The sequence below is a fragment of the Curtobacterium sp. MMLR14_006 genome (genome assembly GCF_001864985.1).
In the GTDB taxonomy this organism is placed as follows: Bacteria; Actinomycetota; Actinomycetes; order Actinomycetales; family Microbacteriaceae; genus Curtobacterium.
Genome location: NZ_MJGU01000025.1, coordinates 93,437 through 148,427 on the forward strand (window position 1 = coordinate 93,437; position 54,991 = coordinate 148,427).

The 54,991-nt window shown below is 68.4% G+C and carries 63 protein-coding genes and 1 pseudogene (2 of these 64 cut by a window edge); 35 read left to right on the top strand and 29 right to left on the bottom strand.

The window, feature by feature from the left end; genetic code table 11:
• Positions 1–551 carry the 5' portion of a DUF4166 domain-containing protein gene (locus tag BIU94_RS15620; protein ID WP_071262735.1) on the bottom strand. 121 nt of this gene lie to the left of the window's left edge, so 551 of the gene's 672 nt are visible here — the first part of the coding sequence; the start codon lies at positions 549–551; its stop codon lies beyond the left edge, outside the window.
• Positions 548–1,177, bottom strand: coding sequence for an SRPBCC family protein (locus tag BIU94_RS15625; RefSeq protein ID WP_083404906.1), 630 nt, complete (start codon positions 1,175–1,177; stop codon positions 548–550). Before BIU94_RS15625 ends, BIU94_RS15620 begins: the two co-directional genes overlap by 4 nt.
• Before the next feature lie 192 nt (positions 1,178–1,369).
• On the opposite strand from BIU94_RS15625, the gene BIU94_RS15630 reads away from it, so the two are divergent.
• The gene (locus tag BIU94_RS15630) at positions 1,370–1,618 is read left to right on the top strand and encodes a DUF4287 domain-containing protein (RefSeq protein ID WP_071262736.1); all 249 of its coding nucleotides are present in this window, start codon (positions 1,370–1,372) and stop codon (positions 1,616–1,618) included.
• Positions 1,619–1,787: 169 nt separating this feature from the next.
• Here BIU94_RS15630 and BIU94_RS15635 read toward each other — a convergent pair whose 3' ends face one another.
• The 3 genes from BIU94_RS15635 to BIU94_RS15645 form a co-directional block, all read right to left on the bottom strand.
• Positions 1,788–2,243, bottom strand: coding sequence for a DUF1772 domain-containing protein (locus tag BIU94_RS15635; RefSeq protein ID WP_071262737.1), 456 nt, complete (start codon positions 2,241–2,243; stop codon positions 1,788–1,790).
• Positions 2,240–2,830 carry a TetR/AcrR family transcriptional regulator gene (locus tag BIU94_RS18230; protein ID WP_071262738.1) on the bottom strand — a complete coding sequence of 197 codons (591 nt, stop codon included), beginning with the start codon at positions 2,828–2,830 and terminating at the stop codon, positions 2,240–2,242. Before BIU94_RS18230 ends, BIU94_RS15635 begins: the two co-directional genes overlap by 4 nt.
• Before the next feature lie 232 nt (positions 2,831–3,062).
• Positions 3,063–3,413, bottom strand: coding sequence for a VOC family protein (locus BIU94_RS15645; protein WP_071262739.1), 351 nt, complete (start codon positions 3,411–3,413; stop codon positions 3,063–3,065).
• An 859-nt stretch (positions 3,414–4,272) separates the two neighbouring features.
• Here BIU94_RS15645 and BIU94_RS15655 point away from each other — a divergent pair.
• Positions 4,273–4,596, top strand: a complete 324-nt coding sequence (locus BIU94_RS15655) for a hypothetical protein (RefSeq protein ID WP_071262741.1) — start codon at positions 4,273–4,275, stop codon at positions 4,594–4,596.
• 27 nt (positions 4,597–4,623) lie between these two features.
• On the opposite strand, the gene BIU94_RS15660 is transcribed toward BIU94_RS15655, so the two are convergent.
• On the bottom strand, positions 4,624–5,016 hold the full coding sequence (locus BIU94_RS15660) for a hypothetical protein (RefSeq protein WP_071262742.1): 393 nt from the start codon (positions 5,014–5,016) through the stop codon (positions 4,624–4,626).
• Positions 5,017–5,132: 116 nt separating this feature from the next.
• Here BIU94_RS15660 and BIU94_RS17910 point away from each other — a divergent pair, with 116 nt between their 5' ends.
• Both BIU94_RS17910 and BIU94_RS15665 read left to right on the top strand, forming a co-directional pair.
• The gene (locus BIU94_RS17910; RefSeq protein ID WP_175472204.1) at positions 5,133–5,270 is read left to right on the top strand and encodes a hypothetical protein; all 138 of its coding nucleotides are present in this window, start codon (positions 5,133–5,135) and stop codon (positions 5,268–5,270) included.
• 207 nt (positions 5,271–5,477) lie between these two features.
• Positions 5,478–5,768 carry a hypothetical protein gene (locus BIU94_RS15665; protein ID WP_071262743.1) on the top strand — a complete coding sequence of 97 codons (291 nt, stop codon included), beginning with the start codon at positions 5,478–5,480 and terminating at the stop codon, positions 5,766–5,768.
• 45 nt (positions 5,769–5,813) lie between these two features.
• Here the strand turns inward: BIU94_RS15665 and BIU94_RS17915 are convergent, their stop codons facing one another.
• Entirely contained in the window at positions 5,814–6,110 is a 297-nt protein-coding gene (locus BIU94_RS17915) for a hypothetical protein (RefSeq protein ID WP_175472203.1), read from the bottom strand.
• Between BIU94_RS17915 and BIU94_RS15670 the strand changes: the two genes are divergently transcribed.
• On the top strand, positions 6,097–7,356 hold the full coding sequence (locus BIU94_RS15670; protein ID WP_175472202.1) for a family 20 glycosylhydrolase: 1,260 nt from the start codon (positions 6,097–6,099) through the stop codon (positions 7,354–7,356). The two genes, BIU94_RS17915 and BIU94_RS15670, sit on opposite strands and share 14 nt — an antisense overlap.
• A 50-nt stretch (positions 7,357–7,406) precedes the next feature.
• On the opposite strand, the gene BIU94_RS15675 is transcribed toward BIU94_RS15670, so the two are convergent.
• Complete coding sequence (locus tag BIU94_RS15675; protein WP_071262745.1) at positions 7,407–8,348, bottom strand: LysR family transcriptional regulator; 942 nt, start codon at positions 8,346–8,348, stop codon at positions 7,407–7,409.
• A gap of 121 nt (positions 8,349–8,469) precedes the next feature.
• On the opposite strand from BIU94_RS15675, the gene BIU94_RS15680 reads away from it, so the two are divergent.
• Both BIU94_RS15680 and BIU94_RS15685 read left to right on the top strand, forming a co-directional pair.
• The gene (locus BIU94_RS15680; RefSeq protein WP_071262746.1) at positions 8,470–9,429 is read left to right on the top strand and encodes a putative oxygenase MesX; all 960 of its coding nucleotides are present in this window, start codon (positions 8,470–8,472) and stop codon (positions 9,427–9,429) included.
• A gap of 20 nt (positions 9,430–9,449) precedes the next feature.
• A complete protein-coding gene (locus tag BIU94_RS15685) occupies positions 9,450–10,499 on the top strand; it encodes a methionine synthase (RefSeq protein ID WP_071262747.1) in 1,050 nt (349 codons plus the stop codon).
• Between the two features lie 166 nt (positions 10,500–10,665).
• Here the strand turns inward: BIU94_RS15685 and BIU94_RS15690 are convergent, their stop codons facing one another.
• From BIU94_RS15690 to BIU94_RS17920, 6 genes are all read right to left on the bottom strand, one after another.
• Positions 10,666–11,442 (bottom strand): serine hydrolase, encoded by a 777-nt coding sequence (locus BIU94_RS15690; protein WP_368086430.1) that lies wholly within the window; start codon positions 11,440–11,442, stop codon positions 10,666–10,668.
• 187 nt (positions 11,443–11,629) lie between these two features.
• A complete protein-coding gene (locus tag BIU94_RS15695; RefSeq protein ID WP_071262749.1) occupies positions 11,630–12,082 on the bottom strand; it encodes a PH domain-containing protein in 453 nt (150 codons plus the stop codon).
• Positions 12,083–12,283: 201 nt separating this feature from the next.
• A complete protein-coding gene (locus BIU94_RS15700) occupies positions 12,284–12,826 on the bottom strand; it encodes a hypothetical protein (RefSeq protein ID WP_139196426.1) in 543 nt (180 codons plus the stop codon).
• A gap of 30 nt (positions 12,827–12,856) precedes the next feature.
• Positions 12,857–13,816, bottom strand: coding sequence for a sporulation-delaying protein SdpB family protein (locus BIU94_RS15705; RefSeq protein ID WP_071262756.1), 960 nt, complete (start codon positions 13,814–13,816; stop codon positions 12,857–12,859).
• Entirely contained in the window at positions 13,807–14,436 is a 630-nt protein-coding gene (locus BIU94_RS18285) for an SdpA family antimicrobial peptide system protein (RefSeq protein WP_368086431.1), read from the bottom strand. Before BIU94_RS18285 ends, BIU94_RS15705 begins: the two co-directional genes overlap by 10 nt.
• On the bottom strand, positions 14,358–14,954 hold the full coding sequence (locus tag BIU94_RS17920; RefSeq protein ID WP_175472199.1) for a hypothetical protein: 597 nt from the start codon (positions 14,952–14,954) through the stop codon (positions 14,358–14,360). The genes BIU94_RS18285 and BIU94_RS17920 overlap by 79 nt, the downstream gene beginning before the upstream one ends.
• Positions 14,955–15,029: 75 nt before the next feature.
• Here BIU94_RS17920 and BIU94_RS15720 point away from each other — a divergent pair, with 75 nt between their 5' ends.
• From BIU94_RS15720 to BIU94_RS15730, 3 genes are all read left to right on the top strand, one after another.
• Entirely contained in the window at positions 15,030–15,905 is an 876-nt protein-coding gene (locus tag BIU94_RS15720; RefSeq protein ID WP_071262766.1) for a CPBP family intramembrane glutamic endopeptidase, read from the top strand.
• Positions 15,906–16,220: 315 nt separating this feature from the next.
• Positions 16,221–17,108, top strand: a complete 888-nt coding sequence (locus BIU94_RS15725) for a carboxypeptidase-like regulatory domain-containing protein (RefSeq protein WP_175472198.1) — start codon at positions 16,221–16,223, stop codon at positions 17,106–17,108.
• Between the two features lie 76 nt (positions 17,109–17,184).
• Positions 17,185–17,610: a PRC-barrel domain-containing protein gene (locus BIU94_RS15730; RefSeq protein ID WP_071262773.1), complete on the top strand. Its 426-nt coding sequence runs from the start codon at positions 17,185–17,187 to the stop codon at positions 17,608–17,610.
• A gap of 140 nt (positions 17,611–17,750) precedes the next feature.
• Here BIU94_RS15730 and BIU94_RS18235 read toward each other — a convergent pair whose 3' ends face one another.
• The 5 genes from BIU94_RS18235 to BIU94_RS15755 all read right to left on the bottom strand — a co-directional run bounded on the left by BIU94_RS18235 (position 17,751) and on the right by BIU94_RS15755 (position 25,391).
• Positions 17,751–20,741, bottom strand: a complete 2,991-nt coding sequence (locus BIU94_RS18235) for a fibronectin type III domain-containing protein (RefSeq protein ID WP_071262775.1) — start codon at positions 20,739–20,741, stop codon at positions 17,751–17,753.
• A 191-nt stretch (positions 20,742–20,932) separates the two neighbouring features.
• On the bottom strand, positions 20,933–21,769 hold the full coding sequence (locus BIU94_RS15740; RefSeq protein ID WP_071262777.1) for a carbohydrate ABC transporter permease: 837 nt from the start codon (positions 21,767–21,769) through the stop codon (positions 20,933–20,935).
• Positions 21,766–22,611: a carbohydrate ABC transporter permease gene (locus BIU94_RS15745; protein ID WP_139196428.1), complete on the bottom strand. Its 846-nt coding sequence runs from the start codon at positions 22,609–22,611 to the stop codon at positions 21,766–21,768. Before BIU94_RS15745 ends, BIU94_RS15740 begins: the two co-directional genes overlap by 4 nt.
• 170 nt (positions 22,612–22,781) lie before the next feature.
• Complete coding sequence (locus BIU94_RS15750; RefSeq protein ID WP_254782982.1) at positions 22,782–24,080, bottom strand: sugar ABC transporter substrate-binding protein; 1,299 nt, start codon at positions 24,078–24,080, stop codon at positions 22,782–22,784.
• Positions 24,081–24,146: 66 nt separating this feature from the next.
• Positions 24,147–25,391 (bottom strand): aminotransferase class V-fold PLP-dependent enzyme, encoded by a 1,245-nt coding sequence (locus BIU94_RS15755; RefSeq protein ID WP_071262781.1) that lies wholly within the window; start codon positions 25,389–25,391, stop codon positions 24,147–24,149.
• A gap of 160 nt (positions 25,392–25,551) precedes the next feature.
• On the opposite strand from BIU94_RS15755, the gene BIU94_RS15760 reads away from it, so the two are divergent.
• Complete coding sequence (locus tag BIU94_RS15760) at positions 25,552–26,238, top strand: FadR/GntR family transcriptional regulator (protein ID WP_071262783.1); 687 nt, start codon at positions 25,552–25,554, stop codon at positions 26,236–26,238.
• A 264-nt stretch (positions 26,239–26,502) separates the two neighbouring features.
• On the opposite strand, the gene BIU94_RS15765 is transcribed toward BIU94_RS15760, so the two are convergent.
• Entirely contained in the window at positions 26,503–27,132 is a 630-nt protein-coding gene (locus tag BIU94_RS15765) for a TetR/AcrR family transcriptional regulator (protein ID WP_071262787.1), read from the bottom strand.
• 91 nt (positions 27,133–27,223) lie between these two features.
• Here BIU94_RS15765 and BIU94_RS15770 point away from each other — a divergent pair, with 91 nt between their 5' ends.
• The gene (locus BIU94_RS15770; protein WP_071262789.1) at positions 27,224–27,970 is read left to right on the top strand and encodes an SDR family NAD(P)-dependent oxidoreductase; all 747 of its coding nucleotides are present in this window, start codon (positions 27,224–27,226) and stop codon (positions 27,968–27,970) included.
• A 478-nt stretch (positions 27,971–28,448) separates the two neighbouring features.
• Here BIU94_RS15770 and BIU94_RS15775 read toward each other — a convergent pair whose 3' ends face one another.
• Complete coding sequence (locus tag BIU94_RS15775) at positions 28,449–29,114, bottom strand: SDR family oxidoreductase (protein WP_071262793.1); 666 nt, start codon at positions 29,112–29,114, stop codon at positions 28,449–28,451.
• Between the two features lie 120 nt (positions 29,115–29,234).
• Here BIU94_RS15775 and BIU94_RS15780 point away from each other — a divergent pair, with 120 nt between their 5' ends.
• The 8 genes from BIU94_RS15780 to eno all read left to right on the top strand — a co-directional run bounded on the left by BIU94_RS15780 (position 29,235) and on the right by eno (position 34,874).
• Positions 29,235–29,798, top strand: a complete 564-nt coding sequence (locus BIU94_RS15780; protein ID WP_071262797.1) for a TetR/AcrR family transcriptional regulator — start codon at positions 29,235–29,237, stop codon at positions 29,796–29,798.
• A gap of 70 nt (positions 29,799–29,868) precedes the next feature.
• A complete protein-coding gene (locus BIU94_RS15785) occupies positions 29,869–30,117 on the top strand; it encodes a hypothetical protein (protein ID WP_254784829.1) in 249 nt (82 codons plus the stop codon).
• A 650-nt stretch (positions 30,118–30,767) separates the two neighbouring features.
• Positions 30,768–31,274, top strand: a complete 507-nt coding sequence (locus tag BIU94_RS15790; protein WP_060915497.1) for a universal stress protein — start codon at positions 30,768–30,770, stop codon at positions 31,272–31,274.
• The gene (locus BIU94_RS15795) at positions 31,271–32,014 is read left to right on the top strand and encodes a 2,3-diphosphoglycerate-dependent phosphoglycerate mutase (RefSeq protein ID WP_055960826.1); all 744 of its coding nucleotides are present in this window, start codon (positions 31,271–31,273) and stop codon (positions 32,012–32,014) included. Before BIU94_RS15790 ends, BIU94_RS15795 begins: the two co-directional genes overlap by 4 nt.
• Positions 32,015–32,103: 89 nt before the next feature.
• Positions 32,104–32,514 carry a CrcB family protein gene (locus tag BIU94_RS15800; protein ID WP_055962328.1) on the top strand — a complete coding sequence of 137 codons (411 nt, stop codon included), beginning with the start codon at positions 32,104–32,106 and terminating at the stop codon, positions 32,512–32,514.
• A complete protein-coding gene (locus BIU94_RS15805; protein WP_055960823.1) occupies positions 32,511–32,882 on the top strand; it encodes a CrcB family protein in 372 nt (123 codons plus the stop codon). The genes BIU94_RS15800 and BIU94_RS15805 overlap by 4 nt, the downstream gene beginning before the upstream one ends.
• 26 nt (positions 32,883–32,908) lie before the next feature.
• Complete coding sequence (locus BIU94_RS15810; protein WP_071262799.1) at positions 32,909–33,394, top strand: inorganic diphosphatase; 486 nt, start codon at positions 32,909–32,911, stop codon at positions 33,392–33,394.
• A 145-nt stretch (positions 33,395–33,539) separates the two neighbouring features.
• Complete coding sequence (gene eno, locus BIU94_RS15815; RefSeq protein ID WP_083393829.1) at positions 33,540–34,874, top strand: phosphopyruvate hydratase; 1,335 nt, start codon at positions 33,540–33,542, stop codon at positions 34,872–34,874.
• Here eno and BIU94_RS15820 read toward each other — a convergent pair.
• The gene (locus BIU94_RS15820) at positions 34,859–35,791 is read right to left on the bottom strand and encodes a LysR family transcriptional regulator (RefSeq protein ID WP_208385475.1); all 933 of its coding nucleotides are present in this window, start codon (positions 35,789–35,791) and stop codon (positions 34,859–34,861) included. The two genes, eno and BIU94_RS15820, sit on opposite strands and share 16 nt — an antisense overlap.
• 165 nt (positions 35,792–35,956) lie before the next feature.
• Here BIU94_RS15820 and BIU94_RS15825 point away from each other — a divergent pair, with 165 nt between their 5' ends.
• The 5 genes from BIU94_RS15825 (at position 35,957) to BIU94_RS15845 (ending at position 41,037) form a co-directional block, all read left to right on the top strand.
• On the top strand, positions 35,957–37,021 hold the full coding sequence (locus BIU94_RS15825) for a TDT family transporter (protein ID WP_240614499.1): 1,065 nt from the start codon (positions 35,957–35,959) through the stop codon (positions 37,019–37,021).
• Positions 37,022–37,729: 708 nt separating this feature from the next.
• Positions 37,730–38,332, top strand: a complete 603-nt coding sequence (locus BIU94_RS15830) for a recombinase family protein (RefSeq protein WP_055960814.1) — start codon at positions 37,730–37,732, stop codon at positions 38,330–38,332.
• A gap of 6 nt (positions 38,333–38,338) precedes the next feature.
• On the top strand, positions 38,339–39,742 hold the full coding sequence (locus tag BIU94_RS15835; protein ID WP_071262802.1) for a Mu transposase C-terminal domain-containing protein: 1,404 nt from the start codon (positions 38,339–38,341) through the stop codon (positions 39,740–39,742).
• Positions 39,739–40,551 (top strand): AAA family ATPase, encoded by an 813-nt coding sequence (locus BIU94_RS15840; RefSeq protein WP_055960810.1) that lies wholly within the window; start codon positions 39,739–39,741, stop codon positions 40,549–40,551. The genes BIU94_RS15835 and BIU94_RS15840 overlap by 4 nt, the downstream gene beginning before the upstream one ends.
• A 99-nt stretch (positions 40,552–40,650) precedes the next feature.
• Positions 40,651–41,037 carry a hypothetical protein gene (locus BIU94_RS15845; protein WP_139196429.1) on the top strand — a complete coding sequence of 129 codons (387 nt, stop codon included), beginning with the start codon at positions 40,651–40,653 and terminating at the stop codon, positions 41,035–41,037.
• Between the two features lie 76 nt (positions 41,038–41,113).
• On the opposite strand, the gene BIU94_RS15850 is transcribed toward BIU94_RS15845, so the two are convergent.
• Positions 41,114–41,890, bottom strand: a complete 777-nt coding sequence (locus tag BIU94_RS15850) for an alpha/beta fold hydrolase (protein WP_071262837.1) — start codon at positions 41,888–41,890, stop codon at positions 41,114–41,116.
• Positions 41,891–41,941: 51 nt separating this feature from the next.
• On the opposite strand from BIU94_RS15850, the gene BIU94_RS15855 reads away from it, so the two are divergent.
• The 6 genes and pseudogenes from BIU94_RS15855 to BIU94_RS15875 all read left to right on the top strand — a co-directional run bounded on the left by BIU94_RS15855 (position 41,942) and on the right by BIU94_RS15875 (position 46,714).
• Positions 41,942–42,358 carry a MarR family winged helix-turn-helix transcriptional regulator gene (locus tag BIU94_RS15855; RefSeq protein WP_071262840.1) on the top strand — a complete coding sequence of 139 codons (417 nt, stop codon included), beginning with the start codon at positions 41,942–41,944 and terminating at the stop codon, positions 42,356–42,358.
• Positions 42,359–42,683: 325 nt separating this feature from the next.
• The gene (locus BIU94_RS15860) at positions 42,684–43,271 is read left to right on the top strand and encodes a TetR/AcrR family transcriptional regulator (RefSeq protein WP_071262842.1); all 588 of its coding nucleotides are present in this window, start codon (positions 42,684–42,686) and stop codon (positions 43,269–43,271) included.
• Between the two features lie 70 nt (positions 43,272–43,341).
• Positions 43,342–44,748 carry an amidase gene (locus BIU94_RS15865; RefSeq protein WP_071262845.1) on the top strand — a complete coding sequence of 469 codons (1,407 nt, stop codon included), beginning with the start codon at positions 43,342–43,344 and terminating at the stop codon, positions 44,746–44,748.
• Positions 44,749–45,143: 395 nt separating this feature from the next.
• A pseudogene (locus tag BIU94_RS18290) lies at positions 45,144–45,425 on the top strand (NAD(P)H-binding protein); the annotation flags it as partial.
• Positions 45,426–45,471: 46 nt separating this feature from the next.
• Complete coding sequence (locus tag BIU94_RS18295; RefSeq protein WP_368086432.1) at positions 45,472–45,798, top strand: NAD(P)H-binding protein; 327 nt, start codon at positions 45,472–45,474, stop codon at positions 45,796–45,798.
• Between the two features lie 58 nt (positions 45,799–45,856).
• Positions 45,857–46,714 (top strand): SDR family oxidoreductase, encoded by an 858-nt coding sequence (locus BIU94_RS15875; protein WP_083404910.1) that lies wholly within the window; start codon positions 45,857–45,859, stop codon positions 46,712–46,714.
• A gap of 117 nt (positions 46,715–46,831) precedes the next feature.
• On the opposite strand, the gene BIU94_RS15880 is transcribed toward BIU94_RS15875, so the two are convergent.
• On the bottom strand, positions 46,832–47,590 hold the full coding sequence (locus BIU94_RS15880) for an SDR family NAD(P)-dependent oxidoreductase (protein WP_071262849.1): 759 nt from the start codon (positions 47,588–47,590) through the stop codon (positions 46,832–46,834).
• Positions 47,591–47,663: 73 nt separating this feature from the next.
• Here BIU94_RS15880 and BIU94_RS15885 point away from each other — a divergent pair, with 73 nt between their 5' ends.
• The gene (locus tag BIU94_RS15885) at positions 47,664–48,107 is read left to right on the top strand and encodes a MarR family winged helix-turn-helix transcriptional regulator (RefSeq protein ID WP_071262863.1); all 444 of its coding nucleotides are present in this window, start codon (positions 47,664–47,666) and stop codon (positions 48,105–48,107) included.
• A 19-nt stretch (positions 48,108–48,126) separates the two neighbouring features.
• Here the strand turns inward: BIU94_RS15885 and BIU94_RS15890 are convergent, their stop codons facing one another.
• Both BIU94_RS15890 and BIU94_RS15895 read right to left on the bottom strand, forming a co-directional pair.
• On the bottom strand, positions 48,127–48,591 hold the full coding sequence (locus tag BIU94_RS15890; protein WP_071262866.1) for a response regulator transcription factor: 465 nt from the start codon (positions 48,589–48,591) through the stop codon (positions 48,127–48,129).
• Positions 48,592–48,836: 245 nt separating this feature from the next.
• Complete coding sequence (locus BIU94_RS15895; protein WP_071262868.1) at positions 48,837–49,721, bottom strand: alpha/beta fold hydrolase; 885 nt, start codon at positions 49,719–49,721, stop codon at positions 48,837–48,839.
• Between the two features lie 219 nt (positions 49,722–49,940).
• On the opposite strand from BIU94_RS15895, the gene BIU94_RS15900 reads away from it, so the two are divergent.
• Positions 49,941–51,158, top strand: a complete 1,218-nt coding sequence (locus BIU94_RS15900) for a CynX/NimT family MFS transporter (protein ID WP_071262870.1) — start codon at positions 49,941–49,943, stop codon at positions 51,156–51,158.
• 208 nt (positions 51,159–51,366) lie between these two features.
• On the top strand, positions 51,367–51,807 hold the full coding sequence (locus BIU94_RS15905) for a cytidine deaminase (protein WP_071262873.1): 441 nt from the start codon (positions 51,367–51,369) through the stop codon (positions 51,805–51,807).
• Between the two features lie 68 nt (positions 51,808–51,875).
• Here the strand turns inward: BIU94_RS15905 and BIU94_RS15910 are convergent, their stop codons facing one another.
• On the bottom strand, positions 51,876–52,274 hold the full coding sequence (locus tag BIU94_RS15910; protein ID WP_071262875.1) for a nuclear transport factor 2 family protein: 399 nt from the start codon (positions 52,272–52,274) through the stop codon (positions 51,876–51,878).
• A gap of 6 nt (positions 52,275–52,280) precedes the next feature.
• The gene (locus BIU94_RS15915) at positions 52,281–53,519 is read right to left on the bottom strand and encodes an FAD-dependent monooxygenase (protein WP_083404916.1); all 1,239 of its coding nucleotides are present in this window, start codon (positions 53,517–53,519) and stop codon (positions 52,281–52,283) included.
• 83 nt (positions 53,520–53,602) lie between these two features.
• Here BIU94_RS15915 and BIU94_RS15920 point away from each other — a divergent pair, with 83 nt between their 5' ends.
• Positions 53,603–54,208: a TetR/AcrR family transcriptional regulator gene (locus tag BIU94_RS15920; RefSeq protein ID WP_083404911.1), complete on the top strand. Its 606-nt coding sequence runs from the start codon at positions 53,603–53,605 to the stop codon at positions 54,206–54,208.
• A gap of 385 nt (positions 54,209–54,593) precedes the next feature.
• Here BIU94_RS15920 and BIU94_RS15925 read toward each other — a convergent pair whose 3' ends face one another.
• Positions 54,594–54,991: the 3' portion of a hypothetical protein gene (locus BIU94_RS15925; protein WP_139196430.1), read on the bottom strand. It continues 259 nt past the right edge of the window; 398 of the gene's 657 nt are visible here — the last part of the coding sequence; its start codon lies beyond the right edge, outside the window; its stop codon occupies positions 54,594–54,596.

Below are 54,991 nucleotides of genomic sequence, written 5' to 3' on the forward strand. Positions count from 1 at the left end.
TCGAGGTCGACGTGGAACGACTGGTCGTCGTCGGACCACCACTCGTGCAGGGTCGCGCGACCGCTGAACAGCATCGGGAACCGGAACGACACCGGTCCCTCGTGGAACCGCTGCGCGTCCGAGGTGAGGACGAGTCCGCCCCGGTCGTCGACGGCGAGGTCGAGGTCGACCGCCAGGTGCTGGTGCGACCCGAGGTAGTCGAGCACCCGCCCGTCGACGAGGACCATCGTCGCGTCGAAGCGGGCGGTGCGTCCGGGCTTCGTCGAGTACGTGCGCACGAACGTGACCGTCTCGCGGCCGTACCGGTCGCGGTACGGGTAGTTCTCGATCGTGAACGGGACGTCACAGCCGACGTCCGGCACGAGGATGTTGCGGAGTCGTCCGATCTGCAGGAACGGCACCGTCCACCACGGGCCCCGACGGATCGACGACATGACGCCCTGACCCGTGCAGGCCTCGCCCGCGTCGAGTCCGACGCCGAACCGGCGTCGCATCATCGGGTGCAACCGCTGGAAGTCGGCGCCGAGCGCCTCCTCGAAGACCGACGTCACGGCGTGCCTCCCGGCGTGGGCAGGCTCGCCAGCGTGGCCGGCGCGTCCTGCAGGTGGTCGCCCCGGCGAGAGGCCCCCGCCGGCGCGCGGAGCGTCCGGGAGGCCCGGGGCCGGTCCCGCCGCCAGGGCTGCAGCACCGAGGTGAGCGGCCAGGCCTCCGGCTCGGCCCCGCCTTCCAGCCAGATCCGGAGACGGTCGAAGCTCCAGGCCGTCGCCCACCCGAGGAGCGGCCGGACGACCAGGTCGAGCGGCCCCCAGCCGCTGTCGTAGTCGTACCCGGTGATGAAGCGCGTGCGGCCGTCCTCCGTCGGGACGTACCGCCAGTAGCCACGCCCCTCGCGGATCGGCGAGAGCCGGTCGGCGGTCGAGAACCGCAACGCCGACGTCCGGGAACCGTCCGGCCGACGCCGCTCGCCGATCGACACACCGGTCCCGTGCACGTCGTGCACCGGCGACCGTCGGACGTAGGTGAACCGCACGGGTCCGTCACCGTCAGTGTGCTCAGGCACGATCTCCGAGAACCGGACGTCCCACCGCACGTGCTGCCCGGGCTCCTGCGTCGCGGCCCACACGTGCTCGATGTCGGCCGCGATGACGGTCTCGACGTAGATGCCCCGGTTCCCCACGCCGCGAGCATAGCGAGCGCCCGTCGCCGGACGACACCGCGACCGGCACCGGGTTCCGGACGCGACCAGCCGACGGACGGGAGGCACGGTGCGGGCTGGTACCGCGCCTCCCGTCCGACAGGGACGCACGCTGGCCGTCCGCTCGAGCGGAACACGTTCCCGCCGCACCGTCGGTTGGCTACCCTGTGGAGCATGCCCGAGTTCCGCGTGTTCGCTCCGTCGCAGCCGACCGACGGCTCCGGCGTGAAGGGTCCCGCCTCGTACTTCCCGAGCATCGAGCGCACCTACGGTCGCCCGGTGCAGGAATGGTTGGACCTGGCGAACGAGCGGCTCGACGGCGAGACGCACATGCAGGTCGTGGCCTGGCTGAAGACCGAGCACGGCCTGGGACACGGACACGCGAACGCCGTCGTCGCCTACGTCAAGGCCGCCCGCGCCTGACACGGGCGTCCGTCCGGGCCTCGAAGCGTGGGCCCATGCCGACCGGACGGGCTGCTCGACCTCGCCGGGCAGGACCGGTGCGGCGAGTACGGGTGGGGCTCGATGCGCGTCGACCATCGGGCTGTCCTCGTCGCCGTCCTCCGCCTCGACGGCAGGCCGCGAGTCGACGTCAGCGCAGCAGCTGGACCAGGGCGACGGTGAACAGCACGAACGCGACGCCGGCCGTGGTCGATCGGAGCACGTCGATGCGCTCCCACCGCGCCACGGTGCGTCGCCAGTCGGCGGGCGGGTCCGTCGGGTCCCAGTCGTTGACGCCGATGTTGATCGGCACGGTGCCGAGGAACGACGCCAACACGAAGACCACCAGCGCGGCCAGCGCGGCGATCCGCCACCCGAGGCCGGCGGCTCCTCCGGCGACCACGACCACGGCGACCGAGGCCAGGACCGCGGGCACCATCAGGGCGGGCACGACGACCTTGAGTGACCGCACCAGGGCGATCCGGGTGCGCAGGTGCGCGTCGTCGGGCAGCGCCGCCACGGCGGGCTGGACGCCCCAGCGGACGATGAACTCCTCGCCCGCGAGCAGGCCCACGAGCACCAGCTGCACGACGAGCAGGACGGTCACCGGGCGCCGCCGATCTCGCCGACCAGCGCTCGCGCGGCCCGGTGCGCCGCAGCGACGACCGCGGCGTCGGAGACGTCGGCCTGGGCTGCGGCCTGCACGGCGGCGTTGATGCTGAGGATCGCCATGCGCACGAGCACGACCTGTTCCTCCCCACCGTCGGGCAGGAGCGCGACGAGCTCGTCGGCGAGTTCCTGCAGCGGCGCACCGACCCGGTCGCCGCTGGCGTCGGCGAGCCCGCGCACCACGAGCGGGTTGGCGGTCGTGAACCGGATCCCGGCGAGCTTCTCCGTGGTGAAGGTGTCCACCCACCGGAGCACAGTCTGCTCGAGCAGCCGCGGTCCGCGCGGCTGCTCGCGGAGCCAGGTCAGCAGGTCCGCCGCCTCGGTGCCGCGGTCCTCGAAGAGCGATCGCAGGATCGCCTCCTTGCTGGCGAAGTGGTGGTACAGCGAGGCCTTGTTGATGCCGAGTTCGTCCGCGATCTGCCGCAACGACGTCGACTCGTAGCCCTGCTCCGTGAACAGCGCGAGCGCCACCTGTTGGGCGCGCTGTCGGGTCCCGGTGCTGCGGCGGGTTGTGGTGTCGGTCACGGGGGCAGCCTACCTACCGGCAGGTAGGGTGACAACCCCGGTCGCGAAGGGTCCTGCCGGATCGCGGTCGGCGTCGCCAGCCAGTACGACGCCGGCCAGCACCCGAGGTGGGCCGATCGCGCGGCCTCCCCGGCGTCGGCGTCCGTTCCGCTGACCGCGCCCGCCTCGCCGGTGGCCTCCGACCCGCTCGCGCGGGGCGACCGTGCACGATGAGCCGAGACCCGGCCAGTCGTCAGTCGACGGGTTCCCAGAGCTCCAACGGCAGGCCCTCCGGGTCGGTGATGCGGACGAAACGCCCGTACTCGGTCTCCCACTCGGCGCGACGCTCGACCGCGATCCCCGCCGCTCCGAGCCGGACGACGAGCTCGTCGAGTCCCGTCACGCGGAGGTTGAGCATGAACGGCTGAGCGGCCGGGAAGTACTCGCTGTCGGCCGGGAACGGCGCGAACACGGTCGCACCCGGCTCCTGCCGCCACACGGCGTCCGCGCCCGCGTCGATCCCGAGGTGGTCCCGGTACCAGGCGGCCCGGCCTTGCGGATCACGACTCCGGAAGAACAGCCCGCCGATGCCGGTCACAGTCATGCGAGCACGGTAGCCGTGGCGGTGCGTCGGCACCAGGGGTACCGACGACCGACCCGAACAGGGGCCTGCGGCGACCGGCGCGCGGTCAACAGCCTCACCGCGTGAGAACCTCCGTGCGCGTCGTCTCCGCGCTCATGCCCGCGCAGCGGCGGCGGCACGAGACGTGGCGCTGGATCGGCCTCGGACTCGTCGTCGCCGGTGTCCTGCTGTCCGTCGTCGGGACAGGGGCGGTCGGCGTGCTCGCCGTCGTCCCGATCGTGACCGGCGGCGCACTGTTCACCGTGTCGTCCGTGCGGTGGTGGGACCTCGCCGTCGACACTGCGCGGTCGTTCCAGGCCGGCCAAGCCGTCCGGACCCCGCAGCTGGAGGACCGTGCGACCGTGTCCGTCGCCGCAGTCAGCAGCGCGCGCCGGAGTGCCGTGGTCCTCGGCGCGACGCTCTCGGTCCTCGCGCTCGGGGCGGGCGTGGCCGGTTCGGTGCTCCCGGTGCTCGGGTCAACGCAGGCCGACGGAGCCTCCCCCGCCGCAGTCGACGCACCCGCACCCCTGTCGACCGCGACGCCGACGACCGCGCCGGCCCGGGGCGCACACGGCTCCCCCGTCGGACCCTTCGCCGTCGCCGACGGCACCGTCCAGATCGGACAGGTCGACGACGAAGAAGCATGGTCGGCGGTCTGCGGCGCGGTGTCCAGCGACTCCGGCTGCTCGGCCTGGGCCGTCGTCGCGGCGAACGAGTGCGACCTCGACGTCACCATCGGCTTCGCGGACACCCAGCACGGCGCGACCACCCGCACCGAACTCCGGTCGGTGCGGGTGCGTCCGGGCACGCCTGTCTTCGTCGCGTCGGTCGGCGACGAGCTGTGGAGCGGCATCGAGTCCGAGCCTGCCGATCGCAACCGGCGGTCGACGAGCACGTCGCCACCTGGTTCGCGACCGACGACCCCGAAGCCGCCCCCGAGGAGTGCTGGGAGCTCGGCTGCATCGGCTTCGACGTGCTCCCGAGCCGCGACTGCCCGCAGGCCGACGTGCAGTTCGCCGTGTACGACGACTACGGCGGTCTGGGGAACCCGCACGACCTCGTGGTCCCCCTCGAGCTCCACGAGGGCACGCCCGTCACTGCATGGGCAAGCGGGACCGAGAGCTTCGAAGGCGATGCCGTCCTCACCCGGGTCTCGTGCCGCTAGCGTCGGATCGACGACGCCGCCGCGGACTCAGAGCGCGATGTGACCCCACCACCCCAGGCCGTCGGCATCGATGTCGAGGATGTCGACGTACCGCCCGAGTGGTTCACCGATGTTGTAGTCGGCGACCTCGTGGCCGAACTCCTCAGGCGTCGCCTCGTCGCCGGTGGCGTACGCGTCCGTCCGGTCGATCGTCGTCCAGCGATCCCGGATGATCCCGACGCGCGGACCCCACGGGGAGTCGTAGACGACCCGGAACTCGTCGGACGTGCTCCAGGCGTCGTGGACGACCACGAGCGCGGCTTCGGTGGGGCCGCCGTCGCGGAGCTTCTGCAGACAGGCCAGGAGCGCCCGCGGCCCCCACTCTTCGGAGCCAGCAGCCTCGAGTTCCGCGATCAGGGCGGCATGCCGTTCGCTCTCCATGCGAGGACCCTACTGGGGCTGCGTCCGTGCACGGCTCGGGTGGGACCGAGCCTGGCTCCGTGATCGTCGTGCAGGAGCCATCGGAAGCGTCGGATGCCCGAGGACGCCGTGCTCCGGTGCTCCTGTTCGTGATCGGCGCGGTGACGCTCTGGATCGTCGCGTCGGGGGCGTTCTCGACCGTCGCGCTCGCTGCTGCGATGGTGACGACCGGGTTCGCCATGGTGCGACGGCGGGCGGGACGAGCAGCAGGGTGACGGATCGCCCGACTCGTGGTGCTCAACGGATGACCGGCGCCCTCCGGCCGGCCTTCGACCACCACCGTGCCGCGCACCTCGTCTGCCGTGCACACGAGCCGAGCACGGCGATCTGTCCACAGGCCAGCCGCCAGCTCGTTCCGGTGCCACGTGGCACCGGTAGGTTGTCGGACACTTCCACGACCACCGACGGAGAAGGGCACACCGATGCAGTCGACCTCGACCACCACCACCAGGCTCCTCGTGGCCCGGTGGTCCGGAGCACTCATCACCCTCGGCGGGCTGGCGGCCACGGTCGGCGCGTTCTTCCTGTTCGGCGCTGTGGCGGCCGGGGTGCTCGCGCTCGCGACGACGTGCTTCGCCTGGTCCGGGCCGAGCGTCGTCGGGACCCCGACGACGGCCGCCGCGGCCGTCGACCCGCACGAGGTCCGCCGGTACCGGCAGGCGCACCCGGGCACGACCGTCAGCGAGGCCGCCGCGGCGATCGGTCGGCGCTGACGCGACGGTACGGGGGCCGTCCGGGGCGGCCGGTCCCGGTACTGTTCAGTGGGTCTCTCGGTCCAGCTGGGAGAGCAGGGCGTTGTGGCGGGCCGATGCGCTCGTCCGAGGGGAGAACGGCGTGGAGCGTCGGATGAAGATGCAGGTCAGACGGTCGGTCGCGGTCGCCCTGGCGATCACGATGTCGGCAGTGGCCGCGGTCGGCATCGACGCCGTCGGGCGATCAGCGGACGCCGCGACGCCGAATCCCCCCGCCGTGACGATCACCAAGGTCGTCGCGACCACGACCGTCACGTCGACGGGCACCGCCGTGCGCACCACACTCAGGGTGGAGAACGCCACGTCCGTGCGGCAGCCGGCGTCGTCCGCTTGGCTCTCCCTGTCCGCCGGCAGCCGGAAGTACACGCTCGGCCCGGTCACCGTGAAGGCCCTCGCCGCGGGGGCGAGCACGACAGTCCGCGCGATCCAGAAGACACCGTCGCGCGCGCGAGCCGGCACGTACTCGGTCCTCGCCTGCACCGGTGCGTACTCCGCGCAGCAGTGCCGGACGTCGACCACGACCGTCACCACCAAGCCCTCGAAGCGCGCACGCCCGGAGACGGGCGTGATGCTCGACGTCGCTCGCGCCTACTACCCTGTGGCGTTGATCAAGCGCTACGTCGACCTCCTCGCCGACGACGGCGGCCGCTTCCTGCACCTGCACCTCACCGACGACCAGAACGTCGGGATCGAGAGCAAGGTGCTCGGCCAGACCCCGGCGAACGCGGACCTCGACCACGGTGTCTGGACGAGCCGCGTGACCCACCGCCCGTTCCTCAGCGCCGCACAGGCGCGCACGATCGCCGACTACGCGGCGAGACGGGGCGTCGCGGTCGTGCCGGAGATCGACACCCCGGGCCACATGGCCGCCGCCTTCGCCCTGCTCGAGGCACGACACGGCGAGCAGTGGGTCGACCGTGTCCGTGCGGGTGAGAACGAGCTCGACACCTCGGCGCCGGCGAGCGTCGCACTCGCGACCGACCTGTACCAGGAGGTGCGGCGCACCTTCCCCGCGAGCCGGGCCGTGCACATCGGCGGTGACGAATGGGGCGAGGACGTCTCCGCGACCGAACGCGTCGAGTGGTTGAACGCGATGGCAGCCGCGCTCGGCGACCGCGAGGTGTGGGCTTGGAACGACGGGATCGACCGGGCTGCGCTCGAACGGCTGGACCCACGCATCCGCGTCACGTACTGGAGCTTCGACGGGGACACCGAGGACGCAGCGGAACGCTCGGAACGCCGGGCGCGACGGGCGAGCGCGAACGACCTGGCCAAGGCCGGGATCGACCTGCTCAACTACAACTCGTACTACCTGTACGAGGTACCGACCGACCTCGACCCGGCCGACAGCGCGTACACCGTCGCCGATCTCCGCGCGCACTGGTCCCTCCGGACGTGGGACAGCGACTCGGGGCGGCGCCTCGCCGCCCCGATGTCGGGTGCAGCCGTCGCGATCTGGGGTGAGGACCTCCGCCGTCCGCCGTCGACCGCGCTCCTGCACTGGAGCGCGCCGCACGTGAAAGCGATGATCGAGACCGCAGGGTCCTGACGGACGCGTGTCGGGCCTCCTGTCCGGTCGCGGTCGGAACCGCCGCCGGTCTACCCGAGTGGCTCGACGCCGTAGCTGGTGACCACCGCCCGCAGCTCGTCCAGGTAGGTCTGCGCCTGCACGGTGAGGGGCACCGAGGCGTGCGCGATCCAGCCGATCTCGATGCGTTCGTCGACGTCGAGGGGGATGGCGACGATCTCGGGGTCGAGGTCGTCGCTGATCAACCCGGTCGAGATCGTGTACCCGCCGAGGCCGATCATGAGGTTGAAGATCGTCGCGCGGTCCGAGACGCGGATCTCACGCTTGCTCGACATCGTCGACAGGATCTCCTCGGCCAGGTAGAAGGAGTTGTTCGCGCCCTGGTCGAAGGTGAGTCGGGGCAGGTCGGCGAGGTCCTCGAGGGTCGCGCGTGCCCGTGCCGCGAGCGGGTTCCGCTTGGCCACGAAGATGTGGGGCTGGGCGACGAACAGCGGGGTGAACACGACCCCGGCGTCGCGCAGCAGCTTGCCGAGCACCTGCGTGTTGAAGTCGTTGCGGTAGAGGATGCCCACCTCGCTGCGCAGCGTCCGGACGTCCTCGATGATGTCCCAGGTGCGTGTCTCGCGGAGCGAGAACTCGTACTCGTCGGCGGCCGCCGCGTCGACCATCCGGACGAAGGCCTCGACGGCGAACGAGTAGTGCTGCGCGGACACCCCGAGCAGCCGGCGCGACGCCTGCCGCCCGACGTAGCGCTGCTCGAGCAGGGAGACCTGCTCGACGACCTGCCGGGCGTACCCGAGGAACTCGACGCCGTCGACGGTGAGCACGACACCCCTGGCCGACCGGGTGAAGAGCGGGCGTCCGATCCGCGTCTCGAGGTCCTTCATCGCCGCGGACATCGTCGGTTGGGACACGTAGAGCAGGTCGGCGGCTGCGCTGATCGAGCCCTCGGTCGCGACCTCGATGAAGTACCGGAGCTGTTGCAGCGTGATGTCGTTCGAGACCCGGGCCATAGGCGCAGGCTATACGACCGCATAGCGTCTCGGTATTACCTGATGGCTCACCGCTCGCACCATGATCGACGTACCCCCTTCACCCAGCGTCCACGGGCGCTCGACGAACAGATTGCCGACCATGGCGAACGACCCCACCTTCAGCATCACCCGCACCCGGTTCGACGAGGACTACTCCCCCGCGGACAGCTCCCGGCTGACCACGAACTTCGCGAACCTGGCGCGCGGCGAGCGCCGGCAGGAGAACCTGCGTGCAGCGCTGGCGATGATCGACGGGCGCGCGAACGACCTCGCCGGGGCGCGTGACCGCTACCGTCTGCAGCTCGACATCGTCTCGGTCGCGCTGGGGTTCTCCGACGGTGGGTCGGACGCGGAGTTCCCGCTGCTCGAGATGCTCGACGTCACGATCGTCGACCAGCACACCGGCGAGCACCACCGCGGGATCCTCGGCAACAACTTCTCGTCGTACCTGCGCGACTACGACTTCTCGGTGCTGCTGCCGTCGTCGCCGACCCTGCCGACCGACTTCGGCCAGCTGCACGGGGCGCTCTTCCAACGCTTCCTGGAGACACCCGCGTTCCACGCCGAGTTCGACACGGAGCCCGTCGTCTGCATCAGCGTCTCGACGAGCCAGACGTACCGCCGGAACGGGTACGTCCACCCGGTCCTCGGCGCGGAGTACGAGCACGAGCACTCCTCGCTCACCGACGACTACTTCGGCAGGATGGGCATGCGGGTCCGGTACTTCCAGCCCGCCGGCGCCGCGGCCCCGCTCGCGTTCTACACGCGCGGCGACCTGACCGGCGACCACACGGACCTCCAGCTCATCGGCACGATCGCCACCATGGAGACGTTCCAGAAGATCTACCGCCCGGAGGTCTACGCCGCGAACACCCCGGCCGGCAGCACCTACCGCCCGACGCTCGACCACACCGACTTCACGCCCACCCCGGTCACCTACGACCGCGAGGAGCGCAGTCGCCTCGGCGTCACCCAGGGCCGGTGGACCGAAGAACACCTCGTGACGCCGCACGGTGCGCTCCTGTCACGTTTCGCCGCCGAACCCGTCCCCGCCCGCTGACCGTCTGGACCGCCACTTCCATGAGCTCTCTCCTCCCCACCTCGATCGTCGGCAGCCTGCCGAAGCCGTCCTGGCTCGCCGAGCCCGAGCGACTCTGGTCCCCCTGGCAGCTCGACGGCGCCGCCCTGGTCGAGGGCAAGCAGGACGCCCTCCGCTCCGCCGTCCACGAGCAGGAACGCCGCGGCATCGACATCGTCAGCGACGGCGAGCAGACCCGCCAGCACTTCGTCACCACGTTCATCGAGCACCTGGACGGCATCGACCAGGAGCGCAAGGAGACCGTCCGGATCCGCGACCGGTACGACGCTGCCGTCCCCACAGTCGTCGGCGCCGTGAGCCGCCCCGCCCCGGTCTTCGTCGACGACGCCCGGTTCCTCCGCGCACAGACCGACCGACCGATCAAGTGGGCGCTCCCCGGCCCGATGACGATGATCGACACCCTCTCCGACCAGCACTACAAGAGCCGCGAGAAGCTGGCGTGGGAGTTCGCCACGATCCTGAACGAAGAAGCCCGGGAGCTCGAAGCTGCCGGCGTCGACGTCATCCAGTTCGACGAGCCCGCCTTCACCGTCTTCCACGACGAGGTGCAGGACTGGGGCGTCGCCGCCCTCGAACGCGCCACCGAGGGCCTGCGCGCCGAGACCGCCGTGCACATCTGTTACGGCTACGGCATCGAGGCGAACAACAAGTGGAAGGAGACCCTCGGCGCCGAGTGGCGGCAGTACGAGCAGTCGTTCCCGCTCCTGCAGCAGTCGTCGATCGACATCGTCTCGCTCGAGTGCATCCACTCGCACGTACCCCTCGAGCTCGTCGAGCTCATCCGCGGCAAGAAGGTCATGCTCGGCGCGGTCGACGTCGCCACCGAGACCGTCGAGACGCCGGACGAGGTCGCAGAGGTCCTGCGTCGGGCCCTCGAGTTCGTCGACGCGGACAAGCTCATCCCGAGCTCGAACTGCGGGATGGCTCCGCTGGCCAGGGGGGCGGCGCTCGGCAAGCTCAGCGCCCTGTCCGCTGGTGCGGACATCGTGCGGGCTGAGCTCGTCGGCTCGGCCGTTCCGTCGGCGCGCTGACCACTGCGAGACACCGCGGCGGCTCTCTTCCGGAAGGAGGAGAGCCGCCGTTCGCGTCGCGTCCGCCATGTGCGCGGGTCTCGGTCCGGCCTGGAGGCGCGGCTTCCGTCCGGCTGATGGGCCGGGTTGGTACTGCCGGCAACCTGCACCGCCTGCACCGGCTTGGTCATGAGCCGTCGCGCGCCGACCGCACCTCCTGCTCGATGAGCGCCGTGGCGATCGCGTCAGCTGCATGCGGAGTCTTCGCGAGCGTGTGGACCGCGGCGGTGACTCCTGCCGCGTTGGCGATGACCGCTCCTGCCGCTCGCACCTCTCCGTTGATCCAGATGGACGCCCCTTCCCGCTGCCAGCTCACCGTGCGGGAGTGCCCAGCTCCGGGCTCGAGCGCCCAATTGGCGTAGCGGTAGAGATCCTCGAACGTGGACCCGACGCCGCCAGCCGCCGCGAACGACGACTCCCCGAGCGCCCACGGCTTGATCGCGCGACCGAAGAGCTTCGGCACCACGCGACCTGCCTGAGCTGGCGCGAGGCCCGCCGAGCTGATCCCCGCCGGCTCCAGCACGTGCTGGCGTACAGCGGCGAACCAGTCGCCGTGCACCTCGTCGAGCACTGCGCCGAGGAGGGCGTACCCCAGGTTCGAGTTTACGAACTGGCCTCGGGGCGTGGCCAGTGTCGCAGCCGTCAGCTCCAGAGGAACCCCGACAGACACTCGGTACGGGTCGCCGAACTGTCGGTCGCGCATAGTGGCCGGCAGCCGAGGCAAACCCGAGGTGTGGTGAACCAGGTCAGCAACGGTCATCTCGGCGTCGGGCACAGCGGGGAGGTAGTGCGCAACCGGCCGCTTGACCTCGAGTGTGAGCCAAGCCGTCGTGCCCACGAGTCCTTTTTGTGATGCTCCCCCACTCGAGCATCGAAGCGGTGGCGTACGGCCAGTGGGGCTCACGGAAGGTACGCCGGCCGTCGCCTGCGCGAAGACTCGCGCGCCAGTGTCCGGAGCTCTCAAGCGGGTTCCGCATCGCGTGTCGCTCTCTGGAAACCGGCCAAGATGCGGGCCTTCACGAAAAGAACTCTGAACGGGCCGTTGCTTCGCCCGTCGGACGTTCGCACGTGCTCACTCGCAGAAGCTATTGCTAGTGCGCCTCGGGGTGCTCCAGTGCGAACCTGCGAGCGTCTTCGATCGCCGCGGCAGTGGCGTCTGGATCGCCGGTTTGAAACGCCACGTAGTGGTCCTGCGTCGTCACGACAACCGCGGGGCCGTGCCCGAGAAAGAAGGTGGTGTAACCGGGGCCGCGAGCAACGATGCCGATGCGAGGTGCCATCGGCCATGACTTTGGATCAACACGGATCTCGACTATCTCGTCGAATCGAATCCGTCTCGCACGGAACGGAAACGAACGGACCGTCAGAGCGTCTGAGCCGACGATTACGGTGACCGCGGCAGGCAAGAGCAGCGCTGCACCGAGTGCGAAGGGAGCGGCGGCGATCAAACCGACCAGCGCACCCGGTTCTTCTGCCACGGTCGCAACGAGCACCACGACGAACAGCACCCCGGCGGCGAGAGTGGCGAAGACGATTCCTGCCACCAGCAGTCGCCGCGGCCGCCGGAGTATCCAGGCATGCCTGGGCGGCCTCCGCCTAGCCAGCGCGGGACCCATCTCACTGCTCACCGTCGTCCTCCATTCGTGTCGAACTTGCGATGGATGAGCGGACCGCCGTGAAGGGGCCTTCCCGACGCAGCTGGTGCGCGCGGGGCGGGCCGGCGGCGGACCGCCCCGCGCGGCTGCTCACGCGAAGGCAGCGGCCAGATCAGCGGCCAGCTTCTCGTTCGTCATGTCGTCCTGCGGCGCGTCCACGCTGAGTGGCACGACGGCGAGAACCACCCAGAACGCGAGCGCGACGACGAGGACGGTTGCACATTTGCCGCTACCCGTCCCCGCTTCGACGCCGTGCTCAGCCGCGATCTTCTTCGAGATGCGTTGCAGTGCACGCAGGCCGTCGAGAGTGCGGAACGGGTCGCCACTCTGAACTGCTTCCGTAACATCCGCGTGGAAGTCCGCATCGGCGGCGCGATACTCCTCGGTCAGCTCTGTGAGCTCGTCCGACGTCAGCGCGGGGGTCCCTGCAGGGACGAACCCGGCCAGATCCGCCCGCATACTCGCTAGCGGGCCTCGACCCGTGGCAAAGAACTCAATGACCGCTTCGTCGCTGAACGTCGGCGTCGACGGGCGAGCGATTGTGGCGGCCTCCGCCTGCGCCGGCGGTGTCAGTGTCGTGGCGGGAAGCGCCGCAGCCGCGACCAACGCGGTCATGAGCAGAGTCTTTTTCATCGTTCTCTCCTTTTCTCTCTGACCATTTAGTCAGATGACCGTTACATCGTCTTCGACGACCGAGATCAGTCTTCGAGGATCCATCGTGGGAGGGATTGGATGACTCCGCGGATCACGCCTGCTCGTCGCGATTGCAGCGATCGCCACTCCACCGATCATCGTGAGTCCGAAACTCCAGAGGCCGATAGTGATGATGATCGCAGTGTGCAGGATGGAGCAAGCAATCAGCGCAAACTTGCGTGAATGAGGCCCGCAGAGGATCAGCACGGCTATCGCCACTTCAAGCACTATTGCACCCCAGGTCAACGAAACGACGACCAACGTGTTCGAGGTAAGGGCCCTCATAACCGAAGCAACTGGCCCCGATGCGCCGAAATAGAGGTCTCGAATGACGTAGTACTCAGCAGTGCCAGTGACCCAGTCGTTCGCGAACACCTTTCCGATCCCGCTGTCAAAGTAGATCATTGCCACTTGGATGCGGATTGCGAAGAGCCCTGCGAGAGCAATCTGAAGCCGTGGAGCAGAAAGTCGACGCCGACGGCGATCAAATCCGTATCGGCGGTCGTCCGCGATGTTGATAACAGCGACAAGGATCAGGAACACAACCGCTGCTTGGTCCCCGCCGTCGGGCAAAGCGATGGCGCTTGCGATCGAGAAGGCGACCCAGACATGCAGCCAGCCGACGATTGCGGGCAAGACGCCAGCGAGAACGCATAGGAGAATGCTGACGAGTGTCATCGTCGGCACCCAATGCGGCGAATCCTTCATCAGGCAGTAGGCTCCGATTGCGCGGACCCCAGCGCAGTGCGGCGCAGGAGCTGCACCGGCCACGGATTGCATGAGCGCCGAGTAGGGCGTCAGAAGCAGAGTGAGCAACTCCGCCCCGGCAATCAGAGAGCGGCCTGCCCAGAGCTGGGATCCGCGAATCTCGAACATCGACAACGCCCGCTGCAGCGCAAGCACCCGAAGCTCTCCGATTATCAGTTGCATCTGACGCTCACTGACGCGGTGCGGACGATGTACGTGGATTCGTACCCAAACCCCCTGAATTCGAACGGAGTCGGCTTTACTTGCGCGAGCACCATCGGCCCACAGAGGGTTCGGTGTGCTGCGGAGTTTGCAACTACTTGCTGGACCCCGCGCTGAGCTTGCTTGACGCAGGTTTCGGGCTGCCAGCGATTCGAGCACTTGACCCACTTCACGTCGGCCGAGATCAAAGCGATCTCCGGTCCCTGCGCACGTTGAGTTCGTGACATACCGAAGAGGTTGCGAGCGCGGGTCTGCGGCAAATCGAGTAGCGACGATGACGAGGCCGAGGAATACGCAGTGAGGGCAGACTTCTGCAGCGATGCGGTGAAGAACTCCCACCGCTGAGGAGCGACCGCCGCGACGAAGTCGCGCGCGGCCGTTCCCGCAGCGGTCCTTGACGTCAGAGCGTTGGGCGCCAATGACAGAAGCAAGGTCGTCACCAACCAGGCCAAGAGGATCCCGAGGGCTCCGATGAACACTCCGTATGCACGAAGGGTGCGGGTCACGAGCTCACTTCGGACGCGACGATCGCGGCAAACGCCCGGGTTGCCTCTGTCCCCTCGGCAGCAGTCTTGGGCCACAGGTACGTCTTGTAGTAAACGGCAACAGCGACGGCCCCGACCGCGAGGACCGCTGCGGCCGCGACGACAAGGCACTTCCCATCGGAAGTGTTGGTGATGGCTGTTCCTTGCATCTCCTCGAGGGCAGCTCGGAACGTGTTCAGGGCCGACTCCACCTTGAATGGATCACCCGACTGGAACGGGATCGTCACGGAGGAATGGAACTCCGGATCTGCGGCGGTGAATGCTTCTTTCAGCTGAGCAAGTTCTGGCGCCGTGAGCGGGTTGCTCCCGCTGGGCAGGTATCCGGCGAGCACAGGATGGTCTTTGACCAGCCGCCCCTGACCAGCAACGAGCGCCGCGATGACTTCGACGTCTCCGTAGACGGTGGCGGAGTGGTCAACTGCCTCTGACGCTTCATGAAGCAGCGGTTCGGCAGTGGCGGGGCCGCTCTGGACGCCGACCAGTGTTGCTGCGCACAGCGCAGCGACTGCCAGCCCAATCGTTGTTCGAATCTTCTTCTTTGACGATGCGATCATGCGAGCAGTATTCCAATAAGCTGTCCAACATGTCAAACATCGGAGGCGGCTGAATTGCAAGTTGCACGAATCGTCATGTTCATCGCGCTGGCGTACGGCGGCGCCTGGGCTCTCCTCACACCGGCGCTCGTGTCCAGCGCTGATCTCACGGATCCGGTAGGCAGCCTTGGGACCTATGTCGCCACAGTTGCGATGATGTTCACCCCCGCGGCGAGCGCACTGCTCGTCGCTGTCGCACTGGAGCGGCGCCGCGGCCGCTCGATCCTCCGCGGCGTCGGCCTCGACGCCTTCTTCACGCGGCGTGGTTGGCGGACTGGGATCTGGGCGACGATGGCAGCGGCGACTCTTGTGGTGGGGAGCTGGGGGCTTGGCCTGTCGTTCGGGTGGCTCGAACTGGACCCGGAACGATCCCCGCTCAAGACCCTGTTCGTGCAACTCACCGGCGAGGAGCCGCCGCTACCGATGGCCACTCTCGCCGCCCTCCAGCTCGTGAACCTCCCCATCGGCCTCGCCGTGACGAGCGTCGCGGTGGCAGGAGAAGAGGTCGGTTGGCGCGGCTGGCTCCTGCCACGTCTCGTGGAGCTCGCGCCACGGTGGGCGCTCCCGCTCAGCGGACTCATCTGGGGCGTCTGGCACACGCCTGCGATCCTGCTCGGCCTCAACTACGACCAGCCCGATCTGCTCGGCGTCTGCATGATGGCGGTGGCGTGCACAGGTGTTGGAGTACTCATCGGTTGGTTGCGGCTGCGCAGCCGATCACTGCTCCCGTGCGTCCTCGCCCATGCAGGGCTCAACGTCTTCACCACCTACCAATCAGCACTCTTCACGCCCTTCGACCCGCGCCTGGTCGGCCCCCTCTCAGTGACGGGATGGATCGTCATCGCGGCGATGCTCGTTTGGCTGGGAGTCGCTCGGCGCCGACAACGCAGTGCGTTCGGCCAAAGAACCTAGGAACCGCCCGACTCTGAGCGGCAGTGTTCCGGATTGCCGGTTCGCCGACTGAACCGACCTGGGCACTTCCTGACGCCGTTCGTCACTGATGAGCGCGACGGTCGGCGGGAGTCCGCATCCCCATGACCGCTCGATGCGATGCGCAGTCCCCGCAGTCCGCCAGCCGCGTACAGTCCCAGCCAACGCACCACTGGCGGAAGATCGGGGAACGCGATGCGACTGATCACGGGGACGACACTGGTCGTTGCACTGGCCGTCGGAGCGCTGATCGGTCTCGCGCCGCCAGCGACCGCGGCCGGATCGGGAACGATCACCGTGCAGCTCACAACGCCGGACGGCACCGCGATCCGGCTGGCGGACGTCGAACTCGCAGCGATCGGCACAGACGCCGTCGTCGGGAACGCCACCACTGACGATGACGGCACCGCGACGTTCACCGGCATCCCCACGCCGGACACCCTCACGGTGGCGACACGACAGCTCCCGCCGCACGGTGCCGAGACCTACACCCCCGGGCTCCGCTCGGACATCGAGGTCCGCAGTGGTTCGACGGTTGCGGTCACTCTGCCGCTCGTGATCGGCGCCACCGTCCAGGGCGAGGTGGTCGGCCCGACCGGAGCCGCCTCCGGACGCCTCATGTACGCATGGAACGAGGACACTTCGCAGGTGTTCCGGACGACCTCGGACAGCGCTGGCAAGTACCAGTTCGTCGGACTCAGCACCGGGAAGTACCGCATCGAGGCGTTCGCCAGCGGGACCGCGTCGCCCGCTGTCTGGAAGACACGGGTGTACCAGCAGCGCGGCATGCTCCCGGCTTCGCAGGTGACGTTGTCACGGCACTATGCACACAGCGACTACGACCTCACCGTCTACGCCGCCTCGGCTTCCCGCGACTCATCGGCGCAGCTCAGTGGCGCGGGCGTCACGGTGACGAACGCGACGACCGGAGCGTCGTTCTCCACCAGGTTCTCCACCCTGCTCGACAACGAACAATTGGCACAGTTCCAGCTCCCCTCCGGGCAGTACCTGGTGGAACTCCGCACGGCGGCGACATCCGCAACACCCGCTCAGGTGCTGTGGCTCGCACGTCCCGGTGGCGTCTACCGGTACGTCACCGACCGGACACAGGCCGTCCCAGTGAAGGTCGTGTTCGGCGGTCACAACTTCTGGGGCGGAGCGTTCTCGGAGACCGCCTCGCGCTGAGTGCCCCGTGAAGCCCTCGGGCTCGCCTCACGATTTCTGACACGGACGGGTCAGGCCTAGAGCGTTGACTACTCACATGATCACCAAGAACGAGATCCACGACGTCGAGAACGCGCCCGTCCGAGACCGGAACGGCGCATCGGTCGGCAAGGTCGCGCAGGTGTTCCCCTCCGACGAGGACGGCAGCGCCGCGTTCGTCAGCGTCGCGACCGGCCTGCTCGGGAGTCACCACGCGCTCGTCCCGGTCGAGGACGCCACCTTCGACGGCACGGACCTGCACGTCGGCTACACGAAGAGCGAGATCAAGGGCGCGCCGTCCCTCGGAGTCGGACAGACCTTGTCCGTCACCGAGGCGAACGCCGTCCGCGAGCACTTCGGGCTGTCCCCCGCCGGCAAGGCCACCGGCGACATGGGCGACGCGCACGAGAACCTCGACCAGGCCGGCACCGGCCCGGCTGGCGCAGACGACACCGAGGGCGCGGGAACGACTCCGCCGGCGTGACCAGCTCTGACGCGACGACGCTGCAGTCCCGCCCTCTCGGCAGACGTGCCGCAGGACCGCGCGCGTCCACCCGCTGGCCCGACGGACTGGAGGCGGTGCTCACCAGGTGAGCACCGCCTCCAGTCCGTTGCGTGGTCCGGTCAGGACCGCTGGCGGCTCCTGCGGACGCCGATGCGGAGGCACAGGCCGAGGACCACGGCGAGGAGCGCCGCGACAGCCGCGGGGCCGGTGCCGTCGGCGCCGGTGTACGCCAGTTCTTCCGCGTCCGGCGCCGGGCTGGCCGGATCATCGGTGTCGGCGATCGGGTCGACGACGGTGCCCGTCGTGGGCTCCACAGAAGGGATCGTCGGGCTCGTCGGCTGCGTCGGGGTCGTCGGTTCCGTCGGGTTGGTCGGGTTCGTCGGTTCCGTCGTCGGCGGCGCGACGACCGCGGTCGGGCTGACCTCGATGAGCATCGACGCACTGACCGTTCCCACCGTCGCCGTGATGACGTGCGGCGAGGCGTGGTGGAACGTCACGGTCGCACCGTCGATCTCGTCCGAGGCCACGCTGCTGGTGAGGGTCACGTCGCCGGGCGTCGGGAGCTCGTTGCCGAAGGAGTCGGCACCGATCGCGTCGACCCGGATCGTCGAGCCCTGTTCCGCCGTCACCGTGCCGTTGGTCGTACCCGTGCCACTCGTGGTCAGCGTGAGCGCGTCGAGCGCTCCGGGAGCGACGGTGATCGTGACGGTGGAGACCGCCGGGAACCCGACACCGTTGGTGGCGGTGATCCGGATGACCGAGAGTCCGGCCTTCGTCGGGACACCGGTGATGTCTCCGGTCGTCGGGTCGAAGGTGAGCCCTGCGGGCAGGTCGCCGTCGAAGGTGACGGTCGGGGCCGGGGACCCCGCGATGTCGACGTGGTAGCGGAACGGCTCGCCGGCGACGACCCGCGTCGGCAGCGGGCTCTCCGGCGTGGCCGTCGCGGGCACCCCGACGACCGGTACGGTGCCGTCGGAGGTCGCGGTGAAGGGCTTCCACCCGGCGAGGGTGCCGGTGACCTCGACGCTGACGACGTGACCGAGGTCGGCCTCGGCGAGCGTGTAGGTCCGGCTGGTCGCACCGTCGACGGCGGTGGCGTCACGGAGCCAGCGGTACGAGAGCTCGGTGCCCTCGACCCAGCCGGTGCTGCGCGCGGTGAGCTCGGCACCGACCTGCGCGGTGCCGGTGGCGTCGATCGCGGCCGAGGCGTGCTGCGTGCCGGCGACCACGGTGGCGTCGGTGGCGGCCGCGACCGTGCGGTCGGTGTAGCCGTCGAGGTGCCCGGTCACCGTGACGCCGATCACGGCGTCGACGTCGTCGGCCGAGGGCGTGTAAGTGGCACCCGTCGCTCCGTCGATGGCGACACCGTCGCGGGTCCAGCGTCGGTCGAAGGACGTGCCGTCGAGCCAGCCGGTGTCCGTGACGGTGAGGGCGGTACCGACCGCAGGGTCGCCGTCGATGCCGACGGTTCCGTGCTGGCGCCCCTCGCCCACCACCGCCGGGGTGCTGGCGACGGAGTACCGGTCGTAGCCCTCCGCGGTGCCGGTCGCGACGACGTGCAGGGAGTGACCGGCCTGCGCGGCCGCCGGCGTGTAGCTCGCCGAGGTCGCGCCCGCAATGGCCCGGTCGCCGTCGAACCACTGCAGCGCGACCGTGGCGCTGGCCGGCGTCCACCCGCTGGTCGTCGCCGTGATCGGCTCGGCGACCGTGGCAGCGCTGCTCGTGACGGTGCCGGTCTGCGTGCCGGAGGTGGCGGCGATCGCCGCCGAGGTCGCAGTCGTCGCGGTGTACCCGCGCGAGGTGACGGAGGCGATGACGAAGACCGAGCGCCCACCGACCGCGTCACGGCCGGTGACCGTGTACTGCTCGGTGGTCGCGCCGGCGATCTGGACGTCCGTGCTGTCGCGGTACCACTGGTAGCGCACCGCGGCGTCCGTGGGGACCACCGCGGGGAGCGACGCGGTGAGGACCGTGCCGGCCTTCGCGGACGAGCCGACCGTGGCGTCCTGGGCATCGGCGATCCGGACGGTGCCGGGAGCGATCGTGCCGGAGCCGACGGTGCCGAGGTCTGCGGTCTTCGTGGCGGTGTGACGCCCGACGGCGTTCGCGGTCACGGTGACCTGCACGGCCTTGCCGAGGTCGTCCGGGGTCGGCGTGTACGTCGCCGCAGTGCTCACCGGAGCGCCGTCGACGGTCCACGACCAGGTGAGGCTCGGGGCCGGGACCCAGCCGTCCGAGCTCGCGGTCACGCTCTCGCCGACCGCCGGTTCCGCGTCGTCGACCGTCAGAGAGCCGCCCGCGAAGTCGCCCATGGGGGTCGCGGTCACGGTGGTGCTCCACAGCCCGGGGCCGCGGTCGGTGGTCGCCCGGACCCGGAAGTCGTACGCGGTGCCGTTCGTCAGGCCGGTGACCGTCGCGGTCGTCGCCGTCGTCGCGGCGGGCGCGCCCCACGAGCCGGAACCGTGCACGGCGTACTCGGTCTCGTACCCGGTGACGGTGGTGTCCGCCGGCGGTGTCGGCGCGGTCCACGAGAGCGCCGCCGTACCGTCACCGGCGGTCGCGGTGAGGCTCCCGGGCGCCGGGATCGTCAAGACGTAGGTGCGGTAGTTGAAGGACTCGAAGCCGACGGAGCTGCGGCCGCCGACGATCAGCCCCTCTCCAGGGGCCGGAGCGTTGCTGGTCCAGGCCGAGCCCTTGGGAAGCGCGAAGAAGTAGGTCGAGCCGGCCGTGACGGTCGGTGGCGTCGCGAAGGAGACCGTCTGCCAGCCCCCCGCTTGCGAGATGGTCCCGGTGGCGAGCGCCGTGCCCGTCGGCGATGAGCCCGCGTACACCGAAACGGGGCCGGTCCCGTTGGTCGCGCCGTACGGCCACCAGTTGATGTCGGCGCCGGTGAGCTGACCGCTCCGGCTGGGGACGTAGACCTGGCCGGAACCGGCCGGGAAACTGAGCCCGGACCACTGCTTCTCCGTCGCGCGGTCGATCGTGCCGGTGGCCGGGGCCGCCTGCGCAGCGGGGGCAGCGATCAAGGTGAGCGAGCCGACGAGGGCTGCGGCGAGCGCCGCTGCCGAGAGCCGGGCGCGGCGACGAGGCCGCGCGGAGCGTGAGAGCACGGGGATCCTTCGGGTGGATGCGACCGATGCGGTCACGGTTGCGCTCACCGTACCGAGGGGAACTCGGGTTGCGCTTCCTCCCGTGTGGGGGCCAAGCAGGGCGAACAGCCGCCGTGCGTCCGGGCTACCCGAACCGCTCCGTCTGGACGGAACACCTCGGACTGGACGACAGGGCGAGGAGCCCCGCCGCGTCAGCCCTTGACCGCGCCCGCCGTGAGCCCCTGCACGATCCACCGACTCGCGAACGCGAACAGCACCATGGTCGGGATGACGGTCAGGACCGCGGCCGCCGACATGGGTCCCCAGTCGATGTTGAAGCTGCTGATGAAGCCGTTGATCGCGGTCGGCAGGGTCTTGTTCGCGTCGCTGTTCATCAGGGTCGTCGACAGGAACAGCTCGTTCCAGCAGTTGACGAAGTTGAAGATGAAGGCCGCGACGATCCCCGGCTTCATCACGGGCACGATCACGCGGAAGAGCGCGCCGAACCGCGAGCAGCCGTCGATCATGGCCGCTTCCTCGAGTGCGGCGGGGACGTTCGCGAAGAACCCGCGGAGCATGACCGTGCTGAACGGGATGCACACGGCGATGTAGATGAGGACGAGCCCGACCCGGTTGTCGACCAGCTCGAGGCGCGTCATGAGCAGGTACAACGGCCCCAGCGCGATGAACGACGGGATCATCTGGGTCACGAAGAACGCCGTCAACAGCGCGCCCTTCGTCCGGAACTCGAAGCGGGAGAGCACGTAGCCGGACAGCAACGAGATCACCGTCGCCGTGACCGCGGCCGCCAGGCTGACGACCAGGCTGTTGACCACGTAGACGCCGAACTGCGACTTGGCGAACAACCCGATGTAGTTCTGCAGCGAGAACTCCGTCGGCCAGTACGTGAGCGGCCGGCTGAAGATCGAGCCGGGCGCCTTCAGGGACGTGATGGTGATCCAGTACAGCGGGAAGAGCGTGATGAGGAGCCACAGCCCGAGGAATCCGAAACGGACGAACCGGGCTGAGCGGGTCTCGTGGTCGATCATCGGGTCTTGGGTCCCTTCTCCCGCATCGCGAGCAGGTAGAACACGGAGAACACGAGCAGCACGGCGATGACGATGAGCCCGAGCGCCGAGGCCCGGCCGTAGTCGCCGCGCTGGGTGGTCTGGATCATCCACGTGGTGATGATGTGGGTGCGGTCGGCGGGGCCGCCGCCCGTCATGCCGTAGATGATGTCGGGGAAGTTGAAGATCCAGATGACCCGCAGGAGCACCGTGAGCGCGAGCGTGACGCGGATGTACGGGATCACGATCGAGAAGAGCGTGCGGACCTTGCCGGCCCCGTCGAGCGCGGCGGCTTCGAGCATCTCGTCGGGCACCGACTGCAGCGCCGCGAGGATCATGATCGCGAAGAACGTGACGCCGTACCAGATGTTCGCGATGAGCACGGCGACCATGGCGGTCGCCGGGTCGGCGAGCCAGTTGATCGGCTCGTCGATCAGTCCGACCTTGGCGAGCAGGTCGTTCACGACGCCGAACTCGCTGTTGAACATCCAGCGGAACAGGATCCCGATGAGGAACCCGGACACCGCCCACGGGAAGAACACGAGCGCCTGGTACAACCCGCGGAACCGGAACCTGCGTCGCAGCCACAGGGCGAGGGCGAACCCGATCACGAACTGCGGCACGAGCGAGGCGACGACCCAGACGACCGAGTTCCGGAGCACCGTGTAGAAGACGGGGTCGGTGAGGATGTCGTGGAAGTTGCCGAGTCCCACCCACGACGTGTCGCTGAGGTTGTTGAGGTTCCAGTTGCGGAACGCCATCTGGCCGCCCGCGAACAACGGGTAGTAGACGAACACCGCCACGAAGACGAGTGCGGGTGCCATGAACCCGAGGAGACTGAGTCCCTTCCGCTTCGTGAAGGTGCGGCGACCCGTGGGTGAGGAGCCGCGCCTCCTCGGGTCGTTGCCGCCGCTTCGACCGCCCGGGGCCGGAGGAGCGACACCGGCGCTGGCCCGCGACACGGCGGACGGCGCGGTGGACGCGTCCTGGACCGTCACTTCGCGTCCTTCTCGGTCCAGTACTCGTCCCAGCTGGCGAGCAGTTGCTTGCTCGTCATGTCGCCGACGAGGACCCGCTGCAGCTCAGAGTCGGCCTTCTGGGTCCACTCGGTCCACCAGGCGACGGTGCGCGGCTGCACGACGGGGATGTAGGTCTCCGGTGCGTCGGTCATCGTGACGTAGCTCGCCCAGGCGCCCTCGCTGTAGAACGGGTCCTCGGTGGCGCTGGTGAGGATCGGGACGAGGCTGTTCTCCTTGGTGAAGCGCGTGGAGGCGTCGCCCGACGACAGGAACTCGATCAGCTTCGCCGCCTCGGCCTTGTGCTCACTCGACTCAGCGGTGCCCCAGCCCGACGTGGCGACGGTCTGGGCGGCTTTCCCGGTCGGCCCGGTCAGCAGGGGTGCCGTGGTCCACTGGTCGGCCTCGATGGCCGTCGAGGTCCCGATCGCGCTGATGACCTCGGGGTCCTGCAGGAGGAACGCGGTCGAGCCGTTCGAGAACCCCTCGACCATCTCCGGGTAGCCCCATGCGACGCTCGACGGCGGCGAGGCCTTCTCGAAGAGGTCGAAGTACATGTCGGCGGCGTCCTGGGCTTCCGGCGCCGAGAAGATCGTGTCGCCGTTCTCCAGTCGGAACGCGTTCTCGGTGTCGAGGTCGTCGGCCACGTAGGCCTCGATGGCGGTGACGAGGTTGGAGTTGCCGTTCATGCCACCGCGGAAGGCGTAGCCGTAGTCGCCGTCGCCCGACTCCTGCACCGCCGTGGCCTGCTCGAGCAGGTCGTCCCACGAGGCGGGCGGGGCGTCGAACCCGGCGTCCTTCGTGAGGTCCGTGCGGTAGAAGAGGCTCAATCCGTAGAAGCCGTAGGGGATGTAGTAGACGGTGCCGTCGTCGTTCTTGGCGTAGTCGACGGCGTTCTCGGTCAGGTCGTCCCAGCCGGACCAGTCGTCGAGTTCGGTCGACATGTCGCTGATCCAGCCGTTCGCGCTGAAGGGTCCGACCGTCGTGTCGCGGACCTCGAGCACGTCGACACCGTTGCCGGACTGCAGCATCTGCTGGATCTTCTGGTCGGCCTGGTCGGTCGGCGGCGAGATGAGCTCGACCCGGATGTCGGGGTTCTCGTCCTCGAAGTCGGCGAGGAGCTCCTTGAGGAGCGTCGTGCGCGTCGGGTTCGTCAGGCTCTCGACCATCTGCAGGGTGACGGTGCCGTCGCTGCTGCTTGGGGCGGAGCAGCCTCCTGCCAGCAGCGCGGTGGCGAGGCCCAGGCTGAGCGCCGCGATCATCTTGGTGCTTTTCACGGTTGTCCTTCGTGTCAGGTGGAGCACGTGTCGTCAGGGTCGGACGGGTGGTGCGGTCGGAGGTCCTCAGGCGGTGCGGGCCCAGTCCGCGAGGACGGGCACGCAGCGTTCGGCGAACGACTCGTAGTCGGCAGCGGTGTTGTAGACGTGGGTCGACAGCCGCAGGTAGCCCACGCCCGCGAAGGCCGTGAACGCGCACTCGACGCCGAGCTCGTCCAGGACGCGGTCGCGGAGCGCGTTGCCCTCGCCGTGTCCGGCGGCGAGCGCCCCGGGCAGTCGCACGAGGCGGAGCGCACCGACGGGCATGCCGACGTCGACGCGGTGGTCCTCGCCGGTGATCGCCGAGAAGGCTCCCGCCACGACGTCGACGGCGTGGTCGGCCAGGTCGGACATGTACCGGCGAGCCGTGTCCCATCCCCACGTGTCGCCGATCAGGTCGAGCGACGTCGATGCCGCGAGCCAACCGGTGAGGTCGAGGGTGCCCTGGGTGTCGAAGCGCTCCGGGAAGGGGTCGGTCGCACCCCAGGAGTCGATCGACGGGTTGAGCTCCTGGACGAGCGGGCCGCGGGCGACCAGGACGCCGGTCCCGCGGGGTGCACAGGTGAACTTGTGCAGGTTGCCGACCCAGAAGTCGCACTCGAGGTCGGCGAGCGGATCAGCGAGCAGTCCGGGCGCGTGCGCACCGTCGACGAGGACGGGCACTCCGAGCTGCGCGGCGTGCCGTGCCACCGCTCCGACCGGCAGGCGCCGCGCCGTGGGGGACGTCACCTGGTCCATGACGACGAGGGACGTCGCGTCGGTGATGCTGTCCGAGATGATCCCGGCTGCCGTGTCGTGGTCGGCGTCGAGCGGGACCGAGACGGTGCGGACGCGGCCGTTCCAGCGCCGGGCGAGTCGCTCGGCACCCATCGTGACCGCTCCGTAGCCGTGGTCGGTGACGAGGATCTCGACCCGGCGGCCCACCGGCAGGCTCGAGTAGACGACGCTCGCGCCGGCACTCGCGTTCGCGACGAACGCCGTGTCACGGACGTCGGTGCCGAGGAACTCGGCGACGCGGCCGCGCGCCTGCGCGACGAGCCCGGGCAACGGCGGGAACCACGCGACCGGGGCTGCTTCCATCACGTCACGGAGGCGCTGCTGCTCGGCCTGCGTGGCGCGGGGCACAGCGCCGAACGAGCCGTGGTTGAGGTGGCCGAGGTACGGGTCGAGCGTGAACGCAGCAGCCGCCGGCCGCCCGTCCTTGAGCGTCAGCGGCTCGGGACCGACCGCGGGATCGGTTCGGGCGGCGTCGGTGGTCGTCGCGAATGCCATGCCGGCAACACTAGGAAGTCATCAGATGACTCGGGTTTCGATCCCGTTACGAACGTGTCAACAGCCCGATCACCTGCAAGGACATCAGATGAGTCGTCCGCGCGGGCGCGTTGATGGCCTGTCTTCGTGCCGGTAGGCTCGCCCCGACGAGAGGGGCACGATGTCCGCGGTCGACGATGCCTTCCACGGCCTGCGTCACATGATCAGCTCGGGGCGCCTCGGCGCTGGGCAGCGGTTCCCGCCCGAGGCGGACCTCTGTCAGGAGCTCGGGGTCTCGCGTGGGTCGTTGCGCGAGGCTGTCCGCATGCTCTCCGCCCTCGGAGCCGTCGAGTCGCGCCACGGATCCGGCGTCTACGTGTCGGCGCTCCGCCCCGAGGACATCATCGGCAGCCTCGCCCTCACCGTCGGCCTGCTGCCACTGTCCGGACTCCTCGACGTGTACGAGTTGCGCCGGGTGCTCGAGAGCCACGCCGCGGCACAGGCCGCCGCACGCGCCAGCACCGACCTGCTCAACGAGCTCGACGGCGTGCTCGACGCGCTCGAGGCCACCACGGACGTCGAGGAGTCCGCGCAGCTCGACTCCGACTTCCACGAGGCGATCGCCCGGGCCGGAGGCAACCCGACCATGGTCGCGCTGCTCGGTGTCTTCCGGAGCCGCAGTCGCGCGTACCAGATGTTCGACATGCCGGACGGACGGACCATCAAGCACACCAGCGACCAGGCGCACCGGGCCATCGCACGGGCCATCCGGCAGCGCGATCCGGTCGCGGCAGCCACGGCGGCGGCGAGCCACGTCGCACAGACGGAGCAGTGGCTGCGGCACTACCGACCCGACCCGACGCGCTGACACGCACGATGGACCGGCTTGTCTGCGACCAGCGGAGCGGCCGGGAGGTGGGCGACACGAACGAGGACCTCGACCAGGCCGGCACCGGCCCGGCGGGCGCAGACGACACCGAGGATGCGCGGACGACGCCACCTGGGTGAGCGCTTCTGGAACCCGCGCCGTCGCGCCCGCTGGATGCGCGCCTCCAGACCCGGACAGGAGGCGCGGCGGCACCCCGCCCCGCCGGTCACGTCGCCGCGGCGTCACCCTGACACGCGCCGACGTTCAGTCCCAGGGACCGTCCGCGGTCCCGAGCTGCTCCCTGCCGAGTGGCGTGATCGGCAGGGCCGCGAGGCTCGCGATCCCCACTTGCAGGAGCGCCGCTCGCGAGGTCCCGACGCGCCCGATCGCCCCCATCCCCTCGATCACCGCGCAGAAGTAGGTGCCGAGCGCCTCCGCGTCGGCATCTGCCTCGACCTCGCCGGCCGCCTGCGCGTCGACGATGCAGGCCGTGTAGCCGGCGCGGATGGTGTCGAAGGTCTCCGTGACGGTCGCGGCGACCTCCGGGTCACGGGCCGACAGCTCCACCGCCGCGCGGAGCAGCAACGAGGGTGCCCCCTGCGCTGCACCGTGCTCCACGGCCACGGACACCAACTGCGTCCGGATCCGTGCGATCGGGGACTCCGCACTCCGCAGGACCGCCTGCACGACCTCGACAGCCTCGGCGGTGTCGCTGAGGAAGGCGCGCATGAAGAGCTCCTTCTTGCCGCCGAACGTGTTGTAGAGGCTCTGCCGACCGAGGCCGGTCGCCGCGAGCAGGTCGTCGAGGGACGTGCCGTCGAACCCGGACTCCGCGAACGTGCGCCGGGCGCGCTCGACGACGTCGGCCTCGTCGAACTTGCGCGGTCGGGGCATGTGGACTCCTCGGAAGTCGTTGTTGACTGATCAGTCAAGCACGACGTACTGTTCTGGACCAAGCAGTCCATAACAACTCCAGGAGGACATCATGGTCGGAGCACTGCAGGACAAGACCGCACTCGTCACGGGCGGAACCTCGGGCATCGGACTCGCAGTCGTGCGCCGCTTCGTCGCCGAGGGGGCACACGTCTTCGTCACCGGGCGGCGGCAGGACGCGCTCGACGCCGTGCGCGACGAGCTCGGCGACGCGGTCACGACGATCCGCGCCGATGCCGCACGGGCGGAGGACATCGCCACCGTCTTCGCTGCGGTCGCCGAACGCGGTCACGGCCTGGATGCCGTGCACGCCAACGCCGGTGGGGGCGAGTTCAAGCCCCTCGATGCCGTCACCCCCGAGGACTTCGAGGCGACGTTCGGCACCAACGTCCGCGGGACCACCCTGACCGTCCAGGGCGCCGTGCCGTTCCTGCGCGAGGGGTCCGCCGTCGTCGTCACCGGATCGACGGCAGCATCCGGCACCGAGCCGTCATTCGGCCTGTACGGGGCGTCGAAGGCCGCGATCGCCGCCCTCACCCACACGTGGGCGGCGGAGCTCGCGCCGCGCGGTGTCCGGATCAACACGGTCGTCCCCGGGCCCACGGAGACCCCGGGTCTCGCGGGCCTCGCTCCGGGCAACCCGGACGCGATGCTCGAGCAGATGGCGAGCGGGCTGCCGTTCGGCCGGCTCCTGCGTCCGGAGGAGGTCGCCGCCACGGTGCTGTTCCTCGTGTCCGACCAGAGCTCGGGGATGACCGGGAGCGAGCTCCTCGTCGACGGGGGCAGCAGCATCAGCTGACCCTGTCAGCCTCCTGTCGGGTCTGCATGAAGCTGCGCACGCCGCCGGAACCTGGTGGGTTCTGGGGCTCCTCGCCCTCCCCCTCGTCGCAGCGCAACCGCTCCTCGTGTCCGCCGCCCGTCGCGCCGGTCGGCTGCTGGCGCTGTCTCGTTGGTCGAGCGCTCTATGGTCACGGACGGAGCCGCGAGCGTCGATATCCGACCGCGGCACTCCCAAGGATGACGACGGTGCAGATGAGCGTTACCCATGCGAACGCGCTGGACGAGCTGATCGTGAAAAGAACGACTGAGACCGCGGCGAACACGAGTCCAAGCAGCAGGAGCACGAGCCACACTGTGATTGATCGAGTCACGAGATGAAGCTACCCGTTGCCGGACGGCAAAGTTCGAGTTGCAGCGTGTGCCCGATAGACAATCCCTCATTGGACGCGGCGGCCCGCCCGTCCGCAGGTCAGGCTTCGAACGGGCGAGCGCACGCGTCAACCGTCATAGGCCACGTAATGCAGCTCCGCGTCCTTCCGCTCGTCATAGAGCTTCACGTAGGCCTGGGCGATGACGTCGGGCTTGGCGTCGGGGTGGCCTCCTCCGATGAGGGCGGTGATGCCGATGTGGGCGACGTAGACACCCTTATCGGCGAGGGCGTTGTGGAGATTGAGAGTCCAGTTCCGGAGGCCTGCGGCGGCGATGTTCACGTTGCCGAGGAAGGGCATCGGGCTGATAGACCCGCCACCGGTGGTGACGAGGACCGTCCCTGCACCCCTGGCCACCATGTGTGGCAGGACGGCGCCGACAGCAGTGAGGGCTCCGCCGAGGTAGAAGTCGATCTGCGGCTGCAGGTTCTCCATCGTCACGTCGAGGACGTCGACGGGTGCCAGGCTCGGGTCCGAGGGCGAGAACTCGAGGACGTCGATCGGGCCGAGTGCGTCCTTGATCGTGCCGAGTGCATGCGTGATCGTCTCGGGGCGGCTGACGTCGGCGGTGAACCCGCGGGCACGGATGCCCTCACCCTCGAGGGTCGTTGCGAGGGTGTCGAGCTTTGTCTGGTCACGGGCGACAAGGGCGACATCGAAGCCCTTTCGCCCGAAGGCGCGGGCGATCTCGAGGCCCAGGGCCGGGCCGGCTCCGATGATACAGATGAGAGGCATGGTGCATCCTTCCGCGGCCCGTCGTTTCCCGGGGCGTCGTACTGTTGGGATAAGTTGAGGTTGTCCTCAATCAAGGACGATCCTATGTTGAGACTGCCCTCAAGATCCAGTGGAGACGTCGTGACCAAGACCCCCGGCCTTCGCCGTGACGCGCAGGCGAACCTCGAGAAGCTGCATGCGGCTGCGCTCGAGGTGTTCTCGCGCCGAGGACTGTCCGCGCCGCTGGAGGACATCGCTCGCGAAGCCGGCGTGAGTATCGGCACGCTCTACAACCGGGTGGGCTCTCGGGAAGCACTGATCGACGCTGTGGTGCCTGCTGTCGCGGGCGAGAAGCTGAAGGCGCTTACGGAGACGACGCTGAGCCAGGAGTCTCCGCGAGGCCGGTTGGAGACATTCATCTCCGCGATGATCGACCTGCAGCTCAGTGACCCTGTCATGAACGACGCCATGCTGCGGCGGTATCCGCACGCGACCGCGCTCATCACCGCCTGCGAACGGTCGACGGCACTCGGCGAGCAGCTCGTTGAGGACGCGCACACCGCCGGGGCACTGTCGGAGGACTTCACTCCGGATGACCTAATGGCCGTGCTGTGGATGGCAGGGACAGTGAGCCGGGACCCTGCCGCCCCCGACGGCTGGCGCCGCGTCGTCGATCGCGGCATCTCTGCAGCCTGGACCGCGTAACTCGCGCGAAAAGGACCGGCGTCGCACTGACCGATCGGCTAACGGACAGCGCCCTCCTACACTCTCCATCGTGAGTAGACGAATCCCGGGACCACCCTTCTTCCGACGCCCGAAGCCCTTCACGGGCGGGGAGGTCTGGATCGTCCAGCACGACGAGTCACCGGACAACACGGTCCTCGGCGTTTTCGCTACAGACGACGAGGCGTACGCCTTCATGGACACGGTCAAGGACGACTACGAGAACGGCGTGCTCTGCTCGAGCTTCGCGATCCCGTACCGGTCCACCGATGGCGCCGTTCGGTACCAGGCTAAGGACTGACGTCACGTCCGGTAGCCGATCGGTGACCGGCCGCCTCGAGCAGCGCGAGCAATCGCGCCCCGGTCCGAGCGCTAGGGCAACGCTCCAGGACCGGAGCGTCGATGCTCACCAGCGAGCCCTGGTCAGAAACCAATCGGGTGTGGCTCGCAGAACGAACCTACGCGTCCGCGTTTCGGAGGACAGCCAGGTCCAGCACCTCACGCAGCACGACAGCACCTCGGCTCGGTGCCCATACACCTCCCGAGAGAGCCCTGACGACAGGTGCCAGACCGATCGGGCGGAACGGCACCCGGATGGGGACAGCGTTCTTCTGGCCCTGGCGGATCGAGCCGGGACTAGGGAGAAAGCCTCCCGGCTCGACCCGTATCCGCCGGCGCTGCCCGTCTCGATAGCCGATCGGCCATCGAGACAGCAGAACCTGGCCGATGCCGCGGATGTGGGCAGCTTCGCTCCGTGTCGTCGGAATCGCTTCCTTCGGTGTCGGGACGTCGCGGGTGCGCGAGACGGCCCGCGTGACTTGGGGTTCGGGTGCATAATGGTGGTGTCTTCGGACCCGGTAGTGGGGCTTGCCGGACCCAACCTCGACAGTTGTCGACAACAGTCCCTATCTCAGCTGGTCGCGCTTCTGCGCGCCTGAGGTAGGGAGTGTCATGACAGCACCAATCGGTTCCGGACCGGTCGTCGTCGGCGTCCTGCCCGGCCTCGCTCCGGGGGTCATCGAGGTTGCGTCGTCTATCGCGCGGCGCTTCGGTACGACGCTGGTGTGCGTCAGCGTGGATGCATCGCTCTTCGATGCCGGTACGCGCTCGGACGGGTCGGTGATGGTGGAACCGATCGACCCTGACACCGCTGACACGACACCGCAGGGCTTGTCGGACAGTGACAAGGCGGCAGTACGTGCTGCCGCAACGACCTACGGCGTCGACGTCACGTTCGTCCCGGGTGTCGGGGATCCGAGCCGGGCACTGTCGCAGGTGGCCGAAGACCGCGACGCGGCGATGCTGGTCGTCGGGGCCAGGACGGGAGCGGGTCGAATCGCGGAGTTCTTCACGGGGTCGGTCGCGGTACGGCTGACCCATCAGCAGCACCGTTCAGTGCTCGTAGTGCCCGTTGATCCGGTCGGGTTCGATGCCCCACTGCCGTGGGACACCCCGTGACCGGCCAGCTTGTTCTGCTCCGCCACGGACAGAGCACTGCGAACGCTGCCGGTACCTTCACCGGCTTGCGAGACGTCGCGCTGACCGAACAGGGCAGCGCCGAAGCGAATCGGGCTGGGTTGCTACTTCTGCATGCCGGCATCCGACCGGACCTCGTGCTCACGTCGACGCTCGAGCGGGCGCTCCACACGGCGGAGCTCGTCACCGACGTCCTCGGACGTGATGCGCCGATCGAGTCGACGTGGCGGTTGAACGAGCGGAACTACGGCGCCCTCACCGGCATGTCCAAGCAGAATGCGCAAGCGGCGTTGGGGGCGGAGCAGTTCTTCGCTGTTCGTCGGACCCGCACGGGACGGCCACCACGCATGTCGATCCGCGCGTGGCTGGCGCTCCGGCGGACGCCGGCGCTTCGTGGACTGCCGTGGGCGGCACTTCGTCGAACCGAAACACTCTCCGACGTCATCCGCCGGGTCCAACCCGTCCTGTCGCACAGCATCACCCCGGCACTCCGCGACGGGCAGACAGTGCTCGTCGTCGCGCACGGCAACTCACTGCGGGCACTGTGTGCCTGCATGGACGGCCTAACTGACGGTGAGCTCGCGGACCTGAACCTCCCCACGGGCGAACCCCTGATCTACCGGTTCGACGGCGACGGTGGGTTCTGTCCGCGGGGTGGGGAGTACCTGCATCCGGCAGCACGAGCAGCAGCGGCAGCGGTCGCTGCGGAAGGTGGAACATGACCTCCCGAACGGACACGCACCTGCCCGATGGGCAGCTCCCGCCCGACCCAGACATCGACGCCAACGACCCGGAACGTATCGACCGGCCAGTGCATCTGCGGTGGCGGTACCTCGGTGTCGTCGCACTCGGCGGCGCCATCGGTACCGCCGCACGCGACGGACTCAGCACCGCGTTCCCCGCTCAGCAGGAGGTGTCCTGGGCGATCTTCTGGATCAACATCGCCGGCGCGCTCCTACTGGGTGTGCTGCTGGAACACCTCGCGCATCGCGGACCTGACGAGGGTCGCCGCCGGACACTGCGCCTGCTTCTGGGAACCGGTGTCCTCGGCGGGTTCACCACCTACAGCACCCTCGCGACCAGCACCGCGGTGTTGTTCCTCGCTGGCCGCGGGTTGGCCGGCACCGGGTACGCGCTCCTGACGGTCCTCGCCGGCGCGATCGCCACCGGTAGCGGCCTCGCGATCGCGGGTTTGGTCCGACCGAACGGGGCCACATCATGAGCGCCCTGGCCTTCCTCAGCGTCGCGGTCGCTGGCGGTGTCGGCGCGGCCGCACGGTTCTTCGTGGATGGTGCGATCAACCGGGGTCGGCAGTTCCGGCTCCCGGTCGGGACGCTGACGATCAACATCACCGGCTCGTTCCTGCTGGGCTTGATCACCGGCGCCGCCGGTCACCTCGGCGCCACCCCCGTCGCGGTGCTCGGAACAGGGCTCATGGGTGGCTACACCACGTTCAGCACCGCCAGCTTCGAGACCGTCCGCCTCGCACGCACTGGCCGCACCACCGCGGCTGCCGTGAACGGGCTCGGGATGCTCGTCGTCTCCGTCGCCGCAGCCGCCGGGGGCGTCACCCTCGGCACCCTCACTTGACCATCCGACTGGGAGACGAACAGCTCATGCACCTCGACATCACGATCGAGATCCCCCGCGGCAGCGGCAACAAGTACGAGGTCGACCACGCCACCGGACGGATCCGCCTGGACCGGGTGGTGTTCACCAGCATGGTGTTCCCGCAGGACTACGGCTCGATCGACGACACTCTCGGCGATGACGGCGACCCCCTCGACGCGCTCGTGCTGCTGCCCCGGCCCACGTTCCCCGGCGTCGTCATCGACGTCCGCCCGGTCGGGATGCTCCGCATGGTCGACGAGAACGGCGGCGATGACAAGATCCTCACCGTCCCCGCCGGAGACGTCCGCTTCGACCACGTCCAGGACATCTCCGACGTCGCCGAGCCGGTCCTGGCGGAGATCGAGCACTTCTTCGCCCACTACAAGGAGATCGAGCACGGCAAGCACGTCACCACCAACGGGTGGGCGAACCGTGTCGACGCCGAAGCCATCATCCGCGCCGCACAGGAACGGTTCACCCCGCACCCCTGACCGGCACCCGCGCACCCGACACCATCCAGTGCGCGCCCTGAACCGCCGTGGGGAGGCAACTGGCGCCCAGTGATCGCCAGGAGGTCGTCCCTCCGCCTCCCCGCGGCCCACACCCGCACGACCAACCCGAAAGGCGACAACCGCCGTGAACGACTACATCAGCAACGTCCACCACACCACCCACCATCAGGGCGAGTACGTGACCCACACCAGCCGCCCCGTCACCATCAGCAGCCTGCACGGCTCCCGGATCCTCGACTCCCGCGGCTACCCGACGATCCAGGTGCGTCTCGAGCTCGAGGACGGCACCGTCGTCACCGGTGACGCCCCCGCAGGCGCATCCACTGGCGCGCATGAGGCTGTCGAGCTTCGCGACGGCGGCAGCAGCTACGGCGGCCGCGACGTGAGCCAGGCACTGCACCTCATCACGACGGACGTCGCACCGATGATCACCGGCCAGTCGTGGACCTCGATCGGGCAGGCCGACGCCGCCCTCGCTGCCCTCGACGGCACCCCGAACCACCGCCGGCTCGGCGCGAACAGTGTCGTCGCGACCTCGATCGCGATGGCACGCGCTCTCGCCGCCGCAGCGGAGCTGCCGCTCTGGCGTTGGATCGCAGACGTCACCGGCAGCACGCCCCGCCTGCCCGTCCCGCACTTCAACGTGCTCAACGGCGGAGCGCACGCAGCGAACGCGCTCGACTTCCAGGAGTTCATGATCGCCCCGGTGAACGCCGAGACCATGACCGACGCGGTTCGGATCGGATCGGACGTCTACCACGCGCTGGCGGCACTGGTCCGGGAACGGTTCGGCAGTCTCGGTCTCGGGGACGAAGGCGGCTTCGCCCCGTCGATCGCCGCGCCCGAGGAGGCCCTCGACCTCCTCGTCGCCGCGATCAGTGCCGCCGGTTACGAGCCCGGCGTGGACACCGTCGCGATCGCACTCGACCCGGCGGCGAACGAGTTCGCGCTCGGTGACGGTAGCTACCGGGTCGTGGACCGCCGGCTCGACCGCGCAGGCATGGTCGACTACTACCGCGACCTCATCAGCCGGTATCCGATCCGGAGCATCGAAGACGGCTTCTCCGAAGATGACCACGGCGGCTGGAAGGCGATGTCGTTCGCGCTCGGCGACATGCTCCAGATCGTCGGCGATGATCTCTACGTCACCGATCCGCAGCGCATCCGCGACGGTGGGAAGGACGGGCTCTCGAACGCGGCGCTCATCAAGCCGAACCAGATCGGCACCGTCTCCCAGACCCTCGACGCGATCGGCGTCGCACGCTCGCTCGGGATGCGGAGCATGGTGTCGCACCGGTCCGGCGAGACCACCGACACGTTCATCGCGGACCTCGTCGTCGGCACCGGAACCGGACAGATCAAGTCCGGCGCACCCGCCCGCGGAGAACGCGTCGCCAAGTACAACCGGCTCACCGAGATCGCGGAGAACAATCCGGAGCTGCCCTACGGGCTGCGCTGACCCCGACCGGTCACCTCGTGGGCGACGCGCAGGAAAGCAGAACCAGCTGGCTGAGGCTCTCCCGACCAGATCGCCCGCAACGGCCGGGCAAGTGGCGGCCCAGCGAGCGGGACCCGCACCAGCGACCCGTCGTTGATGTCGGCGGCGACCGTGCGAAGGCTCATCACCGCCGGTGCAATTCCAGCCTGCGCGTTCGCCCGGATGATGCTCGTGGTCTCCAGCACCGCGGCCGGAACCGACATGCTCAAACCGGCCTCCCTGAGCCATGCGGCGAGGGTCGCGCGAGTTCCGGAACCTTCTTCCCGCAGGAGCAGAGCCGTCGCCGCCAGGACCTCCGCAGTGATCCCGGTCGACCGAGCCCAGGGATGTTCCGGCGCAACGACGACCGCGAGCTCATCGTCCGCGATCACCTGCGCGGACACACCTGCCGCCGTCACCGGGGTCTCCGTGAACCCGAGGTTCGCGCCACCCGACTGCACGAGGTCCGTCACCGCGGCGGAGTTGCCCGCGATCAGGCGCACCCGCACGTCGGGTTCGCGGCGGCGGAATTCGAGCAGCCAGCCCGGCAGCAGCAGCTCCGCGATCGTCTGTGACGCTGCGACGACGAGCGAACCCGTGGGAGTCCGCAGCGCAGCCACTCCTGCTTCGAGGTGGCGAGACGCGTCGAGGACCGGTCCGGCCAGCCCGACGACGAGCCTGCCGGTCTCGGTCAGCACCGACCCCGTGGTCGAGCGGTGCACCAACAAGTGACCGACCATGCGCTCGGCGACCCGGATCCGAGCAGACACTGCCTGTTGCGTGACGCCGAGCGCTCCAGCGGCAGCGGAGAGGGAGCCGGTCTCGGCGACGCGTGCGAGCACGTCGAGTGTGTCGAGGTCGAGGGTTCGGTCCGTGAGTCGCCGTAGTGCCACAATCATTGATTGTGCCCTGCCAAGAGGTTCCGGGTACCGCCAGAGGCAGGATTCGCGCAGGCTTGGCCCATGACAACGCTCCGCACGGACCCTGCACCCGCGAACGGTAGCCAGCTGCCCCAACGGCCGCAGACGGCGTTGTTCCGTGACCTGGAGCGGCCAGGCCTGATCGTGTCGAATCTCACACCGAACTGGTTCGCGTCGATCATGGGCACGGGGATCGTCGCTGTCGCAGCTGCGTCACTGCCGCTGCAGTTCCCCGGGCTGCGCCTCGCGGCGACGGTCGTGTGGGCGATCGCCGCGGTGCTCCTCGTCGCCCTCACGACCGCGACGGTGCTGCACTGGATCCGCTACCGGAGCACTGCAGCCGGGCACCAGCTCAACCCGGTGATCTCGCACTTCTACGGCGCACCACCGATGGCGTTCCTCACCGTCGGCGCCGGGACACTCCTGCTCGGCAAGGACTGGGTCGGCCTGCCCGCCGCCGTCACCATCGACTGGGTCCTGTGGACCATCGGCACCATCGGAGGACTGCTCACGGCAGTGCTCGTGCCGTACCTGGCGTTCACCCGCCACGAGAACAAGCCCGACTCCGCGTTCGGCGGCTGGCTGATGCCGATCGTCCCGCCGATGGTGTCCGCCTCCACCGGTGCGCTCCTGCTACCGTACGCCCCCGCCGGGCAGGCGCGGGAGACGCTGCTGTGGTCCTGCTACGGCTTCTTCGGCCTCAGCCTCATCACGTCGCTGGTCGTGATCACGCTGATCTGGAACCGTCTCGCGCAGCACAAGGTCGGGGCCGCCGGCATGGTCCCGACTCTGTGGATCGTCCTCGGGCCGGTCGGACAGTCGATCACCGCGGTGAACCTCCTCGCATCGAACGCCCCCACCGTTGTCGATGCGAGTACCGCGCATGCCCTGCTGGTCGTGGCGCTGGTGTACGGGTTCGCGATGCTCGGCTTCGCGCTGCTGTGGACCGTCATCGCCCTCGCGATCACCATCCGCACTGCCCGCGAACACTTGCCGTTCAGCCTGACTTGGTGGTCCTTCACGTTCCCCGTCGGGACCTGCGTCACCGGCCTGAACGGGCTCGCCCTGCACTCAGGCCTGACCGTCGTTGCCGTCCTCGCCGTCATCTACTACGCCGGCCTCGTCGCCGCATGGATCACCGTTGCCCTTCGCACCTTTCACGGATCCGTCATCCGTGGCACCCTGCTGGCACCGCCACAGCCGGCATGAGTACCCCCGAGGAACTCGCTGACGTTCGATCGCTGAACGGTCTCGCGGAGACGTGGCGGACCGCGCCCGACGGCAGCCGACGGTTCGTCCCGAGCTTCGACCCACGATCCGGCGGCAGATTCAGCCGTGTCCTGGTCCTGATGCAGTCGCCTGGCCCCCAGACCATCGCCGCAGCGCACGCAGCGATCTGCAGCGAGGACAACCCGGGCCCGACCGCGGCCGCGTTCCGAGCAGCCCGTATCGAGTCCGGACTCGCACGCGGCGAGTACGTCCGCTGGAACCTTGTCCCATGGGAACTGCCCGACCGCGTGCGACTCGAGGACATCGACGAGGGGCGGCATGCCCTCGCCACACTGCTCGCGGCCCTCCCCGCTCTCACTGCGATCGTCACGTACGGGGCCGTTGCCCTCGACGGCGTCATGCGACACTTCACCCTGGACGAGCACCCCCGACTCCTTCCGGTCATCGCAGCACCACATCCGTCTCCCGCCAACGGCCGCCACCGATCGGAACAACACCTCCGTTCCGTGCAAGCACTCCGGCTCGCCGCGCGAGCGCGCAGACGTAACAAATACGAACGATTCCGCTACAACTATCCGTACCGGCGCTCAGTCCGGGTGCGAGGCGCCGTGTCTTGTAGCGGAACCCAGTCCCAGAATCTACGTGCCGCCACTACCCCTCCTGGTCGAGTTTCGCTACGTTCTCTTCATGGGTCACCTTCTCGGGTATGCGCGCGTGTCCACCACAGACCAGGACGCGTCGCTGCAGATCGACGCGCTCAACGCCGCTGGCTGCTACCGCGTGTTCGTCGACACCATGTCCGGGTCGCTCCAACACCGGCCCGAGCTCGACAAGCTCCTCGACCAGCTCCGCCCCGGCGACACTCTCGTCGTCTGGCGACTCGACCGGCTCGGCCGGTCCATCCGGCACCTCATCGATCAGCTGCACGCTCTCGCCGAGCGCGGCATCGGGTTCCGGTCCCTGCAGGAGACCATCGACACCACCTCGCCCGGCGGCCGGCTCGTGTTCCACGTCTTCGCCGCGTTGGCGGAGTTCGAACGGGACCTCATCAAGGAACGCACCAACGCCGGCCTCGCCGCCGCTCGAGCCCGCGGCCGCACCGGCGGCCGACCATCTCGGCTCTCCGCGGACCAGGTGCGCACCGCACGCCGGCTCTACGAACAGCAGGACATGACCGTCGCGCAGATCGGCGACGTGCTCGGCGTTAGCCGCACCACCATCTACCGTGCACTCGCGAAGCACGCCGAGCCCGTCGCGGCGCGACGAACCAAGCCTTCCCCAACGATGTAGCTGGCTATGGACGCGAGCGAGCGGTGGGGCATCCTTCGACTGCACGTCGAGGACGCCATCCCGCTCGCCACCCTGGCCCGCACCACGGGCGTCGCTGAGCGCACCCTGCAACGCTGGTTGGCCCGCTACCGAACCGGCGGATACCCGGCTCTCGCCGACGGCACCCGCACCGATCACGGCGCCCGACGGACGGCACCGGAACTGGTGCGCCTGATTGAGGGGCTCGCACTCACCAAGCCACGACCTTCGATCGCCACGATTCACCGCCAGGTCGACAATTACTGCACCAAACGAGGTCTCTCAGCGCCGTCGTACTCCGTTGTGCGGTCGATCGTGAACGGGCTTGATCCCGGGATGGTGACGCTCGCGCTTGAGGGGCCCGCGTCATATCGGGACAAGCACGAACTGCTGCTCCGACGTCGTGCGGATCGCCCCAACGCGATCTGGCAGGCGGACCACGCGATGCTCGATCTGCTCATCGTCGGACCCGACGGCAAGCCCGAACGGCCGTGGTTGACGGTGATCCTCGACGACTACTCCCGCGCGGTCTGCGGGTACATGGTGTTCCTCGGCGCCCCATCCGCCGCGAACACCGCGCTCGCGCTCCGGCAAGCGATCTGGCACAAGCCGGAACCGGACTGGCCTGTCTGCGGGATCCCAGACGTGCTCTACACAGACCACGGGTCCGACTTCACCAGCCACCGAATCGGCGACACCGCCGCCGTGCTGCACCTCCGCATCATCCACTCGCAGGTCGCTCGCCCCCAGGGCCGCGGGAAGATCGAGCGGTTCTTCGGCACCATCAACACCGAGCTGCTCCCAACGCTCCCCGGCCACCTCGCACCCGGATCCTCGGCGCCGGCGCCGACGCCGGCGCTGGATCTCGCCGGTGTCGACAGTGCCATCAACACGTTCATCCGCCGCTACAACGCCCGCATCCACCGCGAGCTCCGGAAGAGCCCACTGGAAGCGTGGATCGCAGACGGGTGGCTGCCACGAATGCCGGACTCCCTCGAGCAGCTCGACGGGTTCCTGCTCACCGTCCCGACCACGCGTGTCGTGCAACGAGACGGCATCCACTTCGAAGGGCTCCGCTACACCGCAACCACTCTCGCACCCTTCGTGGGCAGCACCGTCAGCGTCCGGTACGACCCCCGCGACGTCACCGAGATCCGTGTCTTTCACCGCGACGCGTTCCTGTGCACCGCGATCAGTACCGCGCATCAGACCGAGACCATCAGTCTCAAGCAGATCCAGGCCGCCCGGAACGCGCAACGAAGAGCCCTGCGCGGGCAGATCCGCGAACGCATCGCGATCGTCCGCCCCACACCCGATGATCACACCCCACCAGCACCCGCACCGGCACCGGATCAACCGCGACTGATGACCTACGAGGAGGACCGGTCATGACGAGCCAGTTCATCATCACGAAGGAACACCGTCGGTTCGCGGAGTTCGCCGACGCCGTCCGGAAGCAGAACACCATCGGCGTCTGCTTCGGCCCCGCTGGCGTCGGCAAGACCCTCTCCGCACGCCGCTACGCCCACTGGGACAGCATCGGCCCGTTCATCGCCAGATGGGCCGCACGCAGCGAAGACGACACGAAGATCTACGCCGCCGCCCACCGAGCCCGCACCGTCTTCTACACGCCCGAGGTCTCCGCCACGATGCGCGCCCTGCAGGACGACCTCCGGCACGACATGCTCCGCACCGAACGCTGCATCGAGGAACACCTCCTGCTCCAGGGTCGCCACTTCGACCACGCACACGGCCCCAACCCGTCCCTGCTCGAGCTGATCATCATCGACGAGTCCGAACGCCTCACCGGCAACGCGATCGAGTGGCTCCGCGACCAGTACGACCGCACCGGCATAGCGATGATCCTCATCGGCATGCCCGGCATCGAGAAGCAGTTCAGCCACTACCCGCAGCTCTACAGCCGCCTCGGTTTCGCCCACCAGTACCGTCCGCTCGGCCACGACGAGCTGCTCTTCGTCCTCGAACGTCAATGGCGCAAGCTCGGCAAGACGCTCGACCCCGACGACTTCACCGACGCGCAAGCCATCGCCGCCGTCGAACGCATCACCCGCGGCAACTTCCGGCTCCTTGAGCGCCTCCTCCCTCAGATCCAACGCGTCCTGAAGATCAACGAGCTCGACGTCATCACCAACGACGTCGTCGAGGCCGCCCGCAGCACCCTCGTCATCGGCACCACCTGACCCGACACCGATCGCAGCGAAAACGACGACACAGAGCGAGGCTGCTCACAGCCGCGGACGTCGCATCAGTCATCTTGATCGACCTGGTCGGCTGTATCGGTGACTTCTTTCCTTAACGTCCTCGTGGACGTGGACGTCGACGCCAACGGCATCGTCGCCACGTTCGACCTCGGCGACGCCTTCCCCGCCGAGCCCGTCGCCAATCGGTTCACCTACGGCATCGCGCTCGTGGACGAAAGCGGCGCACTCGTCAAGCACTTCGCCGTCCGGTTCTCGCCCACGCAGACCGCCGCATTCATCTTCGACTTCGCCAGCGCCACGCAGGCCAACTACGACGCAAGCCACGTCGACGACGCCGGCACCTCGGTCGTCGTCCGGTTCCCGGACTCCTCGCTCGGCACCGACGCCGTCAAGAGCGTCACCGGAATCGGGACGGTCAACGGCGAGAACGTCTCGGCCGATATTCCCGTGCAGCTCCTGCAGTAGGAGCCTGCCTGTTGGCGCAGAACGGCCAGCGGAGCGCAGGTCGACCGGGGCGCAGCGGCGCGTGCTCGCCTCCCGTCTAACGGCGTCCGAGGAACGCGTCGAGGAGCACCCAGGTAGCGTCCGGGTTCTCCAGATGCGGCAGATGCCCGGCTTCGGAGACGATGGCGAAATCCGCGGAGGGGATTGCCGCGGCGACAGCGCGCCCATAGGCGGGCGTGACGACCCGGTCGCTGTCTCCGAAGAGGACCAGCGTCGGGACGGCGATCGCGTGGAGCTTGCCGATGAGGTCGGGGTCGCTCATCGAACGGCCCGCGAGTACGGCCATGGTCTGCCCGTTGGATTGCTGCATGGCCCGCTGCTCATCCGTGAATGCAGCCGGGTCCATGTAGCCGCGGTCGGGGTCGTGCCAGGCGGCCTCGGCGAGCTGGCGAGGGCTGAGGGAGAAGAAGTCGGCGATCGGCTCACCGTCGACGACGGCGCCGACTCCGTCGACGTTCACGATGGCGCCGATGACGCCTGAGTAGCGCTCGTCGGCTGCGGCCTGCACGGCCATCTCGAGAGCGATCCACCCGCCGAGCGAGGAGCCCACGATGAGGACGTCCTTCCCGCCGTCTGCGTGCAGTCGGTCAAGGTACGCGGCGGCAAGAGCGGGGACAGAGTCGATGTCTTCGGGGCGGCTTGTGCCGTTCCACCCGGGGTGGGTCGGGGCGAGCACGTGGAAGGACGGCGCCAAGTGCGCCACGATCGGCGCGACAGTCTGCGGGCCGCCGCCGCCGTGCAGAACGAGCGCGATGGGTGCATCGAGGTTGCCCGTCTCGGTGACGACGAGGTCGGCGGGAAGCGAGGGGATCAAAAGGACTCCTAAATCAACATGTTTATCTACGTCTGTTGATACCGTAGCACCATGGCTGTCGACTTAGAAGCGCTCGGGCTTGCCGTGAAGCAGGCCCAGTACCGCAACCACCGAGCTGCCGAACAGGCGTTGAAGGATCAGATCGGGGTGACTCTCGTCCAGTGGGACGCGCTGCGTGCAATTGATCGCCTGCCGCACACCTCTGGTCACGACCTCGCCGTCGCCACCTTCCAGAGCGATCAAGCCTTCGGCACCCTCGCCAACCGCCTCGTCAGCCGCGGTCTCATCGCGCGAACCGCCGGGCGGGGCCGTCGCCTCGAACACTCTCTGACCGACACAGGGAGGGCGTCACTCGAGGCAGGCAAGCGCATCACCCGAGACGTACTCGCTGACCAGTTCTCGCGCCTCGACGACACGCAACAGCAGGAGCTCGGCGATCTGCTCGCGACCCTGCTCGCCGGGGAGTGAGACCAGAAGCCCCGAAGGATCGTTTATCGAGATGCAGCCGTACGTTCTGGTGATGACCCTCCGCGGCCTTCTCGACTACACCGGCATCACGCGACTGAAGGGCGAGCGCAACTGGTCACAGCGGCTGCTTGACCGAAGACGTGACCGCTCGAGACGGCAAGCAGGAAGAGTGGCGGGAGGGTTCAACCGCTCCTGCCGTCGTGCAGCAGACCGACGAGCAGCGGTCCCAGCGCACCCAGCGAGTCGGTAACCCCTTGATCGGCGGATGGCGCCTAAATTTTACGAATCTGTAGACGACCGGTCTAATGGCGTGTATGGTGATCTCATGCCCACCACGGAGATCGACACCCGGCAGCACATCCTCGACACCGCCCAGCGACTGATGGCCCGCAAGGGCTACACCGCGGTTGGCCTCACTGAGGTGCTGTCGGAAGCCGGTGTCCCGAAGGGGTCGTTCTACTACTACTTCTCGTCGAAGGAGCACTTCGGCGAGGAGCTGATGAAGCACTACTTCGCCGACTACCTCGCCACGATGGATCACATCGCCGGCGACACCAGCAAGACCGGTGCTGAACAGCTCGAGGAGTACTGGCAGCGGTTCGCTGACCTGCAGTCCTTCGACGACTGCCAGGGCAAATGCCTCGTCGTGAAGTTGGCCACGGAAGTGTCCGACCTCTCCGAGCCGATGCGGCTCCAGCTGGTCGACGGCACCGCCGGGATCATCGAGCACCTCGAGCGGATGATCACGACCGGGCAGAAAGACGGCTCCGTCGCGGCGGATGACCAAGCTCGGACCCTCGCGTACGAGCTGTATGACGCCTGGCTCGGCGCCAGCACCATGGCGAAGATTCAGCGCACCCCCGATTCTCTCAAGCGCGCCCTCGCCCTCACGAAGCTGCGCCTCCACATCTGACCCACGGGGCTCCGGCCCCATTTTCTTTCACCCTTGCTAGACGACCGGTCTACTAACAAAGGAGCACATCATGGCTGACGACATCATTTACCTCGACGCGACCGATCTGGCCGCCCGGATCAAGTCGGGCGAACTGACCTCGGTGCAGGTCGTCCAGGCGTACCTGGATCGCATCAAGGCGGTCGACCCGAAGATCAACGCCATCGTCACCCTCAACGACAACGCCCTCGCCGAGGCGAAGGCCGCCGACGACGCTCTCGCTGCCGGCGAGGAGGTCGGGCCGCTGCACGGTGTGCCGTTCACCGTGAAGGACTCGATCGACACCGACGGCATCCTCACCCAGCGCGGTTCGCCCATCTTCAAGGGCCGCACGCCCGACGCCGACGCCGTGGCTGTCGCCCGTATGAAGGCGGCCGGTGGCATCGTGCTCGCGAAGACCAACCTGCCGGAGTTCTCGTACTCGACCGAGAGCGTCAACCTGCTCTCCGGCCGGACGAACAACCCGTACAACCTCGACCGCACTTCCGGCGGGTCCAGCGGTGGTGAGTCCGCAGCGATCGCGGCCGGCCTCAGCCCGATCGGTCTCGGCACGGACCTTGCGATCTCGGTCCGTGGCCCGGCGTCCCACACCGGGATCTCGTCGATCAAGCCCACCCACGGCCGCATCCCGATGACCGGCGTCTGGCCGCGGGTGCCCCGTCGTGACTGGCACGTCGGCCCGATGGCCCGGACGATCCGCGACCTCGAGCTCGGCTACAGCATCATGCGCGGCCCCGACGGTCACGACGGTTTCGCGATCACGCCGAACACGGTCGACACCGGTAAGGCCGATGCCGCACCTGAGCAGCTCCGCGTGGCATGGTTCACCGACTCCGGTCTTGGCCCGGTCGACCCCGAGGTCGCGAACACCGTCCGCCAGGCCGCGGAAGCGCTCAAGGGTGCCGGTGTGCAGGTCGAGGAGATCGACATCCCGACCCTGCACCACGACAACCCACTGGCACTGTTCAATAAGCAGCACGTCATGGAGCTCAAGCCCGCGATGGCCGAGGCCACGAAGGGTCACGAGGACCTGCGGTTCACGATGTCGAAGACCATGCTCGCCACCCCCGACACCTCCGTCGAAGACTACGTCGCCGCCGAGCAGGGCTTCGAACGCATCCGCGACGCCTACGCCGAGGTCTTCACCAAGTACGACGCCGTCCTGCTCCCGGTCCTGCCGATCCCGGCGCACGAGCACGACAAGACCGAGTTCGTCATCGACGGACAGACCGTCGACGCCACCCACATCCAGACCTTCACCGTGCAGTTCAACATCACCGGGATGCCCGCGCTCTCGATGCGGTTCGGCACCAGCTCCGACGGCCTGCCGATCGGCGTCCAGATCGCTGGCCCCTGGCACGCCGAGACCACCGTGTTCAACGTCGCAAAGGTCCTCGAGTCCGTCAGCCCCGTCCGCGACGCCCACCCCAACATCTGACACCCCTCACCGCCTCACGACCAGCAGAAAGCACGCGAACATCATGACCACCACACAACCCATCCCCACCACCGCCCCGCGCCACATACGCAGCGTCGGAAGCTACGTCGGTGTCACGACCACCGACCGGGTCATCGGCAGCTTCGTCGACGTCGAGCTGCCCACCCGAACCCTGCGCCAGCAAGCCGCCGCTTTCGTCCGCTCGCTCCGTGAACCGACCCCCCACGTCGGGACGCGTCACCGGACACGGCATCGTCCGCTAACACCTCCCGTCCTACGGCGGCGGCGACCAGATGGTCGCCGCCGCCCGGAACGCCATCCGTGACCTCGGCAAACTGCCGCCGGGCCTCCCAGCCCCGCACCCAAAGCGACACCAGCACGACGGGAACACCACCATGCACGTCTTTATCATCGGGATCACCGGCGGCGTCGGCTCGCTGCTCGCGGCCACGCTCACCGACCGAGGCGACACCGTCGCCGGCCTGGTCCGCACACCCGAACAAGCCCAGCAGCTCACAGAGCAGGGCATCACCGCCATTCTCGGTGACCTCACCCAGCTCACCCCCGCAGCCCTGGCCGCACACATCGGCTCCGCGGACGCCCTCGTCTTCACCGCCGGCGCCGGCGGTAGCAAACAAGCCACCACCGCCATCGACGGAAAAGGCGTGAACACCGCCATCGCCGCCGCAGACCTCCTCCCCACCCGCCCCCGGGTTCGGGCTGATATCCGTCTTCCCCGAGGCATGGCGCGAACGGAACCTCGGCGAGGACTTCGACCACTACATCGACGTCAAAAAGCGCGCAGACATCGCCCTGACCCGCAGCGACCTGAACGACGTCATCCTTCGCCCGTCCGCCCTCCAAGACGACCCCGGCAGAGGCACCGTCGCCCTCGGCCCGGCGGAGATCCACGACGTCATCACCCGGCACGACGTCGCAGCGACGCTCGCCGCGCTCCTGCACGAACCCCGCATCACCCGGCAGATCCTTGAAGTCACCGCCGAAGACACACCGATCCCCGACGCCATCCACGCCATCACCACCATCTGAGGCTGCAGCCACGCACACCACGCACCGGCTCCGGCCGCACAAACAGGAGAGTAGAAGCATGACCATGCAGACCGTGTTGATCACCGGAGCCGGAACAGGCTTCGGCCACGAGGCCGCGATGCGGCTCGCCGAGAAGGGCTTCACCGTCATCGCCACCGTCGAGGTCTACGCCCAGGTGCAGACCCTCAAGCGCGAGGCCGCCGACCGCGGAGTGAAACTCCGGGTCGAGAAGCTCGACGTCACCAACGAGGGCGACCGGCGAAAGGCTCTCGACTGGAACGTCGAGATCCTGGTCAACAACGCAGGCATCGGCGAAGGCGGCGCCACCGTCGACGTTCCCGCCGAGAACATCCGGCACCAGTTCGAGGTCAACGTCACCGGACCGCTCCTACTCACCCAGGGCATCGCGAAGCAGATGGTCGCCCGCGGCGAAGGCCGCATCGTGTGGGTGTCCTCTCGGGAGGGCCTGAACGTCAACCCGTTCACCGGCATCTACTCCGCCTCCAAGCACGCCGTCGAAGCGATCGCAGAGACCATGGCCGACGAGCTGCAGGAGTTCGGCGTCGAGGTCGCGACCGTGAACCCCGGCCCGTTCCTCACCGGCTTCAACGACCGGATGTTCCAGACCTGGGAAAGCTGGCAGGACGACCCGGCCACGCGACTGTACGACTACTCGAAGCTCGCGTTCCCGCGCGCACAGTTCGACCCCGAGCCCGTCTACGCCACCCTCACCGCGGTCGCCGCGGGCGAGGTGACCACGTTCCGGAACCTCGAGCCGAAGTCGATGACCGAGGAGACGAAGAAGCTCCAGCTCGCGCCCTGGGAGCGCACGACCAAGGACGGGGCGGGGAAGCGGCACCAGGCAGTGCAGAACTCCTACGACATGGACCCTGAAACGCCCGTCGACGAGAACTGACACCGCAACCCGTCGATTCCACCGAATTGCAGAGGAAGGGCCCGCCGCATCGCGGCGGGCCCTTCTTCCCGGTGCGGCACCCATTGGTGGTGCACCTGCCGCCGCGCGAGTGACGGGTCAGGCAGACGCGTCGGATGCGGCCTGCAGCGACACCACGAGCGTGTGGGCGTCATCCGACGAACCGATCTCGTGGATGCTGCTCGGCACCGTCGACGTCGACAGCAGGACGGCGACGTCGCCGACTTCCCCGCTGGTCACCCACGCGGGGTCCCCCTCGACGAAACGAGTGCTGACGGGCCCGAGGACCAAAGCGTGGATGCGCGCGGCGGGGTTCTCGGCGGCGAGGACTCGCTGCATCATCAAGATCGCGGCCTGCTCCATGCTCACCAGGCCGCTCCCTGGAACGGGGAACCCGGCCGACTGGCCGACCACGACCGAGTACGAACCAGCGCCGCTCATCCTCGGGACAAGACCTCGAACCAACGCCATGTGCGTCGTCGCGAGCTCCACGAAGGCCGACTGCCAGTCGGCCTCGCCGATCTCCGTGAGTGTCCGGCCCTGCCACCATCCGCCGACCGGTGCAACGACGTCGTCGATTCCTCCCAGGCGGCGGGTCATCTCTGCCCCGAGTTCATCGGCTCCGGTGAACGTCGTGTAGTCGTGCGTCGGCAGGTGCAAGAGTGGCGACTGGCCGAATTCCCCGAGCTCGTCGCGGAGCTGTGACCCGCGCGCATCCGACCGGGTGGGCACCACGACATCAGCACCTGCTTCCAGGAACTTCCGGACCACGCCGGCGCCGACGCCGCCCGTCCCGCCCGGTACGAGGACACGTCGACCCGTGAGGCGCCGCGCTGAGGTGTTGCTGGTGATTGTCATGAGGACTCCAATTCGTTGGTCGTACCAACGGTAGCGCTTAATCGTTGGTCGGACCAACTGTTAGGCTCAGGGGATGACCCACGCAGCGCCTCAGGCCCTTCGCTCCCTGGTCAGTTGGCAGGCGGGGCGGGTTGCCGTCCTCGGTACCCGGCTGACTGGGCAGCGCATGCCGCTGGAGGCCCGATCGGACTTCGCCGTGCTCGCGAGCCTGTCCGAGTACGGCCCGCTCAGTCAGGCAGAGGTCGGCCGACTGCTCGGGCTCGACCGCAACAATGTCAACGGGATCGTTGCACGGCTTGCGGAGAGCGGCTTCCTGCACCGGTCGACGGACCCGTCCGACCGGCGACGCAACATCCTCGTCATCAGCAGCTCCGGCTCCTCCTACCTGGCCGACCTCGAACGACGGGCCGACGCAGTGCAACAGGATCTGCTCATCGGGCTGAGTGCCGACGAGCAGTCGTCGCTGGTGTCGCTTCTCGGGAAGGTCCTGGACGGTCACGCCCCGCAACCTGCGTAGGGCAGCGCGATCATCGGCCTCAGCCAGCCAGGTACTGCAGGACAGCGAGGACACGGCGGTGGCTGGATGGCGAGGTCACGAGGTTCAGCTTCATGAAAATCGCCGTGACGTGCTTCTCCACCGTCCCGACCGACAGGAACAGCGCACTGGCGATCGAGGCGTTCGACTGTCCCTCCGCCATCAGACGGAGGACATCTGTTTCTCGCACGGACAATTCAGCAAGCTCCGGGCGTGACCGCTCAGGGGAGCGAACGAGAGCACCAGCCACTTCGGGGTCGAGGACCACATTCCCGGCGGCGACCTGCTGCAGCGAGTCGATGAACGATCGGATCTCGGCGACCCGGTCCTTGAGGAGGTAACCGACTCCGCTCGTGGCGACGTCGAGAAGTACTCGCGCCCACTGCACCTCGGCGTACTGGGAGAACAGCAGCACGCCCACGTGTGGATGGAGCGTTTTGATCTGGACTGCGGTGCGGACAGCCATGCAAAAGGCGCGTGGCGATCGGGAGCCCGACGACGGTTGCCGCGGCAATGAGCCCTCCGATCGACACGGTCAGGAACCACGCCAATCCGGCGGCGGCGACCGGGACGAGAGCCACGTGAAACGCGAACTCTCGCCACGTCGCCGCCCGGAACAGGGCACGTCCGACCTTGGGCCGGGCGTGGTCCGTCTGCTGCGTCGCTGTGGGGTTCATAGGGGAAGGTGAGTGAGCCTTATTGCGAGGGCGTTCAGTGCCCATCCTTCACCATGCGGGTGATCTCGTCGGCGATGAGACCCGGCCGGTCGTGGGGGATGTCGTGGCTGCTGTGAGCGGCGGTGACGAGACGGCGGTCCGGGCCGGCGGCCGCGAAAGCGGACGCCGCTTTCCGCCACAGAGCCGCGTCTGAGGCGGTGTCGAACGGGGTCGTGGCTGAGACGATCACCGTCGCAGGGATCGACTTGGGCCACGCCAGCTTGTGGTAAGCGGCGTGATCGGGTCCGTAGTTCTCGGCGAGGGCAATGAGCTGCTTCGTCGCCTGCGTCTGGGTGGGCTGCGCTTTCGCTGCCGCGACAACGGGCGCGTTGGCGGCGACGACGCGAGCCGTTTCGGTGGGTGTGTAGAACTGCGGCAGGCTCGCATCGACGAGGACTGCTCCCGTGATGTCCTTCGGGTGCTGCTGGACGAGGTTCACCGCCACCTCGCCCGCTTCGGAGTGTGACACCAGGACTGCGTCGCCTGCTGCACCGAGCTTGGTGAGGCCGACGTGGAGGTCCGAGGCGGCCTCCGTCACGGAGAACGCTCCGGGCACCGCTTCGCTCCTGCCCATGCCGGACCGGTCGTAGGTGATGATCTCGGCACCGGTGCGCTTCGAGAGGATCGGGACGAGGTTGTTCCAGTAACTCGAGTCATTGCCGCCGCCGGCGTCGAGAACGATCGCTGGAAGCGTGCCGGTGGTCACGTGGAACGCGAGCTGGTGGCCGTCATTCTTGACCATGTGCAGCCCTGCCGACGTGGTGTGGGCGCTTGGGGTGGAGTTGGAACTGGGAGCGGCACTGCATGCGGACAGTGCGCCACCGATGAGGGCGACCGCTGTAAGGGCGGTGAGGGTTCGACGGGAGCGGTGGAGGTTCATGCGTTGTCTTCCTACTAGGCACGCTCTGTGTCGGCGAGCTGTGCGTTATCTACCCAGCCTCACGGGAAGGGACATGGTGCACGATGGTGCTGTCCCGCGTCCGGTGGTGGGCAGCCCCGCCGTTTCGAGGGGGTTATCCCCCAGTGACGGACTAACCGTCCCGCCACCGCTCGACAACGTCGATCGAGGTACTCGTCAGCGCGAGCCTAGGATTGCGAGGTGCCTGATGACCGCCGCCTGCCGCTGTGGGCAGGGCGTACGGCCGCATTCCTGGGCATCGTGCTCGTCGCGTTCTCGCTGAGGCAGGCGGTTGCCGCGATCTCTCCGATCCTGAGCGACGTCCGCGTGGACATCCCACTCTCCAACCTCGACGTCGGCTGGCTCGGGACACTGCCACCACTCCTGTTCGCTGCCTCGGGCTTTATCGCACCCCATGTCGCACGCAGGCTCGGGCTCGACGGAGGAACCGGACTCGCGCTGCTGCTCATCACCGCTGGGCACCTCATCCGCGCGGCGGCTCCGGGCGTCGGGATGCTCCTCATCGGGAGCGTCGTGGCGTTCGCCGGTACGGGCATTGGCAACGTGCTGCTGCCTTCCATCGTCCGGCGGTACTTCCCCGATCGGGTGGCCCTGTTGACCGCGGTGTACGCCTGCGTCGTCGGGGTGAGCACCGCAGTGCCTGCCGCCCTCGCGGCGCCCGTCGCCCAGTACGCCGGGTGGCGGTTCTCCCTCGGCATCTGGTCGATCACCCCGATCGCCGCGCTTGTTCCGTGGCTCGTCGTCGCCGTCAGGGAGCGTCGCCGACCGGCGTCGGATGCCGGCACCATCGCGCCGTCGACTGCTGTTGTCAGCGGTCTGTGGCGATCACGTGTGGCGCTGTCGATCACGCTCGCGTTCTCGACCAGCACGATCCTCACCTACGCCAGCTTCGCGTGGCTGCCCGAAATCCTCAGCGACGTCGCCGGCACGACACCGACGGAGGGTGGGGTGCTGCTCGCCGTCACCGGTCTCGTGAGTGTCCCTGGTGCACTCCTCGCGCCGCTCCTCGTCGGACGGCTCCGGAACGTCGGCTGGGTGATCGCCGCCGGCATCGTCAGCTTCGCGCTCGGCTACCTCGGCCTCCTCCTCGCGCCCGCACCGCTGACGCTGCTCTGGATACTGCTCATCGGGGCGGGATCGATCCTCTTCCCGGTCTGCCTGGTGCTGATCAACGGGCGCACGCGAACTCCCGCCGGGACCGTCGCGCTGAGCGGCTTCGCACAGGGGATCGCCTACGCGGTGGGTGCGCTCGGACCGTTGCTCGTCGGGCTGCTGCACGACGTCACCGGCGGATGGACGCTCCCGCTGCTCTTCCTGCTCGTCGTTGCGCTCGTGACGACCATCCCGGCCGTCACGTTGGCACGACCAGCGTTCGTCGAGGACGAGCTCGCTCGGTAGCGCTGCACGCGCGGTGAGGGGTTGGGCCATGTCGGCGTCCAGGTCACTCGGCACAAAACCACCGTGACGGCTGTTCCGCTGCACCGTTTCGGCGCCTGTGTCCAGCAAGCGGCACACCACCGACGAACCGCCTCCCGAACAAACGATTGTTCCTGGCGAGCCTGGTGGCGATCCCCTTCCGGAACGCCTCGCGCCCTAGTGTCAAAGCATGTTCGGTGCCCTCCCACCCTCTGCCGCCGACCTCACAGACGAGGACCACGCCCTCGTCGAGGCAGCTCGTTCGACCATTGATGCCGTCACCGATGCGGGCCCTGATGAGGACGGTGTGCACACCATGGGTGCGGCTGTTCGCGCCACAGACGGGCGGATCTTCACCGGTGTGAACGTCTACCACTTCACGGGCGGACCCTGTGCCGAACTCGTGGCGCTCGGAGCAGCCCGCGCCAGCGGTGTCACCGAACTGACGCACGTAGTCGCCGTGGGTAATCACGGCCGGGGCGTCAAGAACCCGTGTGGGCGCGACCGCCAAATACTCGCGGACTACCACCCGCACATGCGCGTCATCCTGCCCGGACCTGACGGCCTCGTCAGCGTGACAGCGAGCGACCTGCTGCCGCTTGCCTTCGATCACAGCGCCGAACAGGTCTGACGAAGCGTCCGTAGGGGATCCGTTACCGGCCGTGCGTCGTGTCGGGCTAATGCCTTCGCGTGATGTGGTCACGCTGATGTGAAGGGGCCGCCGTATTCGCGCAGGTTGCGGATGCGCCCGGCCCGGACGGTGATGACCGCGATGTACCGGCGGCGGAGTCGCCCGTCGCGGTCCGCGCGTCGGAGAACTGCTTCGTACTCGCAGACTACGACGGCAGGGTCGTGCGTCGAGAGCACGGTGCGGAAGGTGACCTCGTCGAACCAGAGGAAGCCGTCAAGGCCCACTGCCATCGCTTCGATTGCGGGTCGTCCGACGATTGGCTGCTGATTGCCGACTCCGTCGAAGGGGACGTCGATCACCGCGTCCTCGGTGAAGAGCTCCGGGAAGGAGGTGATGCCCGGGGCGATGCGGTCACCGAGGGTGGTGACGAACGCGGCGACCGCGGCAGCGAAGTGCGGAGTGTCCATGAGGAGTCAGGCCAGCCTTTCGTTCGTGGTCCCGCCACTGACCGTGGTCATCGCGGGGAGGGTGAGCTGCTCATCGTCCTTCTTGCCGGCGTGGAGGCGTTGCACGAGCGTCTGAAGGATTGTCGCGGTGACGAGCCGGTCCGCGATTCCACGGGCGGTCAGGCCGAGCCGTGTCCGGGGGTAGGCGAACCGGACGAGGGCCTTCGGGGTGCGGCCGACTCGATCGGCCAGAGGACGCATCCACTGCTCGTAGGCGGCGAGGGCGTGGGTCGGGTCCATGCTGTCGTCGTCCGAGAGTGCGGCGGCGAGGGCGTAGCCGCCGATGAGGGCGAGGGACGCTCCGCCGCCGCCCATCAGGGTCACGCACCAGGCGGCGTCACCGACGAGGACGACTCGCCCCTGGTGCCACTGGTCGACCCGGATCTGGGTGAGCTGGTCGAAGTAGAGGTCGTCCGCCTGTTCGAAGGCGTCGAGGACACGAGGGGCTGCCCACCCGACGTCGGCGTAGCGCTCCCGCACTCGGGCGAGCGCTTCGGAGCGGTCGACGCCGAGGAGGTCCTCGCCCGGGGCGTAGGCGAGGATGGCGCGGGTGGTGCCGTGGTTGTCCGGGCGCAGGTGGACGGACCGGCCGCCGACGGCGTTGTACCAACGCCACGTCTGGTCGTCCGAAGCCGTCCGCGGGATCGTCCCGACCGCCATCGTGATGTCGAGGTCTCGACGGTGGATCGAGTCCGCCGGGAACAGGCGATCACGGGTCCTCGACCGTGCCCCCTCCGCGACGATGAGGAGGTCGGCGTCGAGGTGGCGCCCCGCGCTCGTGCCGACGGTCACTCCGCCGTCGTGGTGTTCCACGTCGACGACCGTCTCGCCGTAGATCATCGTGACGTCCGGGACGGCGTCGAGGATGATCCTCGCCAGGTCCCCACGGAGCACCTCCAGTTCGGCAGTGGCGCCCTCCGGACCGTCGGAGGGCAGGGTCGCTCGCACCGTCCCGTCGGCGTTCACCACGACGGTTCCTGTCTCGGTGGTGTTCGCCGATTGCACGGCTTCGAAGAGCCCCATCCGCTCCAGGACGTCGCGTGCCAGGCCTCGTATGTCGACGTTCTGCCCGCCGTCTCGGAACTGCGGGGCCCGCTCGAGGATCGTGACCTCCCACCCGGTCCGCCGCAACCAGAACGCGGTCGACAAGCCGGCGATACTCGCCCCGGTCACCACCGCGTGCCGCTGACCCGTTTGCTGTGCCATGTCGTGCTCCCTCGTCATCGCCGCTCACCCAAACCGAATGGTCGTGCTTTTTGCGAGGCTAGCAGATCACGTAGGCTCTTTGCATGCCTCGTCTCAGGGAAGCCACTCGGTTGGAGCGTCGTCGTCGGATCGCGGCGGCCGCGATGGAGTGCTTCGCGGTCAACGGCATCGGCGGGACGTCAATGGCGGACATCATCCGCACGTCCGGGCTGTCGTCCGGTGCGATCTACTCGCACTTCGACAGCAAAGCCGAGCTGCTTCGCTACGTGATGTCGACGATGCTCGAAGGCAGGTTCACCGCGGTGGCCGCGGAACCGGACGGCCCTGCCTCGATCGTCACCCCGGATGCGCTCCTCACCCGCTTGCTCGCCGGCCCGTCCGCGGACCGTGCGCAGACGAGCGTCCTGGTGCAGGTGTGGGGCGAGATGGCCAGGGACCGGGACCTCGCACGCATCGCTGAGGAGAACCTCGAGCACCTCCGGGAACTGCTCACCACGACGCTGGAACCCTGGTCTGAGCAGCAAGACGACGCCGAACGGGCAGGGGACGTCGCGGCGCATACAACGGACTGGCTCATCGCTGTCACCTTCGGCTACGCAACGGTGACCGCTCTCCAGTCAGGTGAAGCTACGGGAGCCTTCCAAGACAATCTGCTGCGAGCCGCGCGCTCGATGGGTACTGCGGGATAGAGCGCGGGATAGTCGTCCCCTGCGCTCGCTGGAGTCCAGTAAGCCGGGCACCTCAGGTCGCCCTAACCAGGGTGTCTCAGTAGCCGATCCGGAGGCTGACGTCAGGCGTGAAGCGCTGGCCTCAGCGCGGAACATCGCTCCGGGGATGGTGCCGAGACACTGATTCACAACTGCCCCTTTCGCTTCAGTACCGTCCGAGCGTGAACACCACAGCGCACTGTCCGTCAACTTGGTGGCGGTACCGGTGTCAGCGCGAGCGAAACCACGACGGCCTGCACGGATTCGAGACTGACGACACTGCAGCACGCTGGAACGATGTCGCGGCTGAGATCGGCCTCGGACGCCACAGGTCTGTCGGTCCTGACGGTGTCCGATAGGCGATCGGCTAACGGTCGGCGGTGAACGGCGACCAGGCGAGCGATGGAAAGGCCGATCGAAGTTGACTGATTGATGCGTCCGAGCCTGTCGCATAGGGGAACGGTTCGTACCTAGCGAACCCGGCGTCGACCATGTCGTGTTGCGACAGCCGCACCGCTGACTCGTCGAACGGACCGGCCGTGAACATCACGTGTTCGCTACCGACCCGCCGAAACAGGGCGACCACTCTCTCGAAAGTCACGGAGTAGAGCCGCTTGTGCCGGTCGCGGTCTGACACGACCCAGATCATTGCTGGCTCAGCGTCCGACTCGGGGTAGAAGTCAAACACGAATGAATGAATGAAGATCGTGACTAGCTCTCTCACCGTCAGCTGAGTCTGCTGCTTTGAGGCCATGTCGTAGTGCT

Bases quoted from the DNA above. Each gene is read 5' to 3' on its own strand.
- BIU94_RS15895 (WP_071262868.1), bottom strand. From the start codon at position 49,721: ATGAACCTCCACCGCTCCCGTCGAACCCTCACCGCCCTTACAGCGGTC.
- BIU94_RS15810 (WP_071262799.1), top strand. From the start codon at position 32,909: ATGCACCTCGACATCACGATCGAGATCCCCCGCGGCAGCGGCAACAAG.
- BIU94_RS15765 (WP_071262787.1), bottom strand. From the start codon at position 27,132: ATGCCCCGACCGCGCAAGTTCGACGAGGCCGACGTCGTCGAGCGCGCC.
- BIU94_RS15705 (WP_071262756.1), bottom strand. From the start codon at position 13,816: ATGCAACTGATAATCGGAGAGCTTCGGGTGCTTGCGCTGCAGCGGGCG.
- BIU94_RS15755 (WP_071262781.1), bottom strand. From the start codon at position 25,391: ATGGCATTCGCGACGACCACCGACGCCGCCCGAACCGATCCCGCGGTC.
- BIU94_RS15645 (WP_071262739.1), bottom strand. From the start codon at position 3,413: ATGACTGTGACCGGCATCGGCGGGCTGTTCTTCCGGAGTCGTGATCCG.
- BIU94_RS15720 (WP_071262766.1), top strand. From the start codon at position 15,030: ATGTTCATCGCGCTGGCGTACGGCGGCGCCTGGGCTCTCCTCACACCG.
- BIU94_RS15830 (WP_055960814.1), top strand. From the start codon at position 37,730: ATGGGTCACCTTCTCGGGTATGCGCGCGTGTCCACCACAGACCAGGAC.
- BIU94_RS17920 (WP_175472199.1), bottom strand. From the start codon at position 14,954: ATGATCGCATCGTCAAAGAAGAAGATTCGAACAACGATTGGGCTGGCA.
- BIU94_RS15805 (WP_055960823.1), top strand. From the start codon at position 32,511: ATGAGCGCCCTGGCCTTCCTCAGCGTCGCGGTCGCTGGCGGTGTCGGC.
- BIU94_RS15820 (WP_208385475.1), bottom strand. From the start codon at position 35,791: ATGATTGTGGCACTACGGCGACTCACGGACCGAACCCTCGACCTCGAC.
- BIU94_RS15680 (WP_071262746.1), top strand. From the start codon at position 8,470: ATGGCGAACGACCCCACCTTCAGCATCACCCGCACCCGGTTCGACGAG.
- BIU94_RS15910 (WP_071262875.1), bottom strand. From the start codon at position 52,274: ATGGACACTCCGCACTTCGCTGCCGCGGTCGCCGCGTTCGTCACCACC.
- BIU94_RS15840 (WP_055960810.1), top strand. From the start codon at position 39,739: ATGACGAGCCAGTTCATCATCACGAAGGAACACCGTCGGTTCGCGGAG.
- BIU94_RS15660 (WP_071262742.1), bottom strand. From the start codon at position 5,016: ATGGAGAGCGAACGGCATGCCGCCCTGATCGCGGAACTCGAGGCTGCT.
- BIU94_RS15740 (WP_071262777.1), bottom strand. From the start codon at position 21,769: ATGATCGACCACGAGACCCGCTCAGCCCGGTTCGTCCGTTTCGGATTC.
- BIU94_RS15875 (WP_083404910.1), top strand. From the start codon at position 45,857: ATGACCATGCAGACCGTGTTGATCACCGGAGCCGGAACAGGCTTCGGC.
- BIU94_RS15770 (WP_071262789.1), top strand. From the start codon at position 27,224: ATGGTCGGAGCACTGCAGGACAAGACCGCACTCGTCACGGGCGGAACC.
- BIU94_RS15920 (WP_083404911.1), top strand. From the start codon at position 53,603: ATGCCTCGTCTCAGGGAAGCCACTCGGTTGGAGCGTCGTCGTCGGATC.
- BIU94_RS15880 (WP_071262849.1), bottom strand. From the start codon at position 47,590: ATGACAATCACCAGCAACACCTCAGCGCGGCGCCTCACGGGTCGACGT.
- BIU94_RS15675 (WP_071262745.1), bottom strand. From the start codon at position 8,348: ATGGCCCGGGTCTCGAACGACATCACGCTGCAACAGCTCCGGTACTTC.
- BIU94_RS15835 (WP_071262802.1), top strand. From the start codon at position 38,339: ATGGACGCGAGCGAGCGGTGGGGCATCCTTCGACTGCACGTCGAGGAC.
- BIU94_RS15630 (WP_071262736.1), top strand. From the start codon at position 1,370: ATGCCCGAGTTCCGCGTGTTCGCTCCGTCGCAGCCGACCGACGGCTCC.
- BIU94_RS15760 (WP_071262783.1), top strand. From the start codon at position 25,552: ATGTCCGCGGTCGACGATGCCTTCCACGGCCTGCGTCACATGATCAGC.
- BIU94_RS15665 (WP_071262743.1), top strand. From the start codon at position 5,478: ATGCAGTCGACCTCGACCACCACCACCAGGCTCCTCGTGGCCCGGTGG.
- BIU94_RS15775 (WP_071262793.1), bottom strand. From the start codon at position 29,114: ATGCCTCTCATCTGTATCATCGGAGCCGGCCCGGCCCTGGGCCTCGAG.
- BIU94_RS15745 (WP_139196428.1), bottom strand. From the start codon at position 22,611: ATGGCACCCGCACTCGTCTTCGTGGCGGTGTTCGTCTACTACCCGTTG.
- BIU94_RS15685 (WP_071262747.1), top strand. From the start codon at position 9,450: ATGAGCTCTCTCCTCCCCACCTCGATCGTCGGCAGCCTGCCGAAGCCG.
- BIU94_RS15905 (WP_071262873.1), top strand. From the start codon at position 51,367: ATGTTCGGTGCCCTCCCACCCTCTGCCGCCGACCTCACAGACGAGGAC.
- BIU94_RS15730 (WP_071262773.1), top strand. From the start codon at position 17,185: ATGATCACCAAGAACGAGATCCACGACGTCGAGAACGCGCCCGTCCGA.
- BIU94_RS15890 (WP_071262866.1), bottom strand. From the start codon at position 48,591: ATGGCTGTCCGCACCGCAGTCCAGATCAAAACGCTCCATCCACACGTG.
- BIU94_RS15855 (WP_071262840.1), top strand. From the start codon at position 41,942: ATGGCTGTCGACTTAGAAGCGCTCGGGCTTGCCGTGAAGCAGGCCCAG.
- BIU94_RS15915 (WP_083404916.1), bottom strand. From the start codon at position 53,519: ATGGCACAGCAAACGGGTCAGCGGCACGCGGTGGTGACCGGGGCGAGT.
- BIU94_RS15860 (WP_071262842.1), top strand. From the start codon at position 42,684: ATGCCCACCACGGAGATCGACACCCGGCAGCACATCCTCGACACCGCC.
- BIU94_RS15700 (WP_139196426.1), bottom strand. From the start codon at position 12,826: ATGAAAAAGACTCTGCTCATGACCGCGTTGGTCGCGGCTGCGGCGCTT.
- BIU94_RS15790 (WP_060915497.1), top strand. From the start codon at position 30,768: ATGACAGCACCAATCGGTTCCGGACCGGTCGTCGTCGGCGTCCTGCCC.
- BIU94_RS15865 (WP_071262845.1), top strand. From the start codon at position 43,342: ATGGCTGACGACATCATTTACCTCGACGCGACCGATCTGGCCGCCCGG.
- BIU94_RS15885 (WP_071262863.1), top strand. From the start codon at position 47,664: ATGACCCACGCAGCGCCTCAGGCCCTTCGCTCCCTGGTCAGTTGGCAG.